We start from the raw sequence: 54,793 nt of genomic DNA, 5'->3' as shown, positions 1-54,793 counted from the left end.
ACGCCCGGCTATTTCATCGGTCTGCCGATTCCGGCGGCCGGCGGCGTGCTCTGTACGCTGGCATTGTTTCACGAACAGCTTCACGTATCCGTATTGCTGCTCAGCACGGTGCTGCTGTCGTTCCTGATGGTCAGCACGATCAAGTATCCGAGCTTCAAGAAGGGCGGCATACCGAAGGCCGCTTGGTATGTGACTCCGGTCATCATCGCGGTTGCCATCTATGTGGGCGTAACGTATCCGGGCTCGATCGGTAAAATGATTCTTGTTCCGCTGCTGCTCTACGCGCTCTACGGATTAAAAAAAAACGTTGAGCTTATGCTGGCCCGTCTGACGCGGCGCAACCGCCGCAACCGCCAGCGTAACGCTCCGATCGACGAAGCATTCAATTCCGAGACACGGATGTAATACCGATAAGCACGATTCCTTGTTCGCCGGTTGGTCGGCGGCATAGGGATCGTGTTTTTGTTTGGATGAGGACATTAGAGGGGGAGAAAAACTAATATGCGAAATTTCTTGTGAGAAATAGTGGTTTCCGAAACCGTTAATTAGCTCGAGATTGGACGTCTTACAAGATTCGCGGATTTTTAAGGCGGTATTTTCAAGTAATCAGGCAAAATTAAGCCAAATTTCATCGATTGACATTCGATAGAGCCTTCAAAGTCCGCTACTTTGAAGGAAAGCTGCGATAACAGCAAAATAGAGCCTTCAAAATCCGTTAAACATCGGCGGAATCAGTTTATTTCGCGCTCGTCGGATTCAGAATACCACGCATAACGAACTCAGCTAAGCCAAATTGCCGCGCACAAGGCGCGCCACGAATTTCGCATGAGGGGGAGGGAATAATACCTCATCTCAATAGTCATTGACCATCGGCGGACCGGTATAATCGCAAAAAAGAACGTGCGTTCGTGTTCTGGAATTGCTCACTATCGGACTTTTCCGGGAGATGTAAAGTGTTGTCAAGTAAAGCGGCTTAGTTGGAATAAAACGCTCGAATATGCCAAAGTTGTCGCCATGTAGAGGCTATGTGGTCGTCTTGCAATCGCCAGGCACGCATCAACACCAACTCCCAACCAGCACCTCCAACCTCCAACCGCCAACAGACCACCAAACAGCACTCAACAAATAGCACCCACCAAACAACACCCACCAACGACCCGACAACCACCCGGCAACCACCCGCCATCCACCCGCCAACCAGCACCCACCAACCAGCACCCACCAAATAGCACCCACCAACCAGCACCCACCAAATAGCACCCACCAACCAGCACCCACCAACCAGCACCCACCAAATAGCGCCCACCAAACAGCACCATATCAACTAGCACACAACAAATAGCACCCACCAAACAGTACCCACCAAACAGCACCCACCAACGACCCGCCAACCACCCGGCAACCACCCGCTAACCAGCACCCGCCTGCCAACCACCGTCCCCGCGCAGCTCCAACAAAAAAAGGACCGTTAGCGAACGGTCCTCTCTGCGATAACTAAGACAGTGTAAACAAGCCAAGCGTAGTGCACTTCTTTGACTCGTCTTCGACGGTTTCCTGGAGGTCCAGCTTCAGTAGGTTGCCGAGTGCCGACATGTAGAACAGGTTGCGGCCGATTTCGGCGCTGACAACCTCGCGGCAGTGCTCGCACAGCTGGCCGTTTACATGAGAGTCGAGCACGTTCTTCGCTTCCTCCAAAGTCATCTCCGGAGAGTAGCCTTGCTTCGTTGCATTGAGTTCAATACAGCCGCATTCGGTGATCGACTTGACGACAGCCCGGTTCACCGCTGCGCCTGTCTGCTGGAACTTCGACAACACATCTAGCAAGCTGCGGTGCCGCAGCAGCAATTCCGACACTTGATCCTGAAATTCCTTCAACGTTAGTGCGCTCATGCAGGCCACCTCGTTTACTAAGTGTTAAACTCACCCCCATTATAGAGCAAGCTGGTAGAAGTTTCAATTTCCATGATTATCCTTGCATCAATTGGAACATACTGTTACTGAAAACCGCTGGTGGAGGTGACAGGTATATGTTGAAAAAATGGATGCAATGGATCGTAGCGGCACTTGGCGGGTATACGGCGTACAGTTTGAGCGCCCTGCTTCCGCTATACGGGGGTCCGCAGTGGCCCGGACAAGAGTACCTGCTGCTGGCAGCCGGTGCGGCGGTCGCCTATGTGGGATTCAACGCTGCCTGGAAGTTGGGGCTGAGAGCGGCGAAACGCAGCGAGACAAGCATAGCGAGCATGCCTGCGAAAGATTTGTTTTCCGGCCTATTTGGATTAGTTATCGGTCTGCTCATCGCCGTTCTCCTCTTCCCGGTGTTGAGCAAGGCGAACGACAATGCCGTCCTGCCGCTGCTGCTGACGGCGCTGCTGGGCTTTGCCGGCTGGCAGGTCGGCTACGGCAAGCGCGACGATTTGGCGGAGCTGCTGACAGGCAAGGCGAAGCGCGGCGAGGTCAACGAAGGACCCGGCTCTTACGAGGAGCACAAGATTCTCGATACGAGCGTCATCATTGACGGGCGCATCGCCGACATTTGCAAGACGGGCTTTATCGAGGGTACGCTGGTCATTCCGGAGTTCGTACTGGAGGAGCTGCAGCACATCGCCGATTCCTCGGATTTGCTGAAGCGTAACCGAGGACGCAGAGGGCTCGATATTCTGAACAAAATTCAGAAGGAGCTCGACGTGAAGGTGCTGATCTACGAAGGCGACTTCGAGGAAATTTCCGAGGTCGACAGCAAGCTCGTCCGTCTCGCCAAGGCGCTGCGCGGCAAAGTGATCACGAACGATTTCAATTTGAACAAAGTATGCGAGCTGCAGGGCGTGTCGGTGCTGAACATTAACGATTTGGCCAACGCGGTGAAGCCTGTGGTGCTGCCGGGCGAGGAAATCTTCGTACAGGTGATTAAGGACGGCAAGGAGCACGGCCAAGGCGTAGCCTATCTCGACGACGGCACGATGATCGTGGTGGAGAGCGGGCGCGAGTTTATCGGCACGACGCTGGAGGTCATGGTGACGAGCGTGCTGCAGACGTCGGCGGGGCGGATGATTTTCGCGAAACCGAAATTGTTGGAAAAAGCGCAATAAAACCTTTATGATAAAGAGGATGCCGACGTGTTACGGGCATCCTTTTTTCCTGCAAGCGAACGTACTCTTTCGGCCTTATTCCCTGTACATAATTTCTTAATCACGAGAGGATGATTCCGCATGTTTAAGAAACTGGCTGCCGATGCACTAGGGTTAAGCGACATTGGTCAAATTATCGATAAGAAGGACTTCGACAAAGTCGATTCCGACGACTACGTCATGCACGAGGATCAGGAGCAAATCTACTTCGTCATCAAGTCGAAGAAGGATGAGTACTGCTTCACCAACCTTGCTCTCATCCATCTGGACGGCGACAGCGCCGTCAGCAGCAAGCGCATGCTGAAGCGGTACCCTTACGACAAGTACGAAATCTCGAACGTGTATTTAGAGACGGCGGGAACGGTCGATTTGGACGTGGAGATCAAGTTCACGATGGGCGGCGTAGCGTTCTCCATCGATATCAACAAGAAGCAGCTTGAGCAGGTCAAAGATCTATACAAAGCTTTGATCAAAATCGTGGAAATCACCGCTTCGAACGAAGTGCTGCTGGACTACGCCCACCAGAGCGTAACGATTGCCAGAGACGCTACAGCCCGCTTCGGCGTGCAAGGGGCGGCGCCGTCCGAGCAGTTCAACGCGATTAACGAGTCTGCCTATAACTGGCTGAAATCGAAGCGCAAAGAATTGAAAGTCAAAGATTTTGGCGCGGTTTTTGAGAAATATATCAACCAGTAGGAGCAGGCGGGTTAGCTGATGAACAATGCATTTGGCGTCGTCATTGTGGCGGCCGGCAAAGGAACACGCATGGGGACGGCGGAAAGCAAGCAATATTTGCCGCTGCAGGGGAAGCCGATTCTCATTCATACGTTGGAGACGTTCGAGCGAATGACGGAAGCTTCCGAAATCGTTCTTGTCGTCGGAGCGCACGATGTGGAGAGGTGCCGCACCGCAGCGGCGAGCGGCGGGCTGACGAAGGTGCGCGTCGTCGCCGGAGGAGCGGAACGGCAGCACTCGGTGCTGGCGGGGCTGAAGGCTCTTTCCCCCGGCATCGAGTGGGTGCTCGTGCATGACGGCGTGAGGCCGTTCGTCAAGCCGGAGCATGTGCTGGCCTGCTGGCAGGAGGCGATGCGCTCCGGCGCAGCGGTGCTGGCCGTCCCGGTGAAAGACACGATCAAGGTCGTCGACGACAGCGGCATCATCCGCGATACGCCGGAGCGCCGTACGTTATGGGCGATCCAGACGCCGCAGGCGTTCCGGCGGCCGCTCTTGACCGAGGCGCATGAGGCTGCCCTGCGGGACGGGGTGCTGGGTACGGACGACGCGATGCTGGTCGAGAGGCTCGGTGCCAAGGTGCGGGTCGTGGAAGCCGATTATACGAATATCAAAATCACGACGCCCGACGATCTCGCCTGGGCGGATTGGTATGTGACTAGAGGAGCTGGACAGGAATGATTCGAGTAGGGCAAGGCTTTGACGTACATCAGCTGGCGGAGGGCCGCAAGTGCATCATCGGCGGTGTAGAGATCCCGTTCGAGAAAGGGCTGTTGGGCCATTCCGACGCGGACGTGCTGCTGCATGCGATCAGCGACGCCTTGCTCGGCGCTTTGGGGCTGGGCGATATCGGGAAGCATTTTCCGGATACGGACGCCGCCTACAAGGATGCCGACAGTCTGGTGCTGCTGAAGCGCGTGTGGGCGCTGGTGAAGGAGCGCGGCTACAAGCTCGGTAACGTCGATTCGACGATCATCGCCCAAAGGCCGAAGATGGCGCCTTACATCCCGCAGATGGTCGAGATTATTGCCGGTGCGCTGGAGGCGGACGAGCTGTCGCAGGTGAACGTGAAAGCGACGACAACGGAGAAGCTCGGCTTTACCGGGCGGGAGGAAGGCATCGCCGCCCAAGCGGCTGTGCTGCTTGTGAAGGCGTAAGCAGCACAACACGAAGATTACATTAACGAAGAGGGGACGTTTGGCAGCAATGGCTAGAGAAATTCGCGTACGCTACGCGCCGAGCCCGACGGGGCATTTGCACATCGGAGGCGCACGAACGGCGTTGTTTAATTATTTGTTTGCCCGCCACCACGGCGGCAAGTTCATTGTTCGTATTGAAGATACGGACGTCAAGCGCAACAAGGAGGGCGGCGATCTGAACCAGCTGCACTACTTGAAATGGCTTGGCATCGAATGGGATGAAAGCATCGACATCGGCGGTCCTTACGGCCCTTATCGCCAGACGGAGCGGCTCGATATCTATAAGCAATACTGGAGCCAGCTCATTGAGCAGGGGAACGCCTATCGCTGCTATTGTACGGAGGAAGAGCTCGAGAAGGAGCGGGAAGAGCAGGCTGCGCGCGGCGAGACGCCCCGCTATTCGGGCAAATGCCGCCATTTGACTGCGGAGCAGCGGGAAGCGCTGGAAGCGTCCGGACGGGTGCCGAGCGTCCGTTTCCTTGTTCCGGACAATAGGACGTATACGTTCGCCGACATCGTCAAAGGCGACATTACGTTCGAATCGAGCGAGACCGGCGATTTTGTTATCGTGAAGAAGGACGGGATTCCGACCTATAACTTCGCCGTCGTCGTCGACGATTACCTGATGAAGATCAGCCACGTGCTGCGCGGACTGGAGCATATCTCCAACACGCCGCGGCAGCTGATGATCTACGAAGCGCTGGGGTGGGAAGCTCCGGAATTCGGACATATGTCGCTGATCACGAATCAAGAGCGGAAGAAGCTCAGCAAGCGGGACGAGACGGCCGTTCAATTCATCGAGCAGTACGAGCAGCTCGGCTTCTTGCCGGAGGCGCTCTTCAACTTCATCGGTTTGCTGGGCTGGTCGCCGGTCGGTGAAGAGGAGATGTTCACGAAAGAGCAGTTCGTCGAGATCTTCGATGCGAGCCGTCTGTCCCGCAGTCCGGCGGTGTTCGATACGGACAAGCTGCATTGGATGAACAACCAGTACTTGAAGAAAGCCGAGCTGTCACGCGTCGTGGAGCTGTGCTTACCGCATTTGCGGCAGGCCGGTTACGTATCGGACAACCCGTCGGATGCGGAGCGGGCGCATGTGACGCTGCTGGTGAAGCTGCTTCAAGACCGGCTTGATTGCGCTGCCGACATTGTAGAGCAAAGCGAAGTGCTGTATAAGGACGAGGTCACGCTGGAAAATGACGAAGCCGCCGCAATCCTGCGCGAGGACCACGTGCCCGTAGTGCTGAACTCGCTGCTGAAGCAGGTCGAAGCCGCGGCGGATTGGGCGCCGGAGCATATGAAGCCGCTGCTGAAGGCTGTCCAGGCCGAGACCGGGTACAAGGGCAAGCAGCTGTTTATGACGACGCGGGTGGCGCTGACCGGCCAGATGCATGGCCCGGACCTGGAGCTGACCATCTATTTGCTCGGCAAGGAAAAAGTCGCGGAGCGCCTGCGCAGGCTGTTGTAAAACCGCCGCAATAGCGATATACTGATGACAATTAAAAACAATTCGATATATGAGTGATAAGCAACGAACAGGAGAGTACGCTTCACAGCAATGAAGCCCCAGAGAGGATTGCCGAGAGCGCAAGCGTCAGGCACTGCAGCAGGAGGGCGGCTTAGCCGTCTGCATTGCGGTGATGCCGTGAAACGGGTGCGCCGGGCTGCAAGCAATCCGCTTCCGCCGAAGCCGAAATGCGCCTGGGAGCTGCGGCCCCGAGCTGCTGTCCGAGCAGGGTAGGTGCCGCCGATTCGTCCCCGTTACCGGACCCGAAAGACGGCAGCGCCCGGTCTTGTATTCGGACCTATATGGTCATGAAGCAGCCGTGCCTTCGCCAAGCAGAGTGGAACCGCGTGAAGCTGCGCCTCTGCAGCCTGATTTGGGCTGCGGAGGCGTTTTTTGCGCTTAGGAAGAGGGGGGAGCACCGGATGTGGAGCAGAATGCGAGAAGACATCTCCACCATTTTCGAGAACGATCCTGCGGCAAGAAGTACGTTTGAAGTCATCTTCACGTACTCTGGGCTGCACGCGCTATGGAGCCACCGCATTGCGCATTGGTTTTATAAACGCCACATGTTCACGATCGCCCGCGCGATCTCGCAAATCAACCGGTTCATGACCGGTATCGAGATCCACCCGGGGGCGAAGATCGGCAGGCGGTTTTTCATTGATCACGGCATGGGGGTAGTCATCGGGGAAACGTGCGAGATCGGCGACGACGTTGTGCTCTATCAAGGGGTTACGCTCGGGGGAACGGGCAAGGAGAAAGGGAAACGCCATCCGACTATCGGCAGCAACGTTGTTATCGGCTCGGGGGCGAAGGTGCTCGGCTCCTTCACGGTCGGCAGCAACTCCCGGATCGGCGCCAACGCCGTCGTTCTCCAGGAAGTGCCGCCGAACAGCACCGTTGTAGGCAATCCCGGCAAAATCGTCAAGCGCGACGGCGTCCGTGTCAACAAGCTGGATCATAACCGGCTGCCGGACCCGGTCATCGAGCTGTGCAATCATCTGCAGGGCCAAATCGACGAGCTGAAACAACAAGTGAAGGAAGCGCAGCATGCGCAAATCCGAAACGGAGGAACGAGAGAGCATGACCCTCAAAGTGTATAATACACTGACGCGGCAGGAAGAAGTATTCGAACCGCTCGTCCCGGGCAAAGTGAGTATGTACGTGTGCGGGCCGACGGTCTATAACTACATTCATATCGGCAATGCGCGCCCGGCGATTTTCTTCGATGTCGTGCGGAGGCATATGCGGGCGATCGGCTATGATGTCAAGTATGTCGTGAACTTTACCGACGTCGATGACAAAATGATCCGCAAAGCCGAGGAGATGAAGCTGACCGTGCCCGAGCTGGCCGAAATGTTCATTGCCGCGTATCGCGAAGATACGGCGGCGCTTAACATCGAGCCGGCCACGATCAATCCGCGGGTAACGGAGAATATTCCGGAGATTATCGCGTTCATCGACGGGCTTGTGAAGGACGGGTACGCATATGAGAGCGGCGGCGACGTATACTACCGGACGACCAAGTTCGATGAGTACGGCAAGCTGTCCCATCAAAATATGGCGGAGCTTCAGCACGGCATCCGGATCGAGGTCGACGCCCGCAAGGAGCATCCGCAGGATTTCGTGCTGTGGAAAGCGGCGAAGCCCGGCGAGATTTCGTGGGCGAGCCCGTGGGGCGAAGGGCGCCCGGGCTGGCACATCGAGTGCTCGGCGATGGTGCGCAAATATCTGGGCGAGTCGATCGACATTCACGGCGGCGGACAGGACCTGGCGTTCCCGCACCATGAGTGCGAGATCGCGCAGACCGAGGCGCTGACCGGGAAGCCGATGGCCCGTTACTGGCTGCACAACGCTTTCCTCAACATCGACAATGAGAAAATGTCCAAGTCGCTCGGCAACGGCATCCTCGTCCGCGACATCGTGAAGCTGGTGAAGCCGCAGGCGTTCCGCTTCTTCATGCTGTCGGCGCACTACCGCAATCCGCTGAACTACAGCGACGAAAGCATTCAGGCCGCAACGAATTCGCTTGAACGGATTCACAACTGCATAGCGAATTTGAAGCACCGTCAAGGCGCATCGTCGCAGGGCGGTGTCGATGAAGCTGTAGCGGCTCGGATCGAGGAAATTCACCAAACGTTCGTTGACAAGATGAACGATGATTTCAACACGCCGGATGCGATTACGGCGATGTTCGAGCTGGTGTCGGAAGCGAATCTGTATCTGCAGCAGGAGCGGGTGACAACGGCGACGGTTGAGGCGCTGCTGGCCGGCTTCGCAAGGATGGACGCCGTGCTCGGCTTGCTGCCGGCGGCGGAGGAAGGATTGCTCGATGAAGAGGTAGAGCGGCTCATTGCGGAGCGGGTCGAAGCGCGCAAAGCGAAAAATTGGGCCCGCGCCGATGAAATTCGCGACGAGCTGACGAAGCAGGGCATTCTTTTGGAGGACACGCCGCAAGGACTTCGTTGGCGCAGAAAGTAGGAGTATGGACAATTTAGATCATCCCGCCGCGGAACGGCCGGGAGCGGGGACAGAGATGGAGATGGCTATGGACAGCTCGTTGTTCCTTTACCCGCCGTCCCGCGACCCCGCACAGCTGAATCCGCTCGTTCTCGCGTATATCGGCGACGCCGTCTTCGAGGTGTTCGTGAGGCAATACGTCATCTCGCAGACGAATCACCGGCCGAACCACCTGCACCGGCAGTCGACGCGGTTCGTCTCGGCGAAAGCGCAGGCCGCCGCGCTGCAGCGGCTCATGCCGGAGCTGAGCGAAGAAGAACGCGACATCGTCAAGCGGGGGCGTAACGCGAAGTCCGGCTCGTCGCCGCGGAACACCGATATTTTGGATTACAGGCACAGCACCGCTTTCGAATGTTTGCTCGGATATTTGTATTACAAGCAAGATTACGCAAGGCTGCGCCGTCTCGCCGAGCTGGTCATCGAACCGCCGGCGGAGCGGGAGTCCGGACTGCCGGACTCTGCCGCGGAGACGAAGCGCCGGGAGGAATTGTAAGCATGGCAGATGAAGAATATATCGGCGGAAAGCACTCCGTACTGGAAGCTCTCAAATCCGGCCGTACGATCAATAAAATCTGGATCGCCGAGAACGCCCAAAAGCATCTCGCGCAGCCGATCGCTGCCGAGGCCAAGTCGCATGGGATCGTCGTCCAGTTCGTGGACAAGCGCAAGCTTGACCAGATGACGGACAATATGCAGCACCAAGGCGTTGTTGCACAGGTAGCCGCTTACCGGTACGCGGAAGTGGACGAAATTCTGGAGCGTGCCGCGGCCAAAGGGGAAGCTCCGTTCCTGCTGCTGCTCGACGAGATCGAGGATCCGCATAACCTCGGCTCGATCCTGCGTACCGCCGAGTGCACGGGCGTGCACGGCGTTATTATTCCGAAGCGGCGTTCCGTCGGCTTGACCGCCACGGTGTCGAAGACGTCGGCGGGCGCCGTCGAGTATGTCCCGGTCGCCCGGGTGACGAATCTGGCTCAAACGATTGAAGATTTGAAGAAGAAGGGCGTATGGATTGCGGGTACGGATGTCGCTGCGAAGCAGCAGGTGTACGATACGGACTTCAAGATTCCTATCGCCGTCGTAATCGGCAATGAAGCTAAGGGAGTAGGCCGCTTGATTAAGGAGTCCTGCGATTTCCTCGTCAAGCTGCCGATGTTCGGGCAGCTCAATTCCTTGAATGCGTCCGTCGCTGCGGGCGTGCTGATGTATGAGGTCGTGCGCCAGCGGCATCGCAGCTGACCGGCGGCCGGGAATATGGAACAGGTCCTGATCGTCGACGGCTACAATATTATCGGCGCTTGGCCCTCCTTGCAGAAGCTGCGCGACATCAGCCTCGAGGATGCGCGCGACAGGCTCATCGATATGCTGGCCGAGTACCAGGCTTACTCCGGATTCAAGGTATATCTTGTTTTTGACGCCTACCAGGTGCCCGGACTCGGCAAAGAATATCGGCAGAGCCGGCTGCGCGTGCTGTATACGAAAGAGAAGGAGACGGCGGACGAGCTGATCGAGCGGCTTGTAACGGAGCTTATCGGCCGCCGCCGTCAAATAACCGTCGCCACTTCGGATATGATCGAGCAGCATGTCATTTTCGGCAAAGGGGCTTACCGATTATCCGCCAGTGAGCTCTACACGAGAATTGTGCAAAATCGCAGAGAAATCCAGCAGCGCATTCATCGTCCGACCACTACCGGGCGGCATACGCTGGACAACCGGATTAAATCCGATTTGCTGGACAAGCTGGAAAAAATGCGCAGGGGCGAAAACCTCCCCTAAAAGTCAGGAAACCTCTCCAAATGCTAGAATTGGCGGGCTTCCCCGTTGACGGTCTTTGAGATCATACGGTATACTAGTCCTATCCTTGCAACAGCGGAAAGCATGTTTCAGTGCTCGGGTAGTTTGCGGCCGGAGGGATAAGCTAGTGAGCGTCGACCTCAAAGAGTTGAGAATGTTCGATTATGACCTCAAGACAGACGAAGACATCGTCGACGCAGTCCGTGAAGGCAACAGCGAAGCGCTCGAGTACTTGATCAACAAGTACAAGAATTTCGTTCGCGCCAAGGCACGGTCCTATTTCTTGATAGGCGCCGACCGCGAAGACATCGTCCAAGAAGGCATGATCGGCCTGTACAAGTCCATTCGCGATTTCCGCGGAGACAAGCAGGCATCGTTCAAGGCGTTCGCCGAGCTGTGCATTACGCGCCAGATCATTACAGCGATCAAGACGGCAACGCGGCAGAAGCACATTCCTTTGAACTCATACGTATCATTGGATAAACCGATTTATGATGAAGATTCCGACCGGACATTGCTGGACGTCATTTGCGGTTCGCGTGTAACCGATCCGGAAGAGCTGATTATTAATCAAGAGGAATTCAGCGGCTTGGAGGACAAGATGGGCGAGATTCTCAGCGATCTCGAACGCCGGGTGCTGATGTTGTACCTGGATGGGCGCTCCTATCAAGAGATCGCCGTCGATCTTGACCGCCACGTGAAATCGATCGATAACGCGCTGCAGCGGGTAAAGCGGAAACTGGAAAGATATCTTGAAATACGCGATTTATAAAAAAAACATCCGACATACGTGTGGGGTGTTTTTTTTATATTTTGGCGGAAATGGTGCGGGCGATGTTGGCTGTTATGGCGTTGTCGGTGGGGCTGGTGCTCCGGCTGCGGTGACATTGAAGGTGCTGATGCTGGTGCTGATGCTGGTGCTGGTGCTGGTGCTGATGCTGATGCTGGTGCTGGTGCTGATGCTGATGCTGATGCTGATGCTGGTGCTGATGCTGGTACTGGTGCTGATGCTGGTACTGGTGCTGGTGCTGGTGCTGGTGCTGTTGCTATTGGTTGTGCATTGGTGATGGTACAGTCCAAGTTAGTGTTCAACGGTCGATGCCGGGGGCATGGTCGCGGGCAATTGGCTGCGTGTAGCGGGTTTATGGTGTGAAGCGCAGTGGAACCCGCGATTTTGAGGCAAGAGCTTGCGGGAGCAACGGTAGTAAAGATGCAGGGAGGCTTAGAGATCGCCATTCGCGTGGATCCTCCTAGCTAAGCGCTAAGCGGCGTTGCGTGACCTTGGTGCTAGTAATTGGGCATTGTGCAAAATGATTGAGGGGGGGGATTTGGCGGAGCAAATAGCGGTCTGTGGGGTGCTTATTTGTTAGGTTGCGCAGGTTTTGGGTGGGATAACGGATTTTCAGGGAGTTATGTTGTTGGTATGTGGCTGAAATCGGCGGGATTGCTGGTTTTGCTTCAAATTAGGACCCCGAGAAACCGTTATTTTACAGAAGGCATGCTGGAACTGAAAAATAAAGCCTTCGTGGAACGCTATTCGATAACGTCATCGATACTGCACAATAGAGGATGCTCACACAGAAGTTTGCCGGATGCAAGGTGTACGTGGAAATCGCGATCGATGAATAGGAAGACGCCCGGATCTGCCCGGCTTGACCGAGGCTCGGTTCCCCGTCTGCGAGCTTTCGGCTTCTGCTAATGTCACCGGAGCTGATTACCCGTTCCGAGGACAATACCGATTTGTGGCTTCAGTAAAAGATGTACTTGCTGCCAATGCTGTAATTTTTGTGGGAATATCGAACCCTGCGGACGCACCGTACTATTTTCAAAATTTGGGTTTAGACTTCGCATATACCGTCCATAATGGGGTTATTGCACGTGGCGCGGCGGCTGCGGCGCCGAGCTCACAGGCTGCACGCAAGCCGGAAGTTTTCTTGACACAGCTACGCCCCTGTGGTAAAGTAATTCGGGTAACCCTAAAAATTTGCCTAGGTATGCTTTTTTCTTGATATAGGGTACTCTTTAAGGTTCTATCGGGAGGTGTACATCATGCGGGTCATCATCACAATGGCATGCACGGACTGCAAGCAACGCAATTACACGACTATGAAGAACAAGCGCAACAATCCGGATCGTATCGAGCTGAAGAAGTTCTGCAGATTCTGCAACGCTCATACCGCTCATCGGGAAACCAGATAAGAGAGGTGTAGTTCGTGGCTTTCTTAGCTAAGATGAAACAGAGCTTCGGCTCCACGTTCTCGTTCTTTGGCGATGCTTGGGGCGAACTCAAGAAGGTCAAGTGGCCTAGCCGGAAAGAACTCATCAGCTACACGCTCGTGGTTTTGATCACCGTAGCCATCGTCACCGTATACTTCTACGTGCTGGACCTTGGGATCTCCGAGCTTGTTCGCCTGTTTATTAAGTAACTGGGGGACGATTTGGTGACTGCCGAAATGGAGAAGAGATGGTACGTCGTGCATACCTATTCCGGGTATGAGAACAAGGTCAAGACGAACTTGGAACGACGCGTTGAATCGATGGAAATGCAGGACAAAATTTTCCGCGTGCTCGTGCCGACGGAAGATGAAGTGGTGAACAAGGACGGGAAGCGGAAGACCGTGTCTCGCAAGGTTTACCCCGGATACGTTCTCGTGGAAATGATTCAAACGGACGATTCGTGGTATGTTGTGCGCAACACCCCGGGCGTAACGGGATTCGTCGGGTCGACGGGCTCTGGCTCGAAACCGACGGCGTTGCTACCGGAAGAAGTTGAAGGTATTCTGAAGCATATGGGTATTGAAGAGCCGAAGCCGAAGATCGACTTCGAACTCAAAGATACTGTGCGCGTGAAGGTCGGGCCGTTCGCGAATTTCGTCGGTACGGTAGAAGATATCATCGCAGACAAGCATAAGCTGAAGGTGCACGTCAACATGTTCGGTCGCGAGACTCCGGTTGAGCTTGATTTCGGTCAAGTGGAGAAAGTGTAGATCTTCGGATCGGCACGGCAACCGCTGCGACACACGGCGCGCGGTTGTTATGGAGTAGTTCGGACCACACTACGGCAAGGAGGTGTCTGACATGGCTAAGAAGGTAATTAAGATGGTTAAGCTGCAAGTTCCTGCTGGTAAAGCGAACCCAGCTCCGCCAATCGGTCCTGCACTCGGTCAAGCTGGTGTGAATATCATGGCGTTCTGTAAAGAATTCAATGCTCGCACAGCGGATCAAGCAGGTCTGATCATTCCGGTTGTAATTTCCGTTTTCGAAGACCGTTCGTTCACATTCGAAACGAAAACTCCTCCGGCTGCTGTATTGCTTCGTGTAGCTGCTGGTATCGATAAGGGCAGCGGCGAACCGAACAAGAAGAAGGTTGCTACGATTAAGCGCGCGAAAGTTCGCGAGATCGCCGAGCAAAAAATGCCTGACCTGAACGCTGCATCCGTTGAGGCTGCAATGCGCATGGTTGAAGGAACAGCTCGTTCCATGGGCGTCGTTATTGAAGACTAATGCAATACCTGCGGAGCGGCGTCGGCCGTTTCCGCCAACAGTGGGAGGATATTCCGCTAATACCACAAAGGAGGAGCTTCAACATGGCTAAACACGGCAAGAAATACAGCGAAGCAGCGAAGCTCATCGACGCAGAAGCGTTATATGAAGCTAACGAAGCCATTGAGCTCGTTAAGAAAGCTGCAACAGCTAAGTTCGACGAGACTGTCGACGTAGCTGTCCGTCTCGGCGTAGATCCGAGAAAACAAGACCAGAACGTTCGCGGCGTCGTCGTACTCCCGCACGGCACTGGTAAAACAAAGCGCGTTCTCGTATTCGCGAAAGGTGACAAGGCGAAGGAAGCTGAAGCGGCTGGCGCTGATTTTGTCGGCGATGCTGACCTGATCAACCGCATTCAACAAGGCTGGTTCGACTTCGACGTCTGCGTAGCTACTCCGGATATGATGAGCGAAGTGGGTAAGCTCGGTCGTCTGCTCGGTGGTAAAGGTCTTATGCCTAACCCGAAAGCCGGCACTGTAACGTTCGACGTAACGAAGGCCGTTCAAGAAATTAAGGCTGGTAAAATCGAATACCGTCTCGACAAAGCGGGTCAGATCCACGCTCCGATCGGCAAGGTGTCCTTTGATGCTGAGAAGCTTCAAGAGAACTTCCGCGCTCTGATCGACGCTCTGAACCGTGCGAAGCCTGCTGCTGCTAAAGGTGTATACCTGAAGAACGTAGCGGTTAGCTCGACGATGGGTCCGGCTGTTCGCGTCAACGCAGCTGCCCTGCGCTAATGGAAGCAGGAAAGCACTTCCGATTGACTTTGTCAGTTCGAAATGCTAACCTTGCTAGGTAATGTCCAATCGAATAAGAGACCGTAGACAGCAGGTGCTCCTGCAAGAGCTTAATTTCCTGCCGAGGTGTTATGATAGATGCGTAGTTTCACCTTAGAAACTTCAGCGTAACCGATCATGCCTTCGTAGTGTCTACGAAGGCATTTCTTATGGCCCTGCCGGGATTTATAAGGAATGCTAACGTACTAAACAAGAAGCGAGGTGTTTATAGTGCCTAACGCAAAAGTACTTCAGGAGAAAGCGCAAGCTGTCGCTGAAGTGACAGAAAAGCTGAAAGATTACTCCTGCACAATCGTTACCGACTACCGCGGCCTGACTGTTGCTCAAGTAACGCAGCTGCGTAAGTCGCTCCGCGAAGCAGGCGTCGAGTTCCAAGTTTTGAAAAACACTCTGGCTCGCCGTGCAACGGCGAATGCCGAACTGTCCGCTCTGGATGAGCATCTGACAGGTCCTACTGCTATCGCGTTCTGCAAAGACGACGTTGTAACTCCGGCGAAGATCCTGACGGATTTCGCAAAGAAGAACGACGCTCTGAAGGTAAAAGGCGGCGTAGTTGAAGGTAAAGTCGTAGGTTTGGACCAAATCCAAGCACTGGCGAACCTGCCTTCCCGCGAAGGTTTGCTCTCCATGTTGCTCAGCGTGCTCCAAGCTCCTATGCGCAACTTCGCGCTTGCGGTTAAAGCCGTGGCGGAGAAGCAAGAGGGCGGCGCGCAAGAAGCGTAAGTCGATGAAGACGGCGAATGTATAGATTTGCACTGTTATACAACAAACAATAATGGAGGTTTAAACAAATGTCTAAAGATCAAATCCTTGAAGCCATTAAAGGCATGACCGTTCTTGAACTGAACGATCTCGTGAAAGCAATCGAAGAAGAATTCGGCGTAACTGCAGCAGCTCCAGTAGCTGTTGTTGCAGGCGGCGGCGCAGCAGCTGAAGTTGCTGAGCAAACTGAGTTCGACGTTATCCTGACGAACGCAGGCGCATCCAAAATCAACGTTATCAAAGTCGTTCGCGAAATCACAGGCCTCGGCCTGAAAGAAGCGAAGGACCTCGTTGACGGCGCACCGAAGCCGATCAAAGAGAAGACTTCCAAGGACGATGCAGAAGCTATCAAAGCTAAGCTGACTGAAGCTGGCGCAACTGTAGAAGTGAAGTAATTTCGCTTTGAACCTATAAGAATGGACCTCTTGGCTGTCAACGCAAGAGGTTCATTTTTGCATATAAGGGGGTATGGGAATGGGGGATCATTATTATACGAAGAGTCCGGCCGTGGCTCATGACGAGCAGACGATTGAAGCGAAGCTTCGCGGAAGGACGTTATCGTTTGTTACGGATGCCGGGGTATTTTCCAAAGAAGGTGTCGACTTCGGCAGCAGGCTGCTGATTGAAACGATGCAGCTGACGGCTGATTCGGAAGTGCTGGACGTTGGCTGCGGCTATGGACCGATCGGCTTATCGGCAGCGCTGCTGGCGAATGAAGGTCATGTCGTGATGGTCGACATTAACGAGCGGGCGATAGCGCTGTCCAAACGCAACGCCGAACGCAACGGAATCCGGAATGTAACGGTGCTGCAGAGCGATTTGCTGGAGGAAGTCAAGGAGCGGCGATTCGACGTTGTTCTGACGAACCCGCCGATTCGGGCCGGCAAAGAGACGGTTCATCGTATTTTTGCTGATTCGTATGAGGTGTTGAAGCCTGGCGGATCGCTGTGGGTCGTTATTCAAAAGAAGCAAGGAGCGCCTTCGGCGTTCTCGAAGCTGGAGTCGATCTTTGGCGAGGTGCAAGAGGTGGACCGGGATAAGGGATATAAAATATTTCGCGCAATTCGTCAAGAGGTTGACAGCGAGGGAAAAAGTTTGACTTGACTTGGGCTGTATGGTATTATTAGAAAATGTCAGCATTAAAATTGCTCGTCGTGTCGATATTCTTGCAAATGTCAAGAAGTTTTTTCGAGGAGTGGTGAATAAAATTTTGACGCTCGCGTATAATGTTAAAATTTTGGGAAACTCTAACATGATGAGTAGTAATGGTTGGAAACTGCGAAATCCCTCGAAAGCTGCCGGTTCCTCCTAGGACGGGCTCGCGCTGAGGGGATGAAAGTTCATAGCCGGACGAAACAAGTGTTTGCTGTTATTAAAGCACACAATGGTCACGTTCGGCAAGAAAAACTTCCCATAGCTGATACAACTGTGAACTACGTCGCTGGACGTTTTTCTTTGTTTTTACGAATTGAAGCAGACTTGAGGGGTGAATCGAAGTTGGCGGGACAGCTTGTTCAATTTGGTCGACGGAAGCGTAGAACTTATGCACGCATTAATGAAGTGCTCGAAATCCCGAACTTGATCGAAATCCAACAGAAATCGTATGAGTGGTTTTTGGAGGAAGGTCTTCGTGAGATGTTTCAGGACATTTCGCCGATTCAAGATTTTACCGGGAACTTGGTGCTGGAATTCATCGACTATAGCTTAGGTGAGCCTAAGTATTCCGTCGATGAATCGAAGGAACGCGACGTCACTTACGCCGCGCCTCTGCGGGTCAAGGTTCGTCTTATTAACAAGGAAACCGGCGAAGTGAAAGAGCAAGAAGTGTTTATGGGCGACTTCCCGATTATGACCGACACCGGTACGTTTATTATTAACGGTGCCGAGCGCGTAATCGTATCCCAGCTCGTTCGCTCACCCAGCGTTTATTATAGTACGAAAGTCGATAAGAACGGCAAGAAGACGTATACGGCTACCGTTATTCCGAACCGCGGCGCATGGCTGGAGCTGGAAACCGATGCGAAGGACATCATTTATGTCCGGATCGACCGTACGCGGAAAATCCCGGTTACCGTACTGCTGCGCGCACTAGGCTTCGGTACGGATGCGGAGATTATCGATCTTCTCGGCGATGACGAGTACATCCGCAACACCCTCGACAAGGATAATACGGATTCGACGGATAAAGCGCTGATCGAAATTTATGAGCGCCTTCGTCCGGGCGAGCCGCCTACGCTGGATAACGCAAGAAGCTTGCTGATCGCTCGTTTCTTCGATCCGAAGCGTTATGATCTGGCGAACGTTGGTCGTTACAAAATCAACAAAAAGCTGCATATCAAGAACCGTCTGTTTAATCAGCGGCTCGCGGAGACGTTGGTTGATTCGGAGACAGGCGAAATTCTCGCGCAAGCGGGCCAGCTGCTCGATCGCCGTGTGCTGGATGAGCTGCTGCCGCACTTGGAGAAGGGGATCGGCAGCAAGGAATACACCGTTCCTAACGGCGTGACCGATTCGAACGATATTCCGGTTCAATGCATCAGCGTGTATTCACCGAATGAAGATGGCAAGATCGTGAAGGTCATCTCCAACGGTTTCATTGATAAGAGTGTTAAAAATATTACGCCAGCCGACATCATTGCATCGATCAACTACTTCATGAACCTTCTGCATGGTATCGGCAGCACGGATGATATCGACCATCTCGGCAACCGCCGTCTGCGTTCGGTCGGCGAATTGCTGCAGAACCAGTTCCGCATCGGTTTGTCCCGGATGGAGCGCGTCGTACGTGAGCGGATGTCGATTCAAGACGCTAACGTCATTACGCCGCAAGCGCTGATCAACATTCGTCCGGTTATCGCATCGATCAAGGAGTTCTTCGGAAGCTCACAGCTGTCGCAGTTTATGGACCAGACGAATCCGCTCGCCGAGCTGACGCACAAGCGCCGTCTGTCCGCACTGGGTCCGGGCGGTCTGACGCGGGAACGCGCGGGCTTTGAGGTTCGTGACGTTCACCACTCTCACTACGGCCGGATGTGCCCGATTGAGACGCCGGAAGGTCCGAACATCGGTCTGATCAACTCGTTATCGACGTTTGCCCGCATTAACGAGTATGGCTTTATTGAAGCGCCGTATCGCCGGGTTGATCCGAAGACGGGTGTTGTTACCGATCAAATTTCGTACCTCACTGCGGACGAAGAGGATAACTACGTTATCGCTCAGGCGAACGAAGTGTTGACCGAAGAAGGCAAGTTTGCGAATGACAGTGTTATTGTCCGTTACAAGGATGAGCACCTCATTCTTCCGATTGAGCGCGTAGACTATATGGACGTCTCTCCGAAGCAGGTCGTTTCCGTCGCGACGGCGCTCATTCCGTTCCTCGAGAACGATGACTCCAACCGTGCGCTGATGGGCTCGAACATGCAGCGTCAGGCCGTTCCGCTTCTGATTCCGAAGGCGCCTCTGGTCGGCACCGGTATGGAGCATAAGTCGGCTAAGGACTCCGGGGTATGTATTGTATCCAAATATCACGGTGTTATCGAGAAAGTTTCTGCCAACGAGATTTGGCTGCGGCGTCAAGAGACGGTTGACGGCAAAACCGTCAGCGGCAACTTGGTGAAATATAAGCTGCACAAGTTCATCCGCTCCAACCAGGGAACGTGCGTGAATCAGCGTCCGATCTGCCGTAAGGGTGACATCGTGAAGCCGGGCGACATTCTCGCCGACGGACCGTCCACGGAGCAGGGCGAATTGGCGCTGGGCCGCAACGTTGTCGTTGCCTTCATGACATGGGAAGGTTACAACTACGAGGATGCGATCCTGCTGAGCGAGAAGCTTGTGAAGGAAGACGTGTACACGTCGATCCACATTGAAGAATACGAATCCGAAGCGCGCGATACGAAGCTCGGACCTGAAGAGATTACTCGCGATATCCCGAACGTGGGCGAAGACGCGCTGAAAAATCTCGACGAGCGCGGCATTATCCGCGTCGGTGCGGAGATCGGCGCCGGCGACATCTTGGTCGGTAAAGTAACGCCGAAGGGCGTAACCGAGCTGACTGCGGAAGAACGCCTGCTGCATGCGATCTTCGGTGAGAAGGCGCGTGAAGTGCGCGATACGTCGCTGCGTGTTCCGCACGGTACGGACGGTATCGTCGTTGATGTGAAGGTGTTTACCCGCGAGAACGGCGATGAGCTGCCTCCTGGCGTAAACCAGCTTGTTCGCGTCTATATTGCCCAGAAGCGTAAAATCTCTGAAGGCGATAAGATGGCCGGACGCCACGGAAACAAAGGGGTTATCGCGCGGATCATGCCGGAAGAAGATATGCCTTTCCTGCCGGACGGAACGCCGGTTGAAGTTGTTCTGAATCCGCTCGGCGTACCGTCCCGGATGAACATCGGTCAGGTGCTTGAGGTTCACTTGGGCATGGCCGCCCGTCTGCTCGGCATCCATACCGCAACGCCGGTATTCGACGGCGCGCGCGAGTATGACGTGTTCGATACGATGGAAGAAGCCGGCATGCAGCGCAACGGTAAAACGATTCTGTACGACGGCCGTACGGGCGATGCGTTTGAACGCGAAGTCACCGTAGGCGTCATGTACATGATCAAGCTCGCGCACATGGTCGACGATAAAATCCATGCTCGCTCCACCGGACCTTACTCGCTCGTTACGCAGCAGCCGCTCGGCGGTAAAGCGCAGTTCGGCGGTCAGCGCTTCGGTGAGATGGAAGTGTGGGCCCTCGAGGCATACGGTGCGGCTTATACGCTCCAAGAGATTCTTACGGTCAAGTCGGACGACGTTGTCGGCCGCGTGAAGACGTACGAGTCGATCGTGAAGGGCGAGAACGTGCCGGAGCCGGGCGTACCGGAATCCTTCAAGGTATTGATCAAAGAGCTTCAGAGCTTGGGTATGGACGTCAAGATCCTGTCCGGCGACGAAGAAGAGATCGAGATGAAGGAAATCGACGACGACGAGGACGTATCGTCCGACAAGCTGAATTTGAATCTTGAAGGCGCCGAGCTCGGCGTTGAATAAACGATAGTTACCGCCAGCAAGCTATATTTCTCCCAAGGAGGGTTGCTCCTGATGGACGTCAACAACTTTGAGTTTATGAAAATCGGCTTGGCATCGCCGGATAAGATTCGCTCCTGGTCCCGTGGGGAAGTCAAGAAGCCCGAAACCATCAACTACAGAACGTTAAAGCCGGAGAAGGAAGGCTTGTTCTGCGAGAAAATTTTCGGACCGACCAAGGACTGGGAATGTCATTGCGGCAAGTACAAGCGCGTCCGTTATAAAGGCGTTGTCTGCGATCGCTGCGGCGTCGAAGTAACCCGTCAAAAAGTACGCCGTGAGCGGATGGGCCATATCGAGCTCGCCGCTCCGGTCTCCCATATTTGGTACTTCAAAGGGATTCCAAGCCGTATGGGTTTGGCGCTCGACATGTCGCCGCGCTCGCTCGAGGAGATCATCTATTTTGCATCGTATGTAGTAACCGATCCGGGCGATACGCCGCTGGAGAAGAAGCAGCTGCTTTCCGAGAAGGAGTACCGCAGCTACCGCGAGAAGTACGGCTATGCTTTCCAAGCGGGCATGGGTGCTGAAGCCGTTAAGAAGCTGCTCCAGGATATCGATATCGACCGCGAAGTCGATACGCTGAAGGAAGAGCTGAAGACGGCTCAGGGCCAGCGCCGTAACCGTGCGATCAAGCGCCTGGAAGTTATGGAAGCATTCCGTAACTCCAAGAACCGTCCGGATTGGATGGTGCTGGACGTACTGCCGGTCATCCCGCCGGAGCTTCGTCCGATGGTTCAGCTCGATGGGGGCCGTTTTGCCACATCCGACCTGAACGATCTGTACCGTCGCGTGATTAACCGGAACAATCGTTTGAAGCGCCTGCTTGATCTTGGGGCGCCGGACATTATCGTCCAGAACGAGAAGCGCATGCTGCAGGAAGCGGTTGACGCTTTGATCGACAACGGCCGCCGCGGCCGTCCGGTAACGGGTCCGGGCAACCGTCCGCTGAAGTCGCTCAGCCATATGTTGAAGGGTAAGCAGGGACGTTTCCGTCAAAACCTGCTCGGTAAACGCGTTGACTACTCCGGTCGTTCGGTTATCGTCGTAGGGCCGAATTTGAAGATGTACCAGTGCGGACTCCCGAAAGAGATGGCGCTTGAGCTGTTCAAGCCGTTCGTCATGAAGGAGCTCGTGAATAAAGGTCTTGCGCACAACATCAAGAGTGCGAAGCGCAAGGTTGAGCGCGTCTCCCCTGAGGTCTGGGACGTTCTCGAGGAAGTCATTAAGGAGCATCCGGTTCTGCTGAACCGTGCGCCTACGCTTCACAGACTCGGCATCCAGGCGTTTGAGCCGATTCTGGTGGAAGGCCGCGCGATCAAGCTGCATCCGCTCGTATGTACGGCATATAACGCCGACTTCGACGGCGACCAGATGGCCGTTCACGTGCCGCTGTCCGCAGAAGCGCAAGCCGAAGCCCGCATCCTGATGCTGGCGTCGGGCAACATTTTGAACCCGAAGGACGGCAAGCCGGTCGTTACTCCTTCACAGGACATGGTTCTCGGTTCCTTCTACTTGACTATGGACAACAAGAGGGGCAAAGGCGCCGGTCAAATTTTGCGCACGGTCAACGAAGCGTTCTCCGCTTATCAGACCGGTCGTGCTTCGCTTCATGCGCGCGTTGCGATTCCGGTTAAGGCTCTGAACAAAACGAGCTTTACCGATGAGCAGCAGAACGCGATGCTGATTACGAACGTCGGCAAAATTATTTTCAACGAGATATTCCCGTCCGACTTCCCTTATATCAATGAGGCGACGAAGACGAACCTGCTGAACGGTACGCCGGAGAAGTACTTTGTGTACGAGAAGGGTGCCGATCTCCGCAAGGTGATGGAAGATCTGCCGGAAGAGAAAGCGGTCGGCAAAGAGTATCTCGGCTCGATCATCGGCGAGTGCTTCCGCAGATATAAGACGACGCAAACATCGATGATTCTCGATAAAATCAAGGAACTCGGATTCACCTACTCCACACGTGCCGGCATTACGGTTGCGGTTGCGGACGTCGTTGTTCCGCAGGAGAAGGTTGCGATCCTGAAGGATTCCGACGAGAAGGTCAAGACGGTTACGAATCAGTACCGCCGCGGCTTGATTACCGACGAAGAGCGCTATGACCGCGTCATCGCGATCTGGTCGAAGGCGAAGGACGAGATTACGGATATCCTGATGAAATCGCTCGACAAGTACAACTCCATCAACATGATGGTGGAGTCGAAGGCGCGCGGTAACAAGTCGCAGATCACCCAGCTGGGCGGCATGCGCGGTCTGATGGCTAATCCGTCCGGTAAAATTATTGAGCTCCCGATTAAGTCGAACTTCCGTGAAGGCCTGACGGTACTCGAGTACTTCATCTCCACGCACGGTGCGCGTAAAGGTCTTGCCGATACGGCGCTTCGTACCGCCGACTCCGGTTACCTCACGCGTCGTCTGGTCGACGTTGCGCAGGACGTTATCGTCCGCGAAGAGGATTGCGGTACGGATAAAGGGTTTATCGTGACGAAGATTCAAGACGGCAACGAGGTTATCGAGGATCTGTACGATCGTATCGAAGGACGTTATTCGTTCGAAACGGTTCGTCATCCGCAAACCGGCGAAGTAATCTGCGGCCGCAACGAGCTGATCGATGCTACATTGGCAGACAAGATCGTGAAAGCCGGCGTAGAGAAGCTGCAAATTCGTTCCGTGCTTAGCTGCCGCTCCCGCCATGGCGTGTGCAAACGCTGCTACGGCCGGAATCTGGCAACGGGTCAGCACGTCGAAATCGGGGAAGCTGTCGGTATTATTGCAGCCCAGTCGATCGGCGAGCCGGGTACCCAGCTTACGATGCGTACATTCCATACCGGCGGTGTTGCCGGCGATGATATTACGCAAGGTTTGCCGCGTATTCAGGAGCTGTTCGAGGCGCGCAATCCGAAAGGCCAGGCGATCATCTCCGAGATCGACGGCAAAGTGACGGAAATTCGCGAAGCGAAGGACCGCCGCGAGATCGTGGTCGAGGGCGAAGCCGAGTCGAAGACGTATGCCGTTCCGTTCGGTTCCCGCGTACGCGTTTCGATCGGTCAAGAGATTGAGGCAGGCGACGAGCTGACCGAAGGCTCGATCGATCCGAAAGAAATGCTGCGCATTAAAGGGATCCGCGGCGTGCAGAACTATATCCTTCAGGAAGTTCAGCGCGTATACCGGAACCAGGGTGTAGAAATTAACGATAAGCACGTCGAGGTTATGATTCGTCAGATGCTGCGCAAAATCCGTGTCGTTGATGCGGGTGACACCGTGCTGCTGCCGGGCTCTTTCGTCGACATGCATGAATATGAAGCTGCTAACCGCGACGTTCTGTTCTCCGGAGCCGAGCCGGCTGTTGCTAAGCCTGTGCTGCTCGGTATTACGAAGGCGTCTCTCGAGACGGATTCGTTCTTGTCCGCGGCATCGTTCCAGGAAACCACTCGCGTACTGACCGACGCCGCAATCAAGGGGAAGGTCGACCAGCTGCTGGGTCTGAAAGAGAACGTCATTATCGGTAAGCTGATTCCTGCAGGTACGGGAATGGCTCGCTACCGCAACATCCGCATTAAAGATCCGAACGAAGTGCCGGAAGCAACTGAAGGCGCTGAAATGGAGACCGTTGCTGTCGAATAATGGTGTTTAGAACAAGTCTCCGCGAAAATAATGGCAGCTTCTATGAAGCTATTGTTAAATATTCGTGGAGACTGTGTTCTTTCTTGACACGGTATACCCATTTTGCTAATATATCAAAGTGTGCCTTGTGTGTAGGCTCCCTGTACTTTGGAGGATATGACTCATGTCTTATGATAAAGTCAAACAGGCGGCGAAATTGACCATCGGCACCAAGCAAGCGATGAAGACCGTTGAGGCCGGGCAAGCGGCGGAGGTATTCGTAGCGAAAGATGCAGATCCGCGAATCACGAGTAAGATGGTAAACCTCTGCCGTAAGATGGGGGTTGCGGTCACCTACGTGGATTCGATGAAACTACTCGGTAAAGCGTGTGGGATTGAAGTCGGAGCGGCTATGGTCGCTGTGGTGAATGAATAGAGGCATGCTGATGTTTTTGCTGTCGGAGACGGCGGTGGAAACATTTCCTTATGTTCATTTACGATTCGCCTGGGTCTGTGGGCTTGAAATGGCAAGCTACAATGTTTATGGGATTTTAGGGAGGAGGTGGCGATATGCCAACAATTAATCAGCTCGTTCGCAAGGGTCGTCAAGCGAAGGTGTATAAGTCTAAATCGCCTGCGTTGCAGAAAGGTTTCAATGCTCTGAAGCGTGAGCAAACCGATCTGAGCGCTCCGCAGAAGCGCGGCGTTTGCACTCGTGTAGGCACAATGACTCCGAAGAAGCCGAACTCGGCCCTTCGTAAATATGCGCGTGTACGTCTGACGAACCGCGTTGAGGTTACAGCTTACATTCCGGGAATCGGACATAACCTGCAAGAGCACAGCGTCGTGTTGATCCGCGGCGGCCGTGTTAAGGACCTTCCGGGTGTGCGTTATCACATCGTTCGCGGCGCACTGGATACTTCCGGCGTGAACAACCGGATGCAAGCTCGTTCCAAATACGGAACGAAGCGTCCGAAAGCGAAGAAGTCTTAATCTATCAGCGCAAGCTAGGAATATCATGGAATGAAATATGTGAGAAAGGGGGATAACTATGCCTCGTAAAGGTCCCGTACCGAAAAGAGACGTATTGCCGGATCCGATTTATAATAGCAAGCTCGTGACCCGCCTCATCAACCGCATCATGATCGATGGAAAAAGAGGGGTGGCACAGAAAATTCTCTATAATGCGTTCGAGATCGTGCAAGATCGCACGGGCAAAGAGCCGATGGAGGTTTTCGAGGCTGCTATCAAAAATATTATGCCAGTCCTGGAGGTTAAAGCTCGCCGTGTAGGTGGTGCGAACTACCAGGTTCCAATCGAAGTGAAGCCTGAGCGCCGTACGACGCTTGGCCTTCGCTGGCTCGTCAACTACTCCCGCCTGCGCGGCGAGAAGACGATGGAAGAGCGTCTGGCTAACGAAATTATCGATGCTAGCAACAATACCGGCTCTTCTGTGAAGAAGCGTGAAGATACGCACAAGATGGCTGAAGCCAACAAAGCGTTCGCACACTACCGCTGGTAATCCTATTGTTCTACCCTTTGAGAGGGAAAGGAGTTTGACCCATGCCAAGAGAGTTCTCCTTGAAGGACACTCGCAACATCGGCATTATGGCCCACATCGACGCTGGCAAAACGACCACGACAGAACGTATCTTGTTCTACACGGGTAAAGTGCACAAGATCGGTGAGGTTCATGAAGGTGCGGCGACGATGGACTGGATGGAGCAAGAGCAGGAGCGCGGAATTACGATTACGTCTGCTGCTACGACAGCTCAATGGAAAGGCCACCGCATTAACATCATCGACACACCAGGGCACGTAGACTTTACGGTTGAAGTAGAGCGCTCCCTCCGCGTACTTGACGGCGCCGTTGGCGTATTCAGTGCGAAGGAAGGCGTAGAACCGCAGTCCGAGACGGTATGGCGTCAAGCTGACCGTTACGGTGTACCGCGGATCGCTTATGTCAACAAAATGGACATCATCGGTGCCGACTTCCTCGGAGCCGTTCAGCAAATGCGCGAGAAGCTCGGTGCTAACGCTGTTCCGATTCAGCTGCCAATCGGCGCTGAGAACGAGTTTACCGGCATCATTGACCTGGTTGAACAAGTTGCTTACCAATACAATGATGACCTTGGTAAAGATATCGTTCAAATTGAAATTCCTGCCGAGCTGAAGGACAAAGTGGAAGAACTTCGTCTGGAGCTCGTTGAGAAAGTGGCTGAACTGGACGAAGAGCTCACTATGAAATACCTGGACGGCGAAGAGCTGACGGTCGAAGAGATCAAAGCTGCGCTCCGTAAGGGTGTTTGCGAAGTGAAGATCTTCCCGGTTATCTGCGGTTCCTCTTACAAGAACAAAGGCGTACAGCTGATGCTGGATGCCGTTGTAAACTACCTGCCTGCTCCAATCGACGTTCCTGATATCAAGGGCGTTCTGGAAGATGGTACGGAAGTTACTCGTAAGTCGGCAGACGACCAGCCGTTCTCGGCACTGGCGTTCAAAATCGCTACAGACCCTTATGTAGGTAAGCTGACGTTCTTCCGCGTGTATTCCGGCGTCATCACTTCCGGTTCCTACGTGCTTAATGCAACGAAGGGCAAGCGCGAAAGAATCGGGCGTATCCTTCAGATGCATGCGAACAGCCGTCAAGAAATCTCCGAGGTATACGCTGGTGATATCGCGGCAGCCGTAGGTCTGAAAGATACGATCACGGGCGATACGCTGTGCGATGAGAAGCATCCGGTAGTTCTGGAATCGATGAATTTCCCTGAGCCGGTTATCTCGATTGCCGTCGAGCCGAAGTCCAAAGCGGACCAAGACAAGATGGGCAACGCGCTCTCCAAGCTTGCGGAAGAAGATCCGACATTCCGTTACTATACAGACGAAGAAACTGGCCAAACGATTATCCAAGGTATGGGCGAGCTTCACCTGGAGATTATCGTTGACCGTATGCTTCGCGAGTTCAAGGTAGAAACCAACGTAGGTAAGCCGCAGGTTGCTTACCGCGAAACGTTCCGCCAACCAGCGAGAGTCGAAGGCAAGTTTGTTCGCCAGTCCGGCGGACGCGGTCAATACGGCCATTGCTGGGTTGAGTTCGAACCGCTCGAGCCGGGTACTGGCTTCCAGTTCGAGAGCAAGATTGTCGGCGGCTCGATTCCGAAGGAATTCGTTGCTCCGATTCAAGCTGGTATCGAAGAGTCTATGAAGAACGGTGTTCTTGCCGGCTTCCCGTTGGTTGATATCAAGGCAGTCGTCGTTGACGGTTCCTACCACGATGTCGACTCCTCGGAGATGGCGTTCAAGATCGCTGGTTCTATGGCTCTGAAGGCAGCTGCTGAGAAGTGTAAGCCGGTTCTGCTTGAGCCGATCATGAAAGTAGAAGTACAAGTGCCGGAAGAGTACATGGGCGACGTTATGGGCGACCTGAACTCCCGCCGCGGCCGGATCGAAGGTATGGACGCCAAGCATGGCGCGCAGTTCATTCGTTCCAAGGTGCCGTTGTCCGAGATGTTCGGTTACTCCACAACACTTCGTTCCCGTACACAGGGCCGTGGAACCTACTCCATGGAAATCTCGCATTATGAAGAAGTGCCTAAGTCCATCGCGGAAGAAATTATCTCCAAGAACAAAGGCGCTTAATTTATAATAAGAAAATAGAACTCTAAGGAGGAAATGTTTGAAATGGCAAAGGCAAAATTCGAACGTAATAAGCCGCACGTTAACATCGGCACAATCGGTCACGTTGACCATGGTAAAACTACGCTGACTGCAGCGATCACGACTGTACTTGCTAAGAAATACGGCGGTGCAGCTGTAGCATTCGACCAAATCGACAAGGCTCCAGAAGAGCGCGAGCGCGGTATTACGATCTCGACTGCACACGTTGAGTACGAGACTCCTAACCGCCACTACGCACACGTTGACTGCCCAGGGCACGCCGACTATGTTAAAAACATGATCACCGGCGCAGCACAAATGGACGGCGCAATCCTGGTAGTATCCGCAGCTGACGGCCCAATGCCGCAAACTCGCGAGCACATCCTGCTGTCCCGTCAGGTAGGCGTTCCTTACATCGTCGTATTCCTGAACAAGTGCGACATGGTTGAAGACGAAGAGCTTCTGGAACTGGTAGAGATGGAAGTTCGCGACCTGCTGAACGAGTACGAGTTCCCAGGCGACGACACTCCAATCGTTCGCGGCGCAGCTCGTGAAGCTCTGCAGAACCCAGACGGTCCTTGGGCTGACAAGATCGTTGAGCTGTTCGAGCACATCGACTCCTACATCCCAACTCCAGAGCGCGACACGGACAAGCCTTTCCTTATGCCGGTCGAGGACGTGTTCACGATCACAGGCCGCGGTACTGTTGCTACAGGCCGTGTAGAGCGTGGCGTGATCAAAGTATCCGACGAGATCGAAATCGTTGGTCTGCAAGAAGAAACTCGCAAGTCCGTCGTTACGGGCGTAGAGATGTTCCGCAAGCTGCTTGACCAAGCTCAAGCAGGCGACAACATCGGTGCTCTGCTTCGCGGTGTAGACCGTAAAGACATCGAGCGCGGTCAAGTTCTGGCAAAGCCGGGTTCGGTTAAGCCTCACACGAACTTCACTGCACAAATCTACGTTCTGACGAAAGAAGAAGGTGGCCGTCATAAGCCTTTCTTCACAGGCTACCGTCCACAGTTCTACTTCCGTACAACTGACGTAACAGGCATCATCAACCTGCCAGAAGGCGCAGAGATGGTTATGCCAGGCGACAACATCACAGTTACCGTTGAGCTGATCTCCCCGATCGCTATCGAGGAAGGCACTCGCTTCGCGATTCGCGAAGGCGGCCGTACTGTAGGCGCTGGCGCTGTTGCAACAATCACGAAGTAATTCGCTTCGGCGGATTCAGAAGCTCTCAGACTTTTCGGCGTCTGGGGGCTTCTTTGTTTTGATCGGGCCGATCGGCACTTTAAAAGTCGCCCCCCCCCCCCCTATTCCATCCTCCGCTCCGCGGTCCCGCCACCACGATCGGTACAAAGTGCACCCGCACCTCATCCCCCTAAGCGAAAAAGGGGGATGGAAGCTCGGAGAATCCGGACATCGATTCTCCGGGCAAAGGCCGGGTATCGCTGGTGGAATTTGCGCTTTGAAAACGGCGCCTGAACTTGATATTATGGTCAAAGTGAATCGAACATAAAGACACGATAGAACAGGGCAAGCAAGCATTATCTTGGCCAACATTATCCCGAAGTGAGCCGAGCGGTTTGGGAGTTAGTTTTGCAGGTGCCCGGCGATGTGCGCGGATGGCTGAACGTAGGATGGGCTATAGGGGTGGAGAGCGAAGCGTGCGCTTTAGAATTCGTGTTTCCACCTTGTACTATTTATATAGAAGAAACACGAATTCAAGAAAGCCGGAATCCCCCATAGTCCAATCCGCAGTGCAGCCATGAGTCGCAAATCCAAGCCCAATAACTCCCATTCGCTTTTTTTAGGCGATCGTAGAGATTTTCCTTGCTTTTGCTATTCATATTTCGTATAATAGTGAACGTTGGTCTGTGACTGTGCGATGATGTGAGAGGTTGCTGACACACCCGGCTCCTTTGCCATGGAGCGGCGTCAGAGAATTTTCACGGAGTATGTCCGATTCCGAAATTGGGCGATAGAAGGAGGGAATTACAATGGCAAAGCAAAAAATCCGTATCCGTTTGAAGGCGTATGATCATCGCATCATCGATGCATCCGCCGAGAAGATTGTGGAAACCGCAAAGCGTTCCGGCGCAGGTGTATCCGGTCCGATCCCGCTTCCGACTGAGAAGCAAGTGGTGACGATTCTCCGTGCGGTTCACAAGTACAAGGATTCTCGTGAGCAGTTCGAGCAGCGCACGCATAAGCGTCTGATCGACATCCTGAATCCAACTCCGCAAACGGTTGACGCTCTGATGCGTTTGGATCTGCCGTCCGGTGTAGATATCGAAATCAAACTGTAAGACTATTATCTCTTCTATAGAAGAAACGGGAAGGAAATGAGGTGTCAACAATGAAAGGTATCTTAGGGAAGAAGCTTGGGATGACTCAAGTCTTCGCACAAGATGGAACGGTAGTTCCGGTTACTGTGATTCAAGCAGGCCCTTGCGTCGTGCTCCAGAAGAAAGACGGAGAGAACGACGGTTACGAATCGATCCAGATCGGTTTTGACGATAAGAAAGAGAAGAACGCCAACAAACCGGAGTTGGGCCACGCGAAGAAAGCTGGCGCAACACCTAAGCGCTACATTAAGGAATTCCGCGGCGTTGACTTGTCGGCTTACGAAGTTGGCCAAGAGATCAAGGCGGACGTATTCGCGGAAGGCGAATTTGTTGACGTAACAGGCACATCCAAGGGTAAAGGCTTCGCCGGCTCGATCAAGAGACACGGTATGTCCCGCGGACCAATGTCCCACGGTTCCGGTTACCACCGCGGCTCCGGTTCGAACGCGATCATCCGTGACGCGAACCGCGTACCGAAAGGTAAGAAGCTCCCAGGACATATGGGTAACGAAACGGTAACGATTCAAAATCTTCAAATCGTGAAAGTCGATACAGAACGCAACGTCATCCTCGTGAGCGGCTCCATTCCGGGTCCTCGCAACAGCTACGTAAGCGTGAAATCGGCCATCAAGAAATAAGGAAAGGAGGAACACAAATGCCTAAAGTAGCTTTATATAATGTATCCGGCGCTCAGGTGGGTGAAGTGGAATTGAACGATGCCGTATTCGGTCTCGAGCCTCACGTTCATGCCATTCATGAAGCTGTGCTGATGCAGCAAGCTTCTCTGCGTCAAGGAACTCATAAAGTCAAAGGTCGTTCGGAAGTCCGCGGCGGCGGTCGTAAGCCTTGGAAGCAGAAGGGTACAGGACGCGCTCGTCAAGGTTCAATTCGTTCGCCACAGTGGAAGGGCGGCGGCGTCGTATTCGGCCCGACACCTCGCAGCTATGCTTACAAGCTTCCGAAGAAAGTTCGTCGCCTTGCGATTAAGTCGGCTCTTTCCTCGAAGGTTGTTTCCAGCAACATCATCGTTCTTGATTCGCTCGCACTGAGCACTCCGAAAACAAAGGAGTTCGTGGCAATCCTGAACAATCTGAAAGTCGACAGCAAAGCGCTGATCGTAGGCGCAAGCCATGACGACAATGTAGCGCTGTCCGCTCGCAACATCCCAGGCGTGAAATTCGTAGCCGCCGATGGCATCAACGTTCTTGACGTAATGTTCCACGACAAGTTGATCATTACGAAGGACGCTGTGCAGAAAGTAGAGGAGGTGCTTGCACAATGAAGAATCCTCGCGACATTATCAAGCGCCCGATCATCACAGAACGCACGAGCGACCTGATGGCTGCTAAGAAATACGTGTTCGAAGTTGATATGCGCGCGAATAAGACCGAGATCAAGCTCGCTATCGAGCAGATCTTCAAAGTGAAGGTTACAGCTGTAAACACACTCAGAATGCCGGCTAAGCCGAAGCGTTATGGCCGCTATTCCGGATATACTTCCGAATGGAAGAAAGCTATCGTATCTCTAAGTGCCGACAGCAAAGAACTGGAGTTCTTTGAGCCGGTAACACCTTAAGAGTAAGGAGGGAATCCCAGTGCCAATTAAAAAGTATAAACCTACATCGCCGGCGAGACGCCAGATGTCCGTTTCTACGTTCGAGGAAATCACGACCTCCACACCGGAGAAATCGCTGCTTGCTCCTCTGCCGAAGAAGGCGGGACGTAACAACCAGGGCAAAATCACGACTCGTCACCATGGCGGCGGACATAAGCGTAAGTACCGGATCATCGACTTCAAACGCAACAAAGACGGCATTCCAGGCCGCGTTGCTACAATCGAGTACGATCCAAACCGTTCCGCTAACATCGCTCTGATCCACTATGCAGACGGTGAGAAGCGTTACATCATCGCTCCAAAAGGTCTGAAAGTAGACGACGTTATTACGTCGGGCTCTGACTCGGACATCAAAGTGGGCAACGCTCTTCCGATGGAAAACATTCCGGTCGGTACAGTTATCCACAACATTGAGCTGAAGCCGGGCAAAGGCGGCCAGTTGGTTCGCGCAGCCGGTACGGAAGCTCAGCTCCTCGGTAAAGACGGCGAATATGTAATCGTTCGTTTGTCCTCCGGCGAGATTCGCAAAATTCTTCGCGTTTGCCGTGCTACAATCGGCTCTGTTGGTAACGAAGACCACGAGCTCGTGAGCATCGGTAAAGCAGGCCGCAGCCGCTGGCTCGGTAAGCGTCCTGAAGTTCGCGGTGTCGTCATGAACCCGAACGATCACCCGCACGGTGGTGGTGAAGGCCGCGCTCCAATCGGACGTAAATCGCCAATGTCGCCATGGGGTAAGCCGACGCTTGGCTTCAAAACCCGTAAGAAGAAGAAAGCTTCCAGCCAGTACATCGTTCGTCGTCGTAAGTAATCCGGCAACGGTTCGGTATAGAAGGTTGATACGGAAGGAGGATCATCCATGGGTCGCAGTTTGAAGAAGGGGCCGTTTATCGACGGTCATCTGCTGAAGAAAGTTGAAGAGCTGAACGCAGGCGGCAAGAAAGTGGTAGTGAAGACTTGGTCTCGCCGCTCCACGATTTTCCCGCAATTCGTGGGTCACACATTCGGTGTGTATGACGGTCGTAAACACGTACCGGTCTACGTGACTGAAGATATGGTTGGCCACAAGCTCGGTGAGTTCGCGCCTACTCGTACGTACAAGGGTCACGGCGACGACGACAAGAAAACCGGCAAGCGCTAAGACCGAGCCCTCACGGGCTGGTCGAAAATATATCATTTTTCGTTCCGAGAGGAGGTACATCCATGGCACAAGCAAAAGCACAAGCGAATTTCGTGCGCATCGCGCCTCGTAAAGCGCGTCTGGTCGTCGACCTGATCCGCGGTAAGGACGTAGGCGATGCAATCGCGATCCTTCGCCACACGCCGAAAGCATCTTCCCTGATCGTAGAGAAGATCCTGAACTCGGCGATTGCGAATGCAGAGCATAACTACTCCATGGACCCGAACAAATTGGTCGTATCCCAAGTTTACGTGAACGAAGGACCGACAATGAAGCGTTTCGCACCTCGTGCGATGGGTCGTGCAAGCAAAATTAATAAGCGTACCAGCCACATCACTGTAGTGGTATCTGAAAAATAAGGAGGGATTACGTGTGGGTCACAAGGTAAGCCCAGTAGGACTTAGAATCGGTATTATTCGCGATTGGGAATCCAAGTGGTATGCCGGCGACAAAGAGTTCGGCACGCTGCTGATGGAAGACGTGAAAATCCGCGAATACCTCAAAAATAAACTGAAAGACAGCGCAGTATCCCGCTTTGACATCGAGCGTGCGGCGAACCGCGTCAGCATCACGATTCACACTGCCAAGCCGGGTATGGTTATCGGTAAGGGCGGCGCTGAAGTAGAAGTTATCCGTACTTACCTCGCCAACATGACTGGCAAGAAAGTACACATCAACATCGCTGAGATCAAAACTCCGGATCTGGACTCGGTACTTGTCGCAGAGAGCATCGCTCAACAGCTCGAGCGCCGCGTATCGTTCCGTCGTGCAATGAAGCAAGCGATCCAGCGTACCCTTCGTTCGGGTGCAAAAGGTATTAAAGTATCGGTAAGCGGACGTCTTGGCGGCGCCGAGATCGCTCGTACCGAAGGATATAGCGAAGGCACGGTTCCGCTGCACACGCTGCGTGCGGATATCGACTACGGAACAGCGGAAGCTCACACGACATACGGCCGTATCGGCGTTAAAGTATGGATTTACCGTGGCGAAGTTCTTCCGACTGCGAAGAAGAAAGAAAAGGCTGCTACGGAAGGAGGCAACTGATCATGTTATTGCCTAAACGCGTCAAACACCGTAAGGAACACCGCGGCACAATGAAGGGCCGTGCAAAGGGCGGCACGGAAGTGGCGTTCGGCGAATACGGTCTGCAAGCTCTTGAGCCGGCTTGGGTAACCAACCGTCAGATCGAGGCAGCTCGTATTGCTATGACCCGTTACATTAAGCGTGGCGGTAAAGTATGGATCAAAATCTTCCCTTCGAAGCCTATCACTCAGAAGCCTCTCGAAGTGCGGATGGGTAGCGGTAAAGGTAACGTTGAGAAGTGGGTATGCGTCGTGAAGCCGGGCAAAATCTTGTTCGAGCTCGCCGGCGTAAGCGAGGAAATCGCTCGCGAAGCAATGCGCCTTGCCTCGCACAAGCTTCCGATCAAGACGAAGTTTGTGAAGAGAGACGAAGTGGGTGGTGAAGCAAATGAAGGCAATTGATTTTCGTAACTTAACCACTGCCGAAATCGAACAAAAAGTCAACTCCTTCAAAGAAGAGTTGTTCAATCTGCGCTTCCAATTGGCTACAGGCCAACTGGATAACCCGACCCAAATTCGCGAAGTTCGCAAGAGCATTGCACGCGCGAAGACGGTTCTGCGGGAACGGGAACTCGGCATTAGCTAAGTGAAACAGAGAGGAGGCCCTCTACATGAGCGAAGTTCAACGCAATGAACGTAAGACGCTTATTGGTAAAGTCGTTTCCGACAAAATGACGAAGACGATCGTTGTTGCTGTCGAAACGTACAAAAAGCATGACCTGTACCATAAGCGCATCAAGTATACGAAGAAATTCAAAGCTCACGATGAGAATAACGACGCGAAGATCGGCGATACTGTGAAAATCATGGAAACTCGCCCGTTGTCCAAGGACAAGACTTGGAGACTCGTTGAAATCGTGGAAAAAGCGGTTATCGTATAAGAAAGCCAGTGACGGAAGAAAGGAGGAGCAACCATGATTCAAACTTTTACCCGCTTAGCAGTAGCTGACAACTCCGGCGCGAAACAGCTGATGTGCATTCGTGTACTGGGTGGTACGGGTCGCCGCACAGCGAACATCGGTGACATGATCGTTTGTTCGGTGAAAGAAGCAACACCCGGTGGCGTTGTCAAGAAGGGTGACGTTGTGAAGGCGGTTATCGTTCGTACGAAGACCGGCGCACGTCGTAAGGACGGATCCTACATCACGTTCGATGAGAATGCTGCCGTAATCGTGAAGGATGACAAGAGCCCGCGCGGTACTCGTATCTTCGGACCTGTCGCTCGCGAACTCCGCGACCGTGATTTCATGAAGATCGTATCTCTGGCGCCAGAGGTTATCTAATAAAGCAGTAGTACGATAAACTTCGTTATTCGCGAAGTTGCAGGAGGTGCAAACCATGCCAAGAGTGAAAAAAGTTCTGGAATCCCACAACAACAAATTGCACGTGAAGAAGGACGATACGGTATTCGTCATCTCCGGCAAAGATAAAGGCAAGAAGGGCCGCGTCCTGGAAGCTTACCCTCGCGAGAACCGCGTTCTGGTTGAAGGTGTGAATCTGATCAAGAAGCATCAGAAGCCGAACCAAGCGAATCCGCAAGGCGGCATCATTTCCAAGGAAGCTCCGATTCACGTATCGAACGTGATGCTGATCGATCCGAAGAGCGGCCAGCCGACTCGTATCGGCTACAAAGTGCTCGAGAACGGCAAGAAAGTTCGCGTCGCTAAGAAATCCGGCGAAGTGATCGACTAATTGATAAGCCAAGAAAGGAGGCCATTAATTCATGTCTGCAAGATTGAAGGATCGTTTTCTTAACGAAGTAACTCCTGCGCTGATGCAGAAGTTTTCGTATACAACGGTAATGCAAGTGCCGAAGATCGAGAAAGTTGTCATCAACATGGGTGTTGGTGAAGCAACAGGCAACTCCAAGCTGCTCGACGCAGCAGTTGAAGATATGCAGAAGATCGCCGGTCAGAAGCCGGTTATCACACGTGCGAAGAAGTCCATCGCAGGCTTCAAGCTTCGTGAGAACATGCCGATCGGCGTGAAAGTAACGCTTCGCGGCGACCGCATGTACTACTTCCTGGATAAGCTGTTCAACATCGCGCTTCCGCGCGTACGTGACTTCCGCGGCGTATCCAACAAGGCTTTCGACGGACGCGGCAACTATACGCTCGGTCTGAAAGAGCAATTGATCTTCCCAGAAATCGAGTATGACAAGGTCGACAAGACTCGCGGTATGGATATCGTTATCGTAACTACCGCTCGTACGGACGAAGAATCCCGGGAGCTGCTGACGCAACTCGGCATGCCTTTCGTGAAATAAGATACGGAACCTAAAGTACTGGAGGTGTAATACTTAGTGGCAAAAACTTCGATGAAAGTGAAGCAGCAGCGTCCTCCGAAGTTCAAAGTGCAGGCATATACGCGCTGCGAACGCTGCGGCCGCCCTCACTCGGTGCTCCGTAAGTTCAAAATTTGCAGAATTTGTTTCCGTGAATTAGCCTACAAAGGTCAAATTCCCGGCGTTAAAAAAGCAAGCTGGTAATCTAGCGAATAACGGGAAGGAGGTTCTCACCCCATGGTTATGTCCGATCCAATTGCAGATATGCTGACACGCATTCGCAATGCGAACGTTGTGCGTCACGAAACCGTTGAAATCCCATCTTCTAAGATCAAGAAGGAGATTGCGGAGATCCTCAAGAAGGAAGGCTTCATTCGTGATGCCGAGTACGTAGAAGACAACAAGCAAGGCATTATCCGCTTGTTCCTCAAATACGGTCCGAACAACGAGCGCGTCATCTCCGGTCTTAAGCGCATTAGCAAGCCGGGTCTGCGCGTATATACGAAATCGCAAGAAATCCCTCGTGTACTTGGTGGCCTTGGTATTGCCATCATCTCGACTTCGAAGGGTATCATGACAGATAAAGACGCTCGTCAAGCCAAGTCCGGCGGCGAAGTTATCTGCTACGTGTGGTAATTCATTAACAGAAGAATGGAGGTGTCACCATGTCCCGTATTGGTCGTAAACCAATCGCCATTCCGAATGGCGTTAACATTACTTTGGATAACACGCTGATCACGGTGAAAGGTCCGAAAGGAACGCTGAGCCGCGAGCTGCACAAGGATATGAAGATTGTAGTGGAAGAGAACGTGATCACGGTTGAGCGTCCTTCCGACCACAAGCTTCACCGCTCCTTGCACGGTACGACTCGCAGCGTAGTTGCTAACATGATCAACGGCGTAACTGAAGGTTATGCCAAAGCACTCGACCTCGTCGGTGTAGGTTACCGTGCGAACAAAGCCGGTGAGAAGCTGGTTCTGAACGTCGGTTATTCCCACCCGGTTGAGTTCACTCCGGACAATGGCATCGAGTTCGAAGTTCCTGCGAACAACCGCATCATCGTTCGCGGCATCGACAAGGAGCTTGTCGGCGCAACGGCTGCCAAGATTCGTGCTGTTCGCGAGCCTGAGCCTTACAAGGGCAAAGGGATTAAGTATGAAAACGAGCGCATCCTTCGTAAAGAAGGTAAAGCTGGTAAGAAGAAATAATAACGCTGCGCACCTCGTGCGCCGCGTAACCGATAGCATGTCGAAATACCTTGAAAGGAGTGCATAACCGGATGATTACTAAAGGCGATAAGAACAAAGCTCGTCTGAAGAGACACCTTCGTGTCCGCAAGAAAATCACGGGTACTACGGAGCGCCCTCGGTTGAACATTTTCCGTTCCTCCAAGCATATGTACGCTCAACTGATCGACGACACGACCGGCGTAACGCTGGCATCTGCGTCGACTCAAGATAAAGAACTTCGCGAAGGACTTGGCAACGGCGGCAACGTTGAAGCTGCTAAGAAGGTTGGCGAGCTGATCGCTCAGCGCGCGAAAGCGAAAGGTTTCGAAAAGGTCGTATTTGACCGCAGCGGCTATCTGTATCACGGCCGTGTGCAAGCATTGGCAGACGCAGCCCGCGAAGCGGGGCTTGAATTCTAATTTAGACTGAAGGAGGTTAACGACTTGCGCGTAGATCCTAATACATTAGAGCTTACTGAAAAGATGGTCTCCCTGAATCGCGTAGCGAAGGTTGTTAAGGGCGGACGCCGTTTCAGCTTCAGCGCACTGGTTGTTGTCGGCGACGGCAAAGGCTGGGTTGGTGCGGGCATCGGCAAAGCGGCAGAAGTTCCTGACGCCATTCGCAAAGGCATCGAAGACGCGAAGAAGAATCTGATTCACGTTCCGATCGTCGGCACTTCGATTCCTCACCTGGTTGAAGGTCACTTCGGCGCCGGTAAGGTTCTTCTGAAGCCTGCTTCCGAAGGTACAGGCGTTATCGCAGGCGGCCCTGTTCGTGCCGTACTCGAGCTGGCCGGCGTTGGCGACATTCTGACGAAGTCGCTCGGATCGAACAACCCAATCAACATGGTAAACGCTACTCTCGAAGGTCTGAGCCGCCTCAAGCGTGCAGACGAGGTAGCGAAACTTCGCGGTAAATCCGTAGAAGAACTGCTAGGTTAAGGAGGGGTAACGATGGCTAAATTGCAAATTACCCTGAAGAAGAGCCTGATCGGCCGCCCGGAATCCCAGCGCGCAACGGTCAACTCGCTCGGCCTGCGTAAGCTGCATCAAACTGTCATTCAGAACGACAATGAAGCAATCCGCGGCATGGTCGTTAAGGTCAGCCACTTGGTCGAAGTTAAGCAAATCGAAGCATAAATCACAAATTCAACCTAGAGGAGGTGCAAGCAATGAAATTGCATGAACTGAGCTCGGCTCCAGGTTCCCGCCACACTCGCAAGCGTGTAGGCCGCGGTGTAGGTAGCGGCATGGGTAAGACGTCGACTCGCGGTCATAAGGGTCAGAACGCTCGCTCCGGCGGTGGCGTACGACTCGGCTTCGAGGGCGGACAGAACCCGTTGTACCGCCGTCTTCCTAAGCGCGGCTTCAACAATCCGTTCCGCGTTGAGTATGCGGTGGTCAACGTGCAAGATCTGAACGCTTTCGAAGCGGGTACGGAAGTAACTCCGGAACTGCTGAAGCAAGCAGGTCTTGTTAAAGATCAACTCGATGGCATTAAGATTCTTGGTACTGGCGAACTGACAGTGAAACTGACAGTGAAGGCCAACAAGTTCTCTCAATCTGCGGTAGAGAAAATCCAAGCTGCCGGTGGTCAAACCGAGGTGATCTAATTGTTCAGAACCATATCCAATATCTTTAAGGTAGAGGATTTGCGGAAACGAATTTTGTTCACCCTTCTCATTCTTATCGTTTATCGACTCGGCTCCTTTGTACCGGTGCCGAACATCGATACGACGATATTGAAGATGCAAGACCAATCGGGCGGCGCGGCTATTTTTAACCTGCTCAACACGTTCTCCGGCGGCGCCTTATTCCAGTTCTCGATCTTCGCTTTAGGGATCATGCCTTACGTTACGGCATCGATCATCGTTAACCTTCTGTCAATGGACGTTATTCCGAAGTTCACTCAATGGCAGAAGGAAGGCGAAGTCGGGCGCAGGAAGCTGGCACAGATTACGCGTTACGGAACGATTATTTTAGGTTTAGTGCAAGCCTTCGCAACAGCGATCGGCTTTAATCGCCTCTACGGGGCGCAGCTGGTTCTGGATCCGACGTTTACGACGTACGCTTTGATTGCCATCGTATTGACCGCGGGCACCGCATTCTTGATGTGGATCGGCGAACAAATCAACGAGTACGGCATCGGCAACGGTATTTCCATAATCATCTTCGCAGGTATCGTTGCGAGTATACCGAGAGGTATCGGCCAACTGTACCAAACGCAAATCGCGACTGCGGGCGACCAGTTGTTCTTGAACATTGTGAAGCTCGTAGTGATACTTATCGTGATTATCCTGCTTATTGCAGGCGTTATTTTCGTCCAGCAGGGCGTTCGCAAGATCCCTGTTCAATACGCCAAGCGTGTTGTCGGACGGAAAATGTACGGAGGTCAAACGACGCATATCCCGCTTAAAGTCAACGCTGCGGGTGTTATCCCGGTTATCTTCGCTTCGTCGCTGCTGATTTTCCCGCCGACGATTGCAAGCTACTGGCGCACGAACCCGGTTGCGGATTGGATCATCAACAACTTGTCGTACACCGCTCCGCTTGGAATGGTGCTGTATGTTTTGATGATCATCGGCTTCACGTACTTCTACACGTTCGTTCAGATGAATCCGGAGCAAATGGCGGATCAGATGAAAAAGAACGGCGGCTATATCCCGGGCATTCGTCCAGGTAAAGCAACTTCCGTATACCTGATTCGCGTTATGAATCGGATTACTTTGTCCGGTGCAATATTCCTGGCATTGATCTCGATTGTGCCGATGATTCTCGTTCCAATCGCCGGTCTGCCGCAAGCTGCATCAGTCGGTGGCACGTCACTGCTGATTATGGTCGGTGTAGGACTTGATACGATGAAGCAAATCGAAAGCCAATTGATCAAGCGCCACTATAAAGGCTTTATCACCAAATAGCGAATAGGTACTGATGCTCTGAATTTGTTTCAAGCGTCGGCACCTATTGTGCTGTTTCGTGTAAGTCATAGGGGTAATGGAGGAGATCGGACGTGAACGTACTGTTTATGGGTCCTCCTGGTGCAGGCAAAGGCACTCAGGCGGAGAAAATCGTAGAGGAATTTCAAATTCCGCATATTTCGACCGGTGATGCGTTTCGTCTAGCGATGAGCCAAGGCACTCCGCTTGGTGTAGAAGCGAAGTCTTATGTGGACAAAGGGCTGCTCGTTCCGGATGAAATTACGAACGGAATCGTGAAAGAGCGTCTGGCACAGCCGGACTGCGCGAAAGGATTCCTGCTCGACGGCTATCCGCGGACGCTGGCGCAAGCCGAAGCATTGGACGAAATGCTGTCATCCCTAGGCAAAACGTTGAATCACGTCGTTAATCTGAAGGTTGACCGTAACCTGCTGCTGGCCCGTCTGACAGGACGACGCATCTGCAGATCTTGCGGCGCTACCTATCATGTGATGTTCAACGCACCGAAGCAGGAAGGCGTCTGCGACAAGTGCGGCGGCGAGCTGTATCAGCGTTCGGACGATACGGAAGAGAAAGTTGGCACTCGTTTGGATGAATATCTGAACAAGACCGCCCCTCTGCTTGATTTCTACGGAAACAAAGGGATCCTGTACGAAGTGAACGGCGAACAAGACATTCAAGCGGTGACCGCCGAGATTCATGCTCATCTGCGAGGTCAGTCCTGATGATCATCTGGACCAGATTTTCCGGCAGCTTATGTGCTTCTACGACGAATTCACGTTACACGGCAACCCTGACTACCGTTACCGTTGAAGGTGCAGGTGGGTGGAATTGAACCAACAGGGCGCCCCGCAGCTAGGTCAACTTGTCCGCAATTTGCGTGGCAGGGACGCTGGAAAGCTGGCCGTTATCATCGGAGTTGAAGACGAACGCTTCGTCAACATCGCCGACGGTGATAAGCGCAAGTTCGACCAGCCGAAGAAGAAGAATCTGCTTCACTTGGAGCTGCTGGATATCATCAGCGAAGAGGTTGCAGGCTCGCTTCGGGAGACGGGTCGTGTGACGAATGGAAAGCTGCGATACGCCATTGCTAAATATGTCGAGAATCAGCCGTCTGCAGAAGCGCAAGAGAAAGGAGAATGACTGTGGCCAAAGAAGATGTAATTGAAGTCGAAGGTAAAGTCATCGAACCGCTTCCGAATGCGATGTTCAAAGTGGAGCTCGAGAACGGACATCAAATATTAGCGCACGTCTCCGGTAAAATTCGGATGCACTTCATCCGCATTCTGCCAGGCGACAAAGTCACCGTGGAGCTGTCCCCTTACGACTTGACCCGCGGCCGGATCACTTACCGCTTCAAATAAGGAGGAAATCCCATGAAAGTCAGACCTTCGGTTAAACCGATCTGCGAGAAATGCAAGGTCATCAGACGTAAGGGCAACGTCATGGTCATCTGCGAAAACCCGAAGCATAAACAAAAACAAGGATAATAAGGAGGTGCACGAATAAACATGGCACGTATTGCTGGTGTAGACTTGCCTCGTGACAAGCGCGTCGTTATCGCGCTCACATATATTTTTGGTATTGGCAACACGACAGCTCAGAAGATCGTTGCTCAAACCGGTATCAACGCCAACACTCGCGTTCGCGACCTGACTGAAGATGAAGTCAGCAAAATCCGCGATGCGATCGACAAAGGCCTGAAAGTAGAAGGCGACCTCCGTCGTGAGATCTCCCTGAACATCAAGCGCCTGATCGAGATCGGTTCTTATCGCGGTCTTCGCCACCGTCGCGGCCTGCCGGTTCGCGGCCAACGCACGAAGACCAACGCTCGTACGCGCAAAGGCCCTCGCCGTACGGTAGCAAACAAGAAAAAATAATAAAGGAGGGTAACCACAACCAATGGCGAAACCTAAAAAAGTTGTCCGCACAAAACGCCGCGACCGTAAAAATATCGAATCCGGCGTTGCACATATCCGTTCCACTTTCAATAACACGATCGTTACGATCACGGACCCGCACGGCAATGCGATCTCTTGGGCAAGCGCCGGCAACCTTGGCTTCAAGGGCTCCCGCAAGAGCACGCCGTTCGCCGCACAGATGGCTGCCGAGTCCGCTGCTAAAGCTGCAATGGAGCACGGGCTGAAAACTGTCGAAGTCATGGTAAAAGGCCCAGGATCCGGTCGTGAAGCTGCGATCCGTTCCCTTCAGGCTGCAGGCCTCGAAGTGAACCTGATCAAGGACGTAACACCAGTTCCTCACAATGGCTGCCGCCCGCCGAAACGTCGCCGCGTATAACAAACGGATCACGTGTGGTATATTTATCCATAAGTTGCCAATACTGATTGGATAGGCATACTGCATAACTATGTTTGGAAACCAGAGGGGAAACGACGTTCTATAGGAGGGTACATTTCATGATTGAAATTGAAAAGCCAAAAATAGAGACCGTAACCGTCAGCGAGGACGGCACGTACGGCAAGTTCGTGGTCGAGCCGCTGGAGCGCGGTTACGGTACAACACTGGGTAACTCTCTGCGTCGTATCTTACTGTCTTCGCTTCCTGGAGCTGCAGTTACCTCTGTGCAGATTGATGGAGTGTTGCATGAGTTTTCAACGATCCCTGGAGTGATGGAGGACGTAACGGAAATCATCCTCAACCTCAAGGCGCTGTCGCTGAAGATTCATTCCGATGAGGAAAAAGTGCTCGAGATCGACGCCGAAGGCGAAGGCACGATCACGGCTGGCGACATTCGCGGCGATAGCGATGTGGAGATCCTGAATCCGGATCTGCATATTGCTACTTTGTCCTCGGATGCCCGCCTTCACATGAGAATTCATGCGAACCGCGGCCGCGGCTACGTCTCCGCCGACAAGAACAAGGACGAAGACAAGCCAATCGGCGTCATTCCGATCGACTCCATCTATACGCCCATTACCCGCGTGAACTACAGTGTGGAAAATACGCGCGTCGGCCAGGTAACCAACTACGACAAACTTACGCTTGAAGTATGGACCGATGGAAGCATTCGACCTGAAGAAGCAGTCAGCTTAGGCGCCAAAATCTTGACCGAGCATCTGCTGCTGTTCGTCGGCTTGACCGATGAAGCGAAGGATGCCGAGATTATGGTAGAGAAGGAAGAGGACAAGAAGGAAAAGGTGCTCGAGATGACCATCGAAGAGCTCGACCTTTCCGTCCGCTCCTACAACTGCTTGAAACGCGCCGGGATAAATACGGTACAAGAACTGATTACGAAGACAGAAGAAGATATGATGAAAGTCCGTAACCTCGGACGCAAGTCCTTGGAAGAAGTGCAAGAGAAGCTTGAAGAGCTCGGTCTCGGCCTTCGTACGGAAGACTAATTGCAGCAGAAGGAGGTTTGAAGCGACATGGCATACCAAAAGTTGGGCCGTGACTCCAGCGCGCGGAAAGCATTGTTCCGTGACCTGGTAACCGACCTGTTCATCCACGAGCGCATCCAAACGACAGAGGCGAAAGCGAAGGAAGTTCGTTCCGTTGCTGAGAAGCTTATTACGCTCGCGAAGCGCGGCGACCTGCACGCTCGCCGTCAAGTTGCGGCATTCGTTCGTCGGGAAGAAGCGCAGAACGGTCAAGATGCAATTCAGAAGCTGTTCTCGGAGCTGGCTCCTCGTTACTCCGCTCGTCCAGGCGGCTACACGCGCATCCTGAAGCTGGGACCGCGCCGCGGCGACGCAGCACCTATGGTGTACTTGGAACTGGTTGATCGAGCTTAAGAGGCATGGGAAAGGGTGGACGGAATCTAAGGATTCTGATGAAGCCCTTTTTTTGTAGGGTTGGGGACCGTTCCCCGACCATGCAGGAGGAATGGCGAAGTTGCGTAACATTCGGTTTGTCGTCAGCTATGACGGAACGCACTATTCGGGTTTTCAGACGCAGCCAAGCGGCAATACCGTGCAGGATCAACTGGAGAAGGCGATCCTCAAGCTGACCGGGGAAACGGTGAAGGTCACCTCCTCCGGCCGGACGGATGCCGGCGTGCACGCGAGGGCCCAAGTATGCAATTTCCATACGGATTCTCGAATACCGGTCGAACGCTGGAGCATGGCGCTCAACTCACGATTGCCAAGCGACATCGTCGTCCGTTCGGCAGATGAAGTGCCGGAAACCTTCCATGCTCGAAAGTCGGCCAAGCGCAAAACATACAGCTATTTCATTCGATGCAGCAAATTCCATGATGTGTTTGAACGTGCCTACCAGTATCACCATCCGGGGCATCTGGATATAGCTGCTATGAAGGATGCTATCACTGCTATCGTAGGAGAACACGACTTCACGTCCTTTTGCTCGGTTCATACGGAATTGGAGTCCAAGGTCAGAACGATCTACGAAGCTGCTATCGAACATATTCCCGATGCCGGTGACCTCCCGGAGACATCGGGAGTGCTGAAGATCACCGTGACCGGTAACGGGTTCCTATATAATATGGTTCGCATCATTGTCGGAACGTTAATCGAGATCGGTGAGGGGAAGCGTCCCGCAGCGGAGATGCGTGCTATCCTCGAAGCGAGGGACCGTTCAAGAGCAGGTCCGACGGCTATGGCACACGGACTGATGCTCTGGAGTGTTGAATATTGAATGCAATTCGATGTTGATTTTCAAGGGCGTATGATGTAAAATATTAATTGGCGTTTCTTGAGGCTCTCCCACAGCCCCGAATCAAGATACACCCCAACCCGTTGACTTGAAAATGATGACATTGATGTTTTCTTGAACATTCTTTAGGAGGAACCAACATGCGTACCACATATATGGCGAAACCGCTCGAAGTCGAGCGCAAATGGCTCGTCGTTGATGCGGCCGGCCAAACGCTCGGTCGTCTGGCGAGCGAAGTCGCGGCCCTGATCCGCGGCAAGCACAAACCTGAATTCACTCCGCATGTCGACACTGGCGATTTCGTCGTTGTCATCAATGCAGAGAAGATCGTTCTGACAGGCAAGAAGCTGCAGCAGAAGAAGTACTACCGCCACTCCGGTTATCCGGGCGGCCTGCGTACGACTACGGCGCAAGAAATGCTGAACACGAAGCCAGAGCGCATCATCGAGCTGGCTGTACACGGCATGCTGCCGAAGAACAAGCTCGGCCACCAAATGCAGACCAAGCTGAAGGTGTACGCTGGCGCGGAGCATCCGCACGCAGCGCAGCAACCGGTTGCTTGGGAACTTCGCGGATAATCGATAAGGAGGATACTCTTCGTGGCACAAGTTCAATACTACGGAACCGGTCGTCGGAAGCACTCGGTAGCGCGTGTACGCCTTGTACCGGGTGAAGGACGCATCGTAATCAATAAGCGTGACCTGAATGAATACTTCGGTCTGGAAACTTTGAAGCTGATCGTAAAGCAGCCGCTTACGCTGACTGAAACAGTCGGCAAGTATGACGTGCTGGTGCTTGCACACGGCGGCGGCATGTCCGGTCAAGCGGGCGCTATCCGTCACGGTATCTCCCGTGCACTGCTCAAAGCAGACCCGGAGCTTCGCGGCTCCTTGAAGAAAGCCGGTTTCTTGACGCGCGATCCGCGCATGAAGGAACGGAAAAAATACGGCTTGAAGGCTGCTCGTCGGGCACCTCAGTTCTCCAAGCGTTAATTTATCGAATCAAATGGACCTTTTTTGCGATTTGCAAAAAAGGTCCATTTTCATTATAGGCACATATTTGACATTAAGCCCATAAAATATAGATAGGGCTGGGGGTTATATAAAGAAATCCATTGACTTTCTATAGAACTTTATTATAATTAGAGAAAAAGTCGATTTCGTATCAACATACTCGGAATTATAAAGGAGAGAACGATTGTGAACTTGTTTGAGAAAGAAGCGCTGGTTAACGAGAAAGCAGTAGAGTTCGAGAATGCCACTCCTGAAGCGATCATCGAGTGGGCTGTAAAGACATTCCCTAAGCTTACGCTGGCATGCAGCTTTGGTGCGGAAGACGTTGTTCTGGTTGATATGCTGCAGAAGATCAGCCCGACTACCGATATTTTCTACTTGGATACGAACGTTCACTTTCAGGAAACCTATGAAACGAGAGACCGTCTGGAAGCGCGCTACGGCACGAAGTTCGTTCAAGTGCTGCCAAAGCTGACGCTCGATGAGCAAGCGGCTCAGTATGGAGACGAACTGTGGAAATCCGACCCTACGCAATGCTGCAACATTCGTAAGGTTGATCCGCTTACCGATATCCTGAAAAACTACGACGCATGGATTACGGGCATTCGCCGCGACCAAGCTCCAACTCGTGCGAACGCTAAGAAAGTGGAGTACGACGTTAAGTTCGGCCTTATCAAGTTTAACCCGCTGGCAAGCTGGACATCCGAAGATGTTTGGAACTATATTAAAGCCAACGATGTGATTTATAACCCGCTTCATGACCAAAACTATCCGAGCATCGGCTGCTCTCACTGCACACGCCAGGTTGCACCGGGCGAAGACCCTCGCGCGGGACGCTGGTCCGGCTTCGAGAAGACCGAGTGCGGCTTGCATAAATAAATAAGAACGGATAGAAACGGAGGACACGAATCGTATGGCACAATCGATTGCAGCACACGGCGGAACGTTGATTAACCGTCTTGTACCGGCTGAACAAAGAGAGGCACTTCTGAAGCAAGCGGCAGCTTTGCCTGTTATCAAGATTAACGCATGGGCGATATCCGACCTGGATCTGATCGGTGTGGGGGCATTTTCGCCGCTTACTGGTTTTATGGCCGAGGAGGATTACCGCTCGGTGGTTGAATCCATGCGTCTTGCAAACGGTTTGGTTTGGAGTATTCCGATCACTCTCGGAGTGGAAGAGACGGTAGCCCAGACGCTCCAGATCGGGCAGCCGGCAGCTCTTGTCGGAGAAGATGACGGCGTAGTGTACGGTATTATTGATGTATCCAGCATCTATAAAGCCGATCAGCAGCACGAAGCCGTTAAGGTATTCAAGACGGATGATACGGCGCATCCGGGCGTTCAGAAGCTGTATTCGAAGCCGAATACGTACGTGGGCGGCTCCGTTCAGGTATTGAACCGTCCGAAGCCGGAGAAGTTCGAAGAGTTTTATTTCGATCCGGCGCAAACTCGGGCAATCTTCGCGGAGAAGGGCTGGAAGACGGTTGTCGGCTTCCAGACCCGCAATCCGGTTCACCGCGCACACGAATATATTCAGAAGTCGGCAATGGAAATCGTTGACGGCTTGTTCCTTAACCCGCTGGTAGGCGAGACGAAGTCGGATGACGTTCCGGCCAACGTTCGTATGAAGAGCTACCTTGCGCTGCTCGAAAACTACTATCCGAAGGATCGCGTTTTCCTCGGCGTATTCCCGGCTGCAATGCGTTATGCAGGCCCTCGGGAAGCGATTTTCCATGCGATGGTTCGTAAAAACTACGGCTGCACGCATTTTATCGTCGGCCGCGACCACGCCGGTGTAGGCGACTACTACGGCACCTACGAAGCACAGGAAATTTTCAGCAACTTCACAAAAGAAGAATTGGGCATCACACCTCTGTTCTTCGAGCATAGCTTCTTCTGCAAGAAGTGCGGCAACATGGCTTCCAGCAAAACGTGCCCGCACGACAAGGCGGATCATCTGCACCTGTCCGGCACGAAGGTTCGCGAGCTGCTCCGCAGCGGTCAATGCCCGCCTCCGGAATTCAGCCGTCCGGAAGTTGCGAAAATTTTGATCGAAGGCATGTCCGAAGCGGTTAAACAGTAACGCTTGCTATAGGCTCACCTGAACAAGCTGTGCGAATAAATATCCACCTCGTCCCATATAGATGATACAGAGTCTATGGGGAGTAGAGGTGGATTTTTATATGCGCAGAAGGAGATCGAGATTCGTCGTCTGGCTGTCGCCGCAGGGCGGGCTGAAGCTGGTCATGTCCGCTCTGCTTGTAGCGCTCATGCTGGTCGTCTACACGTATGAGCTGCCTTCGACGAAGACGTGGACCCAGTGGACGATGCCCCTTTCCGGTAAAACCATTGTACTCGATGCGGGGCACGGCGGGCCGGACGGCGGGGCGAGCAGTAAGGACGGAGTAATCGAGAAGGATATTAACCTGGCGATTGCCTTGTACCTTAGGGACTACTTGCAGCAATCCGGAGCGATCGTAGTGCTGACGCGTGATGAAGACGAGGATTTGGCCGCCCAGGATACGAAGGGATACAGCCGCAGGAAAACGGAGGACTTGATGAAGCGCTCCGATTTCATCGCCAAGCAAAATGCCGACCTGCTGCTCAGCGTCCATATGAACGCAATCCCGTCGGAGAAGTGGCGCGGCGCTCAGGCGTTCTTCTATACGAATCATCCGGACAACGCCCGGTTGGCTGCGCTGATTCAGGACGAAGTGAAGAAAAATCTGCAAAACACGGATCGGGTAGCCAAGAAGCTGGACGCGAACAATTATTTATTAAAGACAGCGACGATGCCGGCGGCGCTTCTGGAGCTCGGCTTCCTGTCCAATCCGGAAGAAGCCCGGCTGCTCGCAGACCCGGGGTATCAGAAGAAAGTGGCGGCCGCCGTGTATCAAGGGGTCTTAAGGTATTTTTCCGGGGAAAAAGTTGGTTCCCTCTAAGATAATTGCTATAATAGAGCGGAATTCAATACGTCAAAGCCGAGGTGTACCATGACGACCCGTGAACAAGTGCTCGAGACGCTGAAACAAGTAATCGACCCGGAGTGGTCGCGAAGTGTAGTTGAGCTTAATTTGATTCGAGATATAATGGTGAAAGAAGACAGCTTGTCGTTAACGTATTTGGTGTCGGCGGGAACGACGGAGGGCGGCAAGGAGCTGCGCCGCGGCGCCTTGCAGGACGCACTGAAGGAGCTGCACAAGGGCGAGCTTCGAATCCGTTTTCGCGAGATGACCGAATTCGATTTGAATGAGCTGGAGAAGAACCGGGCCGCAACGAAGGATCCGCATGCTCCTCCGCAGCAAGCCGGCAAGCCGGGTCCGTCGATCTTGTCGCCGGAATCCGGAGTAGAATTTATCGCAGTGGCTTCAGGCAAAGGCGGTGTAGGCAAGTCGACGGTAACCGTCAATTTGGCCGTAGCGCTCGCCAGACGCCGCAAGAAGGTCGGTATTGTCGATGCCGACATTTACGGCTTCAGTATTCCCGACATGATGGGGATTGAAGAAGGGCCTCAGCTTGTTGATGAGCGAATCATTCCCGTTGAGAAGTTTGGCGTGAAGGTGATCTCGATGGGCTTTTTTGTCCAGGACAACGCTCCTGTCATTTGGAGAGGGCCGATGCTGGGTAAAATGCTGCGTAACTTCTTCCATGAAGTGAATTGGGGCGATGTCGAGATCATTTTACTGGACCTGCCTCCGGGTACCGGCGACGTAGCGCTTGACGTTCATCAGCTGATCCCGCACAGTCAGGAAATTATCGTGACGACCCCTCACGCTACGGCATCCTTCGTTGCCGCCAGGGCGGGAGCGATGGCCAGGAACACCAATCATGACATTCTAGGCATCGTTGAAAATATGGCGTATTACGAGTGTCCGAAATGCGGCGAGAAGGATTACGTGTTCGGCCGCGGGGGCGGCGCCAAGCTTGCCGATGAACTGCACACTCAGCTGCTGGCACAGCTTCCGCTTGGTGCGCCGGACAATCACCCGGCCGAGCCGGATTATTCGCCGTCCGTTTACAAAGAAGATTCCGCAACCGGTCAATTATATTTGAAATTAGCCGACGCGGTGCTTGATTATATGTAAAATAAAACAAAGGCGGCCTCCATCCGGAGCGACCGCCTTTTGCATTTTCTGAAGTTAACTGCTTTTCTTCTCTTTTTTCTTGTCGCTGCCGCCCTCGCTGCTTTGGTCCCCGCTTTCGCCGCCGCTTTCGGATTGACCGCCGCCGCCTCCGCCGCCAGAGTCGCCGCCACCCCCGGAACCGCCGCCGCCTCCAGAGCCGCCGCCCCCGCCGGATTCACCGCCGCCACCGGACTCGCCGCCTTGACCGCCGCCCCCGCCGCCGCCAGACTCGCCGCCCTGGCCACCGCCGGTCGATTGCGCTTGGGCAGTTGTACCTTCCTCAATCGCTTTCTTAAGTAAATTGATCATTTCGGCTTTGAACAGAGGACTTTGCATCGATTCTTGTATAATGCTCATCACGTGCTGTCGGTACTGCATGCCCCGCATCGTATCGATCAATATTTTCTGATATTCCGGATTTTTCATCGTATCGAGCTGAAGCTTCTGATACTCGGGGTCCTTCATGAGATCTTTGAACAGCTGCTTGTTTTCCTTCTGAATCGACTTGGCAAAATCGCCGGCGAATTTCGGATCCTTCAACAAATTTTGCAGAAACGTGCTGTTCTGTTGATCGGTCAAAACGTCCTTAACAGCCAGCTGCAGCTGCTTGGCGTCGCCCGTCGATAATGTCTTGATGCCTGTATTTAATGTCTTGTCACTGGTATCATCGAGTCCGAAGGCCGCCGATTGGACCGCTTTCTTCCCGTCCTCGGATTTCAGGATGTCCATCACCATCGACTTCGTATCTTTGTAGCTGACGGCATTTTGACTATTGTTCGAGCCGGAGGTGTTGTCCATACCGCAAGAGGTAGTGAGCAGCAGCATAACGGACAAAGCGGCATACTGCCATAAACGGTTCATCGAAATCCTGCTCCTTTCCGTAACCTAAGTAGTGTTAGTGTGTGTGGAAAACGAGTCTTTATGACTTGGGGCAGGTGGCATTTTACGGTGAAGGTTGGTACAATTAACTACTAGGATTTGCTCATCTGTTGGAGGCTGTGTACATGACGCTGCGGAAATGGTTTCATTTATTTTGGACAACGATGCTGGTTGGAGCCTTGCTTGGCATTGCTGCGGGGCTTGTTCTGAAGCTGACGGATCAAAATTATACGATTCTCGGGTTATCGGCGGTAGGATTGAATTTACTCTATATGGCACTGATCGGCGCTACGATATCGATCGTGTCGCAGATGGGCTATTTCTCCTTCATGATTGTCCGCTATTTCGGTATGGGAATGATTCGCAATGCCCGCACCTGGGACTTGCTCCAATGGGCGCTCATTGTGATCACCTTGTTTGAGCTGGTTTTTTTGAGAGCGATTAACTCCGAAGGGGATTGGCTGCCTTTCGTTCCGCTTCCGATCATCCTGTTGATGGTGTCACTGGCCGTCGCCTATTGGAAAATGAATTTGACGAACGCGAAGGGGTTTCTTCCGACTTTGTTCTTCATGGTCGTCGTCACGTCTCTGGAAGCGATTCCGGCGCTGCGGGAGAACAACCCGTTCGGAACGTTCTTTATGGTGCTGCCGCTGCTCGGCTGCAATGCCTGGCAAATATTAATTTTGCCCAAAGTGCTGGGAAATAACAAAAGCGAGCCGTAATCGGCCCGCTTCTTCTATTTCCAAGATTTGAAGGTCTGATCCTCCACTTGCTGATTGCTGACCTCGGCTTGCTGTATCAGCTCGCTGACCGATACGAATTCGTAGCCTTTGGCGCGAAGCTGATCGATGATCTCCGGCAGTGCATCTTGTGTCTGGAGTGCGGAATCGCTGGCATGGAGCAAAATAATATCGCCGGGGTGTGCCCGGGAAACGACCCGCTTGACGATGTTGTCTTTGCCGATGTTTTTGTAGTCCTGGGAGTCGGTATCCCACTGTATGACGGTGTAGCCCAGTTTATCGGCGATTGTGAGCACCCGCTTGTCGAAATCTCCGTTAGGAAGTCGAATCAATGTCGGGGCTTTGCCCGTCACTTCCGACAGCATCTGATGAGCGGTTTGAATTTGCTTTTGAATTTCGGCGTCTTCCATCTCGCTGTAGTTGTCATGCTTGAAGCCGTGGCTTCCGATTTCGTAACCGTCCTTTGCGATACGCGCGGTCAGCTCGGGGTGCGCCTTGGCCCAAGGAGAGGACAGGAAGAACGTAGCGCCTTTCACTTTTTTCTCTTCGAGCACCTTCAGGATCGGCTCCGGACGCTTCTCGCCCCAGCTAATATCGAAAGTCAGCGCCACCATTTTCTTGTCGGTCGGAACACTGTATACGGCAGCAGGCAGCTCGCTGGCAAAGGCCGATACATTCGTCTTCTCCGAGTAGATGATACCCGCGGCAAATACGATCGCAACAGCGATAAAAGTGAATTGCTTAATCCGTTTTCCGTTAACTACAAGGAATACATTCACGTCGACGGCCTCCTTGCCACATTCCCGCTATCGGGCTTGTTTCGCTAGTGGTACATGTGTATGCGAGGTTCCGGCACTTATGACAGAAAGCAGGTGTTTTCGGTATGTCAAAGAGATTTCAATTGCTTTTTGCCGACATGCGGCATATGGGGAAATATTTTATAGCGGCGATTGCGATTTTCACGGCGGGAGTCGTACTCGGTGTCGAGGGTCATGATCAATATGCTCCTTTCCTGGAAAATCAGCTTACTGTGCTCAAGCAGATCGGTTCGGTCGTTCAAGACAAGGCGAATCCGCAGCTGTGGCTGTTCGGGATGATTTTTCTCAACAACCTTCTAGCTTCGCTATTGACCATCGTATTCGGTTTGATATTTGCGATTAGGCCGATCATGCTGCTCCTGGTGAACGGCATGGTCATCGGTTATCTCGGCGTTGAACAGGCGGCGGAGCAAAGCTTGGGACAGTTTATCGTAGGGATACTTCCGCATGGAATTATTGAAATTCCGGCGATTTTTGTTGCCAGTGCTTACGGGATCCGTTTAGGTTTCGTCGCGCTGAAAGGCGTGGCCTCCGTCTTCGCGGCTCCTTGGCGCTCGCGTGTGAAAGCGGAGTTCTCGCATGTAATGAAGCTTCTGCTTCCGTTGTCGATCGTGTTGGCATTATCCTTGTTTGCCGCCGCCTTGATCGAGAGCACGGTTACGTACTGGCTTGTTCGTCATTAAAAATTATTTCCCGGCTCCGTCATAAAAATGGCAAAAACTGAACATAACAGTAAGGCAAACCAGATGCAGCCCTATAGGGTACATGCATGTAAGCGCCCAATCACAGCTTAGACCCATTCTTCGTGCTTCCGTGTGTGTGCCCTCTTTGCCTTCGAGCAGATGAATGCCTCGATATACAGAAAGGGGTTTAGTCACAGTGATGTTAGGATTTTTGTTCAATGAGCGGGAGTGCCGGGAGCTGGATTACGTGCTTCGCAAAGAGCTGGATGAAATGCTGTTCGACCTGAACGACAAGCGGATCGATAACGATATTAAAGGAGCCATCGAGTCCAGGTATAAAGTGATTTTTCGTATGTATGCAAGACTTGCGTCGCCGAAAGAAATATCCCGTTACGCAAGAAATCGCGTTTTCCGATAAAAAAATGCGGCATTCGGGGTTGACTTCTGCTTGTGTTATGTGTTACTTTATTACTCGCCGCTTCGAATTGTCGGATTGAGCAACGGGGAGTTAAGAAATACCGGTTGCAACAGACAGGGCGGATGTGATATATTATAAAAGTCGCCGCTAAAACCGGTGACGATAAGATTGCTCCTTGAAAACTGAATGACGAGTGAGAGGTTTATGTAATACAACACGCAAGTGTTAAGTTTCAGAGCTAAAGATACAAACTTTATTGGAGAGTTTGATCCTGGCTCAGGACGAACGCTGGCGGCGTGCCTAATACATGCAAGTCGAGCGGACTTTATCCTTCGGGGTAAGGTTAGCGGCGGACGGGTGAGTAACACGTAGGCAACCTGCCTGTAAGACTGGGATAACTACCGGAAACGGTAGCTAAGACCGGATAACCGGTTCCCTCGCATGGGGGAATCGTGAAACACGGGGCAACCTGTGGCTTACGGATGGGCCT

At 53.2% G+C, this 54,793-nt stretch carries 71 protein-coding genes, 1 rRNA gene and 1 other annotated feature (1 of these 73 cut by a window edge); of the genes, 69 read left to right on the top strand and 3 right to left on the bottom strand.

The window, feature by feature from the left end; translation table 11 throughout:
• Positions 1-405: the 3' portion of a CDP-diacylglycerol--serine O-phosphatidyltransferase gene (pssA, locus tag ACFFK0_RS10295; protein WP_377470070.1), read on the top strand. It extends 351 nt beyond the left edge of the window; the window shows 405 of its 756 coding nt (coding positions 352-756); the start codon falls outside the window, past its left edge; its stop codon occupies positions 403-405.
• A gap of 1,089 nt (positions 406-1,494) precedes the next feature.
• Here the strand turns inward: pssA and ACFFK0_RS10290 are convergent.
• The gene (locus ACFFK0_RS10290; RefSeq protein WP_377470069.1) at positions 1,495-1,890 is read right to left on the bottom strand and encodes a DUF1573 domain-containing protein; all 396 of its coding nucleotides are present in this window, start codon (positions 1,888-1,890) and stop codon (positions 1,495-1,497) included.
• 137 nt (positions 1,891-2,027) lie between these two features.
• Here ACFFK0_RS10290 and ACFFK0_RS10285 point away from each other — a divergent pair, with 137 nt between their 5' ends.
• From ACFFK0_RS10285 to salA, 64 genes are all read left to right on the top strand, one after another.
• The gene (locus ACFFK0_RS10285; protein ID WP_377470068.1) at positions 2,028-3,089 is read left to right on the top strand and encodes a PIN/TRAM domain-containing protein; all 1,062 of its coding nucleotides are present in this window, start codon (positions 2,028-2,030) and stop codon (positions 3,087-3,089) included.
• 120 nt (positions 3,090-3,209) lie between these two features.
• A complete protein-coding gene (locus ACFFK0_RS10280) occupies positions 3,210-3,824 on the top strand; it encodes a PH domain-containing protein (protein ID WP_377470066.1) in 615 nt (204 codons plus the stop codon).
• 18 nt (positions 3,825-3,842) lie between these two features.
• Entirely contained in the window at positions 3,843-4,541 is a 699-nt protein-coding gene (ispD, locus tag ACFFK0_RS10275) for a 2-C-methyl-D-erythritol 4-phosphate cytidylyltransferase (RefSeq protein ID WP_377470065.1), read from the top strand.
• The gene (gene ispF / locus ACFFK0_RS10270) at positions 4,538-5,017 is read left to right on the top strand and encodes a 2-C-methyl-D-erythritol 2,4-cyclodiphosphate synthase (protein ID WP_377470064.1); all 480 of its coding nucleotides are present in this window, start codon (positions 4,538-4,540) and stop codon (positions 5,015-5,017) included. Before ispD ends, ispF begins: the two co-directional genes overlap by 4 nt.
• Before the next feature lie 49 nt (positions 5,018-5,066).
• Entirely contained in the window at positions 5,067-6,524 is a 1,458-nt protein-coding gene (gene gltX, locus ACFFK0_RS10265; RefSeq protein ID WP_377470063.1) for a glutamate--tRNA ligase, read from the top strand.
• A gap of 461 nt (positions 6,525-6,985) precedes the next feature.
• Positions 6,986-7,666 carry a serine O-acetyltransferase EpsC gene (epsC, locus tag ACFFK0_RS10260; RefSeq protein ID WP_377470061.1) on the top strand — a complete coding sequence of 227 codons (681 nt, stop codon included), beginning with the start codon at positions 6,986-6,988 and terminating at the stop codon, positions 7,664-7,666.
• Complete coding sequence (cysS, locus tag ACFFK0_RS10255) at positions 7,647-9,044, top strand: cysteine--tRNA ligase (protein ID WP_377470084.1); 1,398 nt, start codon at positions 7,647-7,649, stop codon at positions 9,042-9,044. The genes epsC and cysS overlap by 20 nt, the downstream gene beginning before the upstream one ends.
• 55 nt (positions 9,045-9,099) lie before the next feature.
• Positions 9,100-9,576 carry a Mini-ribonuclease 3 gene (locus ACFFK0_RS10250; protein ID WP_377470083.1) on the top strand — a complete coding sequence of 159 codons (477 nt, stop codon included), beginning with the start codon at positions 9,100-9,102 and terminating at the stop codon, positions 9,574-9,576.
• Positions 9,577-9,578: 2 nt separating this feature from the next.
• Positions 9,579-10,322 carry a 23S rRNA (guanosine(2251)-2'-O)-methyltransferase RlmB gene (rlmB, locus tag ACFFK0_RS10245; RefSeq protein ID WP_377470060.1) on the top strand — a complete coding sequence of 248 codons (744 nt, stop codon included), beginning with the start codon at positions 9,579-9,581 and terminating at the stop codon, positions 10,320-10,322.
• Positions 10,323-10,337: 15 nt separating this feature from the next.
• Positions 10,338-10,859 (top strand): NYN domain-containing protein, encoded by a 522-nt coding sequence (locus tag ACFFK0_RS10240; RefSeq protein WP_377470059.1) that lies wholly within the window; start codon positions 10,338-10,340, stop codon positions 10,857-10,859.
• A gap of 145 nt (positions 10,860-11,004) precedes the next feature.
• A complete protein-coding gene (sigH, locus tag ACFFK0_RS10235; protein ID WP_377470057.1) occupies positions 11,005-11,649 on the top strand; it encodes an RNA polymerase sporulation sigma factor SigH in 645 nt (214 codons plus the stop codon).
• Complete coding sequence (locus tag ACFFK0_RS10230; RefSeq protein ID WP_377470056.1) at positions 11,630-11,944, top strand: hypothetical protein; 315 nt, start codon at positions 11,630-11,632, stop codon at positions 11,942-11,944. Before sigH ends, ACFFK0_RS10230 begins: the two co-directional genes overlap by 20 nt.
• A gap of 982 nt (positions 11,945-12,926) precedes the next feature.
• On the top strand, positions 12,927-13,076 hold the full coding sequence (gene rpmG, locus ACFFK0_RS10225) for a 50S ribosomal protein L33 (protein ID WP_377470055.1): 150 nt from the start codon (positions 12,927-12,929) through the stop codon (positions 13,074-13,076).
• A gap of 14 nt (positions 13,077-13,090) precedes the next feature.
• Positions 13,091-13,303, top strand: a complete 213-nt coding sequence (gene secE / locus ACFFK0_RS10220; protein ID WP_377470054.1) for a preprotein translocase subunit SecE — start codon at positions 13,091-13,093, stop codon at positions 13,301-13,303.
• 27 nt (positions 13,304-13,330) lie between these two features.
• The gene (gene nusG / locus ACFFK0_RS10215) at positions 13,331-13,864 is read left to right on the top strand and encodes a transcription termination/antitermination protein NusG (RefSeq protein ID WP_377470082.1); all 534 of its coding nucleotides are present in this window, start codon (positions 13,331-13,333) and stop codon (positions 13,862-13,864) included.
• Between the two features lie 91 nt (positions 13,865-13,955).
• Positions 13,956-14,381 carry a 50S ribosomal protein L11 gene (gene rplK, locus ACFFK0_RS10210; RefSeq protein WP_041051310.1) on the top strand — a complete coding sequence of 142 codons (426 nt, stop codon included), beginning with the start codon at positions 13,956-13,958 and terminating at the stop codon, positions 14,379-14,381.
• An 83-nt stretch (positions 14,382-14,464) separates the two neighbouring features.
• The gene (gene rplA, locus ACFFK0_RS10205) at positions 14,465-15,157 is read left to right on the top strand and encodes a 50S ribosomal protein L1 (protein ID WP_377470053.1); all 693 of its coding nucleotides are present in this window, start codon (positions 14,465-14,467) and stop codon (positions 15,155-15,157) included.
• A gap of 63 nt (positions 15,158-15,220) precedes the next feature.
• Positions 15,221-15,374 (top strand) — a sequence feature (ribosomal protein L10 leader region).
• A 53-nt stretch (positions 15,375-15,427) separates the two neighbouring features.
• Complete coding sequence (gene rplJ / locus ACFFK0_RS10200) at positions 15,428-15,940, top strand: 50S ribosomal protein L10 (RefSeq protein ID WP_377470052.1); 513 nt, start codon at positions 15,428-15,430, stop codon at positions 15,938-15,940.
• Between the two features lie 68 nt (positions 15,941-16,008).
• Positions 16,009-16,374 carry a 50S ribosomal protein L7/L12 gene (gene rplL / locus ACFFK0_RS10195; RefSeq protein ID WP_377470050.1) on the top strand — a complete coding sequence of 122 codons (366 nt, stop codon included), beginning with the start codon at positions 16,009-16,011 and terminating at the stop codon, positions 16,372-16,374.
• Positions 16,375-16,453: 79 nt separating this feature from the next.
• Positions 16,454-17,083 carry a class I SAM-dependent methyltransferase gene (locus tag ACFFK0_RS10190; RefSeq protein ID WP_377470049.1) on the top strand — a complete coding sequence of 210 codons (630 nt, stop codon included), beginning with the start codon at positions 16,454-16,456 and terminating at the stop codon, positions 17,081-17,083.
• Positions 17,084-17,476: 393 nt separating this feature from the next.
• Positions 17,477-21,013, top strand: a complete 3,537-nt coding sequence (gene rpoB / locus ACFFK0_RS10185) for a DNA-directed RNA polymerase subunit beta (protein ID WP_377470048.1) — start codon at positions 17,477-17,479, stop codon at positions 21,011-21,013.
• A 48-nt stretch (positions 21,014-21,061) separates the two neighbouring features.
• Complete coding sequence (gene rpoC, locus ACFFK0_RS10180) at positions 21,062-24,682, top strand: DNA-directed RNA polymerase subunit beta' (protein WP_377470081.1); 3,621 nt, start codon at positions 21,062-21,064, stop codon at positions 24,680-24,682.
• A gap of 163 nt (positions 24,683-24,845) precedes the next feature.
• Positions 24,846-25,097 carry a 50S ribosomal protein L7ae-like protein gene (locus tag ACFFK0_RS10175; RefSeq protein ID WP_377470047.1) on the top strand — a complete coding sequence of 84 codons (252 nt, stop codon included), beginning with the start codon at positions 24,846-24,848 and terminating at the stop codon, positions 25,095-25,097.
• A 134-nt stretch (positions 25,098-25,231) separates the two neighbouring features.
• On the top strand, positions 25,232-25,654 hold the full coding sequence (rpsL, locus tag ACFFK0_RS10170; RefSeq protein ID WP_041051299.1) for a 30S ribosomal protein S12: 423 nt from the start codon (positions 25,232-25,234) through the stop codon (positions 25,652-25,654).
• Between the two features lie 58 nt (positions 25,655-25,712).
• Positions 25,713-26,183 (top strand): 30S ribosomal protein S7, encoded by a 471-nt coding sequence (rpsG, locus tag ACFFK0_RS10165; protein ID WP_377470045.1) that lies wholly within the window; start codon positions 25,713-25,715, stop codon positions 26,181-26,183.
• A 41-nt stretch (positions 26,184-26,224) separates the two neighbouring features.
• On the top strand, positions 26,225-28,300 hold the full coding sequence (gene fusA, locus ACFFK0_RS10160) for an elongation factor G (RefSeq protein WP_377470044.1): 2,076 nt from the start codon (positions 26,225-26,227) through the stop codon (positions 28,298-28,300).
• A gap of 42 nt (positions 28,301-28,342) precedes the next feature.
• Entirely contained in the window at positions 28,343-29,533 is a 1,191-nt protein-coding gene (gene tuf / locus ACFFK0_RS10155) for an elongation factor Tu (RefSeq protein ID WP_377470043.1), read from the top strand.
• Between the two features lie 788 nt (positions 29,534-30,321).
• Positions 30,322-30,630: a 30S ribosomal protein S10 gene (gene rpsJ, locus ACFFK0_RS10150; RefSeq protein WP_041051334.1), complete on the top strand. Its 309-nt coding sequence runs from the start codon at positions 30,322-30,324 to the stop codon at positions 30,628-30,630.
• A gap of 50 nt (positions 30,631-30,680) precedes the next feature.
• Positions 30,681-31,307 carry a 50S ribosomal protein L3 gene (rplC, locus tag ACFFK0_RS10145; RefSeq protein WP_377470042.1) on the top strand — a complete coding sequence of 209 codons (627 nt, stop codon included), beginning with the start codon at positions 30,681-30,683 and terminating at the stop codon, positions 31,305-31,307.
• 17 nt (positions 31,308-31,324) lie between these two features.
• On the top strand, positions 31,325-31,951 hold the full coding sequence (gene rplD / locus ACFFK0_RS10140) for a 50S ribosomal protein L4 (RefSeq protein ID WP_377470041.1): 627 nt from the start codon (positions 31,325-31,327) through the stop codon (positions 31,949-31,951).
• Positions 31,948-32,244: a 50S ribosomal protein L23 gene (gene rplW / locus ACFFK0_RS10135; RefSeq protein ID WP_377470040.1), complete on the top strand. Its 297-nt coding sequence runs from the start codon at positions 31,948-31,950 to the stop codon at positions 32,242-32,244. Before rplD ends, rplW begins: the two co-directional genes overlap by 4 nt.
• A 19-nt stretch (positions 32,245-32,263) precedes the next feature.
• Positions 32,264-33,091, top strand: a complete 828-nt coding sequence (rplB, locus tag ACFFK0_RS10130; RefSeq protein ID WP_377470038.1) for a 50S ribosomal protein L2 — start codon at positions 32,264-32,266, stop codon at positions 33,089-33,091.
• Between the two features lie 48 nt (positions 33,092-33,139).
• Positions 33,140-33,421: a 30S ribosomal protein S19 gene (gene rpsS / locus ACFFK0_RS10125; RefSeq protein WP_377470037.1), complete on the top strand. Its 282-nt coding sequence runs from the start codon at positions 33,140-33,142 to the stop codon at positions 33,419-33,421.
• Between the two features lie 62 nt (positions 33,422-33,483).
• A complete protein-coding gene (gene rplV, locus ACFFK0_RS10120; RefSeq protein WP_377470036.1) occupies positions 33,484-33,819 on the top strand; it encodes a 50S ribosomal protein L22 in 336 nt (111 codons plus the stop codon).
• Positions 33,820-33,832: 13 nt separating this feature from the next.
• Positions 33,833-34,504, top strand: a complete 672-nt coding sequence (gene rpsC, locus ACFFK0_RS10115; protein WP_377470035.1) for a 30S ribosomal protein S3 — start codon at positions 33,833-33,835, stop codon at positions 34,502-34,504.
• A 2-nt stretch (positions 34,505-34,506) separates the two neighbouring features.
• Positions 34,507-34,944: a 50S ribosomal protein L16 gene (gene rplP, locus ACFFK0_RS10110; RefSeq protein WP_377470034.1), complete on the top strand. Its 438-nt coding sequence runs from the start codon at positions 34,507-34,509 to the stop codon at positions 34,942-34,944.
• Positions 34,931-35,128, top strand: coding sequence for a 50S ribosomal protein L29 (gene rpmC / locus ACFFK0_RS10105; RefSeq protein WP_377470032.1), 198 nt, complete (start codon positions 34,931-34,933; stop codon positions 35,126-35,128). Before rplP ends, rpmC begins: the two co-directional genes overlap by 14 nt.
• A 25-nt stretch (positions 35,129-35,153) precedes the next feature.
• Entirely contained in the window at positions 35,154-35,423 is a 270-nt protein-coding gene (rpsQ, locus tag ACFFK0_RS10100; RefSeq protein ID WP_377470031.1) for a 30S ribosomal protein S17, read from the top strand.
• A 33-nt stretch (positions 35,424-35,456) separates the two neighbouring features.
• Positions 35,457-35,825: a 50S ribosomal protein L14 gene (gene rplN, locus ACFFK0_RS10095; RefSeq protein WP_377470030.1), complete on the top strand. Its 369-nt coding sequence runs from the start codon at positions 35,457-35,459 to the stop codon at positions 35,823-35,825.
• Between the two features lie 55 nt (positions 35,826-35,880).
• Entirely contained in the window at positions 35,881-36,234 is a 354-nt protein-coding gene (rplX, locus tag ACFFK0_RS10090; RefSeq protein WP_377470029.1) for a 50S ribosomal protein L24, read from the top strand.
• Between the two features lie 31 nt (positions 36,235-36,265).
• The gene (gene rplE, locus ACFFK0_RS10085) at positions 36,266-36,808 is read left to right on the top strand and encodes a 50S ribosomal protein L5 (protein WP_377470028.1); all 543 of its coding nucleotides are present in this window, start codon (positions 36,266-36,268) and stop codon (positions 36,806-36,808) included.
• A gap of 36 nt (positions 36,809-36,844) precedes the next feature.
• A complete protein-coding gene (locus ACFFK0_RS10080; RefSeq protein WP_026326663.1) occupies positions 36,845-37,030 on the top strand; it encodes a type Z 30S ribosomal protein S14 in 186 nt (61 codons plus the stop codon).
• 33 nt (positions 37,031-37,063) lie between these two features.
• Complete coding sequence (rpsH, locus tag ACFFK0_RS10075; RefSeq protein WP_377470027.1) at positions 37,064-37,462, top strand: 30S ribosomal protein S8; 399 nt, start codon at positions 37,064-37,066, stop codon at positions 37,460-37,462.
• Positions 37,463-37,491: 29 nt separating this feature from the next.
• Complete coding sequence (gene rplF / locus ACFFK0_RS10070) at positions 37,492-38,034, top strand: 50S ribosomal protein L6 (RefSeq protein ID WP_377470026.1); 543 nt, start codon at positions 37,492-37,494, stop codon at positions 38,032-38,034.
• A gap of 71 nt (positions 38,035-38,105) precedes the next feature.
• Entirely contained in the window at positions 38,106-38,474 is a 369-nt protein-coding gene (rplR, locus tag ACFFK0_RS10065; protein ID WP_377470025.1) for a 50S ribosomal protein L18, read from the top strand.
• Between the two features lie 24 nt (positions 38,475-38,498).
• Positions 38,499-38,996 (top strand): 30S ribosomal protein S5, encoded by a 498-nt coding sequence (rpsE, locus tag ACFFK0_RS10060; RefSeq protein WP_377470024.1) that lies wholly within the window; start codon positions 38,499-38,501, stop codon positions 38,994-38,996.
• 12 nt (positions 38,997-39,008) lie between these two features.
• On the top strand, positions 39,009-39,194 hold the full coding sequence (gene rpmD, locus ACFFK0_RS10055) for a 50S ribosomal protein L30 (RefSeq protein ID WP_377470023.1): 186 nt from the start codon (positions 39,009-39,011) through the stop codon (positions 39,192-39,194).
• Between the two features lie 32 nt (positions 39,195-39,226).
• Positions 39,227-39,667, top strand: a complete 441-nt coding sequence (gene rplO / locus ACFFK0_RS10050; RefSeq protein WP_377470022.1) for a 50S ribosomal protein L15 — start codon at positions 39,227-39,229, stop codon at positions 39,665-39,667.
• Positions 39,668-40,972 carry a preprotein translocase subunit SecY gene (secY, locus tag ACFFK0_RS10045; protein ID WP_377470021.1) on the top strand — a complete coding sequence of 435 codons (1,305 nt, stop codon included), beginning with the start codon at positions 39,668-39,670 and terminating at the stop codon, positions 40,970-40,972.
• 92 nt (positions 40,973-41,064) lie between these two features.
• On the top strand, positions 41,065-41,715 hold the full coding sequence (locus ACFFK0_RS10040) for an adenylate kinase (RefSeq protein WP_377470020.1): 651 nt from the start codon (positions 41,065-41,067) through the stop codon (positions 41,713-41,715).
• 106 nt (positions 41,716-41,821) lie between these two features.
• Positions 41,822-42,133: a hypothetical protein gene (locus tag ACFFK0_RS10035; protein ID WP_377470080.1), complete on the top strand. Its 312-nt coding sequence runs from the start codon at positions 41,822-41,824 to the stop codon at positions 42,131-42,133.
• A gap of 2 nt (positions 42,134-42,135) precedes the next feature.
• Entirely contained in the window at positions 42,136-42,354 is a 219-nt protein-coding gene (gene infA / locus ACFFK0_RS10030; protein WP_041048871.1) for a translation initiation factor IF-1, read from the top strand.
• 12 nt (positions 42,355-42,366) lie between these two features.
• Positions 42,367-42,480: a 50S ribosomal protein L36 gene (rpmJ, locus tag ACFFK0_RS10025; protein ID WP_003333770.1), complete on the top strand. Its 114-nt coding sequence runs from the start codon at positions 42,367-42,369 to the stop codon at positions 42,478-42,480.
• A gap of 21 nt (positions 42,481-42,501) precedes the next feature.
• Entirely contained in the window at positions 42,502-42,870 is a 369-nt protein-coding gene (gene rpsM / locus ACFFK0_RS10020) for a 30S ribosomal protein S13 (protein WP_377470019.1), read from the top strand.
• A gap of 22 nt (positions 42,871-42,892) precedes the next feature.
• Positions 42,893-43,288: a 30S ribosomal protein S11 gene (gene rpsK / locus ACFFK0_RS10015; RefSeq protein ID WP_377470018.1), complete on the top strand. Its 396-nt coding sequence runs from the start codon at positions 42,893-42,895 to the stop codon at positions 43,286-43,288.
• A 119-nt stretch (positions 43,289-43,407) separates the two neighbouring features.
• Positions 43,408-44,352 (top strand): DNA-directed RNA polymerase subunit alpha, encoded by a 945-nt coding sequence (locus tag ACFFK0_RS10010; protein ID WP_377470017.1) that lies wholly within the window; start codon positions 43,408-43,410, stop codon positions 44,350-44,352.
• Between the two features lie 27 nt (positions 44,353-44,379).
• Positions 44,380-44,745, top strand: coding sequence for a 50S ribosomal protein L17 (gene rplQ / locus ACFFK0_RS10005; RefSeq protein WP_377470016.1), 366 nt, complete (start codon positions 44,380-44,382; stop codon positions 44,743-44,745).
• Between the two features lie 100 nt (positions 44,746-44,845).
• Positions 44,846-45,607 (top strand): tRNA pseudouridine(38-40) synthase TruA, encoded by a 762-nt coding sequence (truA, locus tag ACFFK0_RS10000; protein ID WP_377470015.1) that lies wholly within the window; start codon positions 44,846-44,848, stop codon positions 45,605-45,607.
• Positions 45,608-45,765: 158 nt separating this feature from the next.
• Positions 45,766-46,203, top strand: a complete 438-nt coding sequence (gene rplM / locus ACFFK0_RS09995) for a 50S ribosomal protein L13 (protein WP_377470014.1) — start codon at positions 45,766-45,768, stop codon at positions 46,201-46,203.
• Positions 46,204-46,224: 21 nt separating this feature from the next.
• Positions 46,225-46,617 (top strand): 30S ribosomal protein S9, encoded by a 393-nt coding sequence (gene rpsI / locus ACFFK0_RS09990; protein WP_377470013.1) that lies wholly within the window; start codon positions 46,225-46,227, stop codon positions 46,615-46,617.
• 207 nt (positions 46,618-46,824) lie between these two features.
• The gene (locus tag ACFFK0_RS09985) at positions 46,825-47,517 is read left to right on the top strand and encodes a phosphoadenylyl-sulfate reductase (RefSeq protein WP_377470012.1); all 693 of its coding nucleotides are present in this window, start codon (positions 46,825-46,827) and stop codon (positions 47,515-47,517) included.
• 34 nt (positions 47,518-47,551) lie between these two features.
• The gene (sat, locus tag ACFFK0_RS09980) at positions 47,552-48,724 is read left to right on the top strand and encodes a sulfate adenylyltransferase (protein WP_377470011.1); all 1,173 of its coding nucleotides are present in this window, start codon (positions 47,552-47,554) and stop codon (positions 48,722-48,724) included.
• A 100-nt stretch (positions 48,725-48,824) separates the two neighbouring features.
• On the top strand, positions 48,825-49,583 hold the full coding sequence (gene cwlD, locus ACFFK0_RS09975) for an N-acetylmuramoyl-L-alanine amidase CwlD (RefSeq protein ID WP_377470010.1): 759 nt from the start codon (positions 48,825-48,827) through the stop codon (positions 49,581-49,583).
• A 51-nt stretch (positions 49,584-49,634) separates the two neighbouring features.
• On the top strand, positions 49,635-50,726 hold the full coding sequence (gene salA, locus ACFFK0_RS09970) for an iron-sulfur carrier protein/transcriptional regulator SalA (RefSeq protein WP_377470009.1): 1,092 nt from the start codon (positions 49,635-49,637) through the stop codon (positions 50,724-50,726).
• A 54-nt stretch (positions 50,727-50,780) separates the two neighbouring features.
• On the opposite strand, the gene gerD is transcribed toward salA, so the two are convergent.
• Positions 50,781-51,626 (bottom strand): spore germination lipoprotein GerD, encoded by an 846-nt coding sequence (gene gerD, locus ACFFK0_RS09965; RefSeq protein WP_377470008.1) that lies wholly within the window; start codon positions 51,624-51,626, stop codon positions 50,781-50,783.
• Positions 51,627-51,769: 143 nt separating this feature from the next.
• Between gerD and ACFFK0_RS09960 the strand changes: the two genes are divergently transcribed.
• Positions 51,770-52,366: a KinB-signaling pathway activation protein gene (locus ACFFK0_RS09960; RefSeq protein WP_377470007.1), complete on the top strand. Its 597-nt coding sequence runs from the start codon at positions 51,770-51,772 to the stop codon at positions 52,364-52,366.
• A 14-nt stretch (positions 52,367-52,380) separates the two neighbouring features.
• On the opposite strand, the gene pdaB is transcribed toward ACFFK0_RS09960, so the two are convergent.
• Positions 52,381-53,163 (bottom strand): polysaccharide deacetylase family sporulation protein PdaB, encoded by a 783-nt coding sequence (gene pdaB, locus ACFFK0_RS09955; protein ID WP_377470006.1) that lies wholly within the window; start codon positions 53,161-53,163, stop codon positions 52,381-52,383.
• Between the two features lie 104 nt (positions 53,164-53,267).
• On the opposite strand from pdaB, the gene ACFFK0_RS09950 reads away from it, so the two are divergent.
• The 3 genes from ACFFK0_RS09950 to ACFFK0_RS09940 form a co-directional block, all read left to right on the top strand.
• A complete protein-coding gene (locus tag ACFFK0_RS09950; protein ID WP_377470004.1) occupies positions 53,268-53,885 on the top strand; it encodes a stage II sporulation protein M in 618 nt (205 codons plus the stop codon).
• A gap of 199 nt (positions 53,886-54,084) precedes the next feature.
• The gene (locus ACFFK0_RS09945) at positions 54,085-54,303 is read left to right on the top strand and encodes a hypothetical protein (RefSeq protein ID WP_377470079.1); all 219 of its coding nucleotides are present in this window, start codon (positions 54,085-54,087) and stop codon (positions 54,301-54,303) included.
• 253 nt (positions 54,304-54,556) lie between these two features.
• Positions 54,557-54,793, top strand: a 16S ribosomal RNA gene (locus tag ACFFK0_RS09940); the annotation flags it as partial.

It is taken from the genome of Paenibacillus chartarius, assembly GCF_042432825.1.
GTDB classification, from domain to species: domain Bacteria; phylum Bacillota; class Bacilli; order Paenibacillales; family NBRC-103111; genus Gordoniibacillus; species Gordoniibacillus chartarius.
Note: the sequence above shows the minus strand (reverse complement) of the source record. Positions and strands in the feature narration are given on the sequence as shown.

What these genes read in the sequence shown, in the direction of transcription:
- ACFFK0_RS10290 (WP_377470069.1), bottom strand. Translation starts at nt 1,890, where the DNA reads ATGAGCGCACTAACGTTGAAGGAATTTCAGGATCAAGTGTCGGAATTG.
- ACFFK0_RS10285 (WP_377470068.1), top strand. Translation starts at nt 2,028, where the DNA reads ATGTTGAAAAAATGGATGCAATGGATCGTAGCGGCACTTGGCGGGTAT.
- ACFFK0_RS10280 (WP_377470066.1), top strand. Translation starts at nt 3,210, where the DNA reads ATGTTTAAGAAACTGGCTGCCGATGCACTAGGGTTAAGCGACATTGGT.
- ispD (WP_377470065.1), top strand. Translation starts at nt 3,843, where the DNA reads ATGAACAATGCATTTGGCGTCGTCATTGTGGCGGCCGGCAAAGGAACA.
- ispF (WP_377470064.1), top strand. Translation starts at nt 4,538, where the DNA reads ATGATTCGAGTAGGGCAAGGCTTTGACGTACATCAGCTGGCGGAGGGC.
- gltX (WP_377470063.1), top strand. Translation starts at nt 5,067, where the DNA reads ATGGCTAGAGAAATTCGCGTACGCTACGCGCCGAGCCCGACGGGGCAT.
- epsC (WP_377470061.1), top strand. Translation starts at nt 6,986, where the DNA reads ATGTGGAGCAGAATGCGAGAAGACATCTCCACCATTTTCGAGAACGAT.
- cysS (WP_377470084.1), top strand. Translation starts at nt 7,647, where the DNA reads ATGACCCTCAAAGTGTATAATACACTGACGCGGCAGGAAGAAGTATTC.
- ACFFK0_RS10250 (WP_377470083.1), top strand. Translation starts at nt 9,100, where the DNA reads ATGGAGATGGCTATGGACAGCTCGTTGTTCCTTTACCCGCCGTCCCGC.
- rlmB (WP_377470060.1), top strand. Translation starts at nt 9,579, where the DNA reads ATGGCAGATGAAGAATATATCGGCGGAAAGCACTCCGTACTGGAAGCT.
- ACFFK0_RS10240 (WP_377470059.1), top strand. Translation starts at nt 10,338, where the DNA reads ATGGAACAGGTCCTGATCGTCGACGGCTACAATATTATCGGCGCTTGG.
- rpmG (WP_377470055.1), top strand. Translation starts at nt 12,927, where the DNA reads ATGCGGGTCATCATCACAATGGCATGCACGGACTGCAAGCAACGCAAT.
- nusG (WP_377470082.1), top strand. Translation starts at nt 13,331, where the DNA reads ATGGAGAAGAGATGGTACGTCGTGCATACCTATTCCGGGTATGAGAAC.
- rplK (WP_041051310.1), top strand. Translation starts at nt 13,956, where the DNA reads ATGGCTAAGAAGGTAATTAAGATGGTTAAGCTGCAAGTTCCTGCTGGT.
- rplA (WP_377470053.1), top strand. Translation starts at nt 14,465, where the DNA reads ATGGCTAAACACGGCAAGAAATACAGCGAAGCAGCGAAGCTCATCGAC.
- rplL (WP_377470050.1), top strand. Translation starts at nt 16,009, where the DNA reads ATGTCTAAAGATCAAATCCTTGAAGCCATTAAAGGCATGACCGTTCTT.
- ACFFK0_RS10190 (WP_377470049.1), top strand. Translation starts at nt 16,454, where the DNA reads ATGGGGGATCATTATTATACGAAGAGTCCGGCCGTGGCTCATGACGAG.
- ACFFK0_RS10175 (WP_377470047.1), top strand. Translation starts at nt 24,846, where the DNA reads ATGTCTTATGATAAAGTCAAACAGGCGGCGAAATTGACCATCGGCACC.
- rpsL (WP_041051299.1), top strand. Translation starts at nt 25,232, where the DNA reads ATGCCAACAATTAATCAGCTCGTTCGCAAGGGTCGTCAAGCGAAGGTG.
- rpsG (WP_377470045.1), top strand. Translation starts at nt 25,713, where the DNA reads ATGCCTCGTAAAGGTCCCGTACCGAAAAGAGACGTATTGCCGGATCCG.
- fusA (WP_377470044.1), top strand. Translation starts at nt 26,225, where the DNA reads ATGCCAAGAGAGTTCTCCTTGAAGGACACTCGCAACATCGGCATTATG.
- tuf (WP_377470043.1), top strand. Translation starts at nt 28,343, where the DNA reads ATGGCAAAGGCAAAATTCGAACGTAATAAGCCGCACGTTAACATCGGC.
- rpsJ (WP_041051334.1), top strand. Translation starts at nt 30,322, where the DNA reads ATGGCAAAGCAAAAAATCCGTATCCGTTTGAAGGCGTATGATCATCGC.
- rplC (WP_377470042.1), top strand. Translation starts at nt 30,681, where the DNA reads ATGAAAGGTATCTTAGGGAAGAAGCTTGGGATGACTCAAGTCTTCGCA.
- rplD (WP_377470041.1), top strand. Translation starts at nt 31,325, where the DNA reads ATGCCTAAAGTAGCTTTATATAATGTATCCGGCGCTCAGGTGGGTGAA.
- rplW (WP_377470040.1), top strand. Translation starts at nt 31,948, where the DNA reads ATGAAGAATCCTCGCGACATTATCAAGCGCCCGATCATCACAGAACGC.
- rpsS (WP_377470037.1), top strand. Translation starts at nt 33,140, where the DNA reads ATGGGTCGCAGTTTGAAGAAGGGGCCGTTTATCGACGGTCATCTGCTG.
- rplV (WP_377470036.1), top strand. Translation starts at nt 33,484, where the DNA reads ATGGCACAAGCAAAAGCACAAGCGAATTTCGTGCGCATCGCGCCTCGT.
- rplP (WP_377470034.1), top strand. Translation starts at nt 34,507, where the DNA reads ATGTTATTGCCTAAACGCGTCAAACACCGTAAGGAACACCGCGGCACA.
- rpmC (WP_377470032.1), top strand. Translation starts at nt 34,931, where the DNA reads ATGAAGGCAATTGATTTTCGTAACTTAACCACTGCCGAAATCGAACAA.
- rpsQ (WP_377470031.1), top strand. Translation starts at nt 35,154, where the DNA reads ATGAGCGAAGTTCAACGCAATGAACGTAAGACGCTTATTGGTAAAGTC.
- rplN (WP_377470030.1), top strand. Translation starts at nt 35,457, where the DNA reads ATGATTCAAACTTTTACCCGCTTAGCAGTAGCTGACAACTCCGGCGCG.
- rplX (WP_377470029.1), top strand. Translation starts at nt 35,881, where the DNA reads ATGCCAAGAGTGAAAAAAGTTCTGGAATCCCACAACAACAAATTGCAC.
- rplE (WP_377470028.1), top strand. Translation starts at nt 36,266, where the DNA reads ATGTCTGCAAGATTGAAGGATCGTTTTCTTAACGAAGTAACTCCTGCG.
- rpsH (WP_377470027.1), top strand. Translation starts at nt 37,064, where the DNA reads ATGGTTATGTCCGATCCAATTGCAGATATGCTGACACGCATTCGCAAT.
- rplF (WP_377470026.1), top strand. Translation starts at nt 37,492, where the DNA reads ATGTCCCGTATTGGTCGTAAACCAATCGCCATTCCGAATGGCGTTAAC.
- rplR (WP_377470025.1), top strand. Translation starts at nt 38,106, where the DNA reads ATGATTACTAAAGGCGATAAGAACAAAGCTCGTCTGAAGAGACACCTT.
- rpmD (WP_377470023.1), top strand. Translation starts at nt 39,009, where the DNA reads ATGGCTAAATTGCAAATTACCCTGAAGAAGAGCCTGATCGGCCGCCCG.
- rplO (WP_377470022.1), top strand. Translation starts at nt 39,227, where the DNA reads ATGAAATTGCATGAACTGAGCTCGGCTCCAGGTTCCCGCCACACTCGC.
- rpmJ (WP_003333770.1), top strand. Translation starts at nt 42,367, where the DNA reads ATGAAAGTCAGACCTTCGGTTAAACCGATCTGCGAGAAATGCAAGGTC.
- rpsM (WP_377470019.1), top strand. Translation starts at nt 42,502, where the DNA reads ATGGCACGTATTGCTGGTGTAGACTTGCCTCGTGACAAGCGCGTCGTT.
- rpsK (WP_377470018.1), top strand. Translation starts at nt 42,893, where the DNA reads ATGGCGAAACCTAAAAAAGTTGTCCGCACAAAACGCCGCGACCGTAAA.
- ACFFK0_RS10010 (WP_377470017.1), top strand. Translation starts at nt 43,408, where the DNA reads ATGATTGAAATTGAAAAGCCAAAAATAGAGACCGTAACCGTCAGCGAG.
- rplQ (WP_377470016.1), top strand. Translation starts at nt 44,380, where the DNA reads ATGGCATACCAAAAGTTGGGCCGTGACTCCAGCGCGCGGAAAGCATTG.
- rplM (WP_377470014.1), top strand. Translation starts at nt 45,766, where the DNA reads ATGCGTACCACATATATGGCGAAACCGCTCGAAGTCGAGCGCAAATGG.
- sat (WP_377470011.1), top strand. Translation starts at nt 47,552, where the DNA reads ATGGCACAATCGATTGCAGCACACGGCGGAACGTTGATTAACCGTCTT.
- cwlD (WP_377470010.1), top strand. Translation starts at nt 48,825, where the DNA reads ATGCGCAGAAGGAGATCGAGATTCGTCGTCTGGCTGTCGCCGCAGGGC.
- salA (WP_377470009.1), top strand. Translation starts at nt 49,635, where the DNA reads ATGACGACCCGTGAACAAGTGCTCGAGACGCTGAAACAAGTAATCGAC.
- gerD (WP_377470008.1), bottom strand. Translation starts at nt 51,626, where the DNA reads ATGAACCGTTTATGGCAGTATGCCGCTTTGTCCGTTATGCTGCTGCTC.
- ACFFK0_RS09960 (WP_377470007.1), top strand. Translation starts at nt 51,770, where the DNA reads ATGACGCTGCGGAAATGGTTTCATTTATTTTGGACAACGATGCTGGTT.
- ACFFK0_RS09950 (WP_377470004.1), top strand. Translation starts at nt 53,268, where the DNA reads ATGTCAAAGAGATTTCAATTGCTTTTTGCCGACATGCGGCATATGGGG.
- ACFFK0_RS09945 (WP_377470079.1), top strand. Translation starts at nt 54,085, where the DNA reads ATGTTAGGATTTTTGTTCAATGAGCGGGAGTGCCGGGAGCTGGATTAC.